Below are 56,240 nucleotides of genomic sequence, written 5' to 3'. Positions count from 1 at the left end.
CGCGAAGCCGCCCCGGTGACACAGCCAGTCGCAGGCGGCGAGCAGCGCCGACTCGCTCCGCGCCGGGAGCCCCGGCGGGACCTGGACGAGCAGGGCGGCGCCGGGGCGGCGGTAGCCGGCGGCGATGACGCGGCGCAGGCCGGCGGCGCGCACCTCGGGGGCGAAGGCGCGGGGACGCTGCGGGGCGTGGCCGCGCAGGGCGGTCTCGGCGAGGTCGGCGAGGAAGGGGCCGAAGTGGCGGGTGGTGGCCGCCAGGCGCATGGCCAGGGCGCGTACGGCCGGCACCCCGGCGCCTCCCGGCCCCTCGATCCCCTCGGCGCCGGGAAGCCAGGCGGGATAGAGCGCGATGGCCGCCGATTCCAGATCGGCCAGAACGGCCGACGCGATTTCCGCCGGCGTTTCCGGCGCGCCCGGTGTTTCCGGCGCAACGTGCACCACGTACACGACAATTGCCGGGGCGCCGGAAGGCAGCGGGTCCACGGCGGTGACGAGGGCGTCCACGCTCGCGCCACGCAGGCGGACGACCCGCCCGGTCGGCAACTCCGCCCACGACCGGCCCACGGCTATTCCCTTTGTTTAATGGTCGATTACCGGAACCTGGAGAGGCTATAGGGAAATGCGCTGAAGTGCAGCCGTTCCGCGCCTTCCCGGCATCACCGAATCGCAGCGATTCGGAACTCGCCGATGGATTCGGCACCCGAAACCGCGGGATATTCGTCTGCCCGTACCCGGATGTTCTGGTAAGAACGGGAGATGTGGACAGGCGGATCGAGGAGCTGCTGCACGAGCTGGCGCCGCAGGTGCTGGGCGTGCTCGCACGCCGCTACGGTGACTTCGACACCGCCGAGGACGCGGTGCAAGAGGCGCTGCTCGCCGCGTCCGTGCAGTGGCCGGAGGAAGGGGTCCCGGACAACCCCCGCGGCTGGCTGATCACCGTCGCCGCACGCCGGATGGCCGACCAGGTGCGCAGCGACGAGGCCAGGCGGCGCAGGGAGGCGACCGCGGCCTCGCTGGCGCCGGCCGACGAGTTCGTGGCGTCCTCCGCCGACGAGGACGACCCGGGCGCCGCCGAGGACGACACGCTGACGCTGCTGTTCCTGTGCTGCCACCCCGCGCTGTCGCCGCCGTCGCAGGTCGCGCTCACGCTGCGCGCGGTCGGCGGCCTCACCACGGCGCAGATCGCGCGGGCGTTCTTCGTGCCCGAGGCCACGATGGCGCAGCGGATCAGCCGCGCCAAGCAGAAGATCAAGTCGAGCGGCGGCCGGTTCGCGATGCCCCCGGAGGCGGAGCGCGGGGAGCGGCTGCGCGTCGTGCTGCACGTGCTCTACCTCATCTTCAACGAGGGGTACACCGCGACGTCGGGGCCCGACCTGCACCGCGCCGAGCTGACGGTGGAGGCGATCCGGCTCACCCGGGCCGTGCTCGCGCTGCTGCCCGGCGACGGCGAGGTGGCCGGGCTGCTCGCGCTGATGCTGCTCACCGACGCCCGCCGCCCGGCCCGTACGCGCCCTGACGGCGCGCTGGTGCCGCTCGCCGAGCAGGACCGGTCGCTGTGGGACCGGAAGCTGATCGACGAGGGGGTGGCCCTGATCACCGAGACGCTGGCCCGCGCGCCGATCGGGCCGTACCAGGTGCAGGCGGCCATCGCCGCCGTGCACGCCGAGGCGCCGTCGGCCGAGGAGACCGACTGGCCGCAGGTCCTGGCCCTGTACGACCTGCTGGACCGGCTGTCGCCCAACCCGATGGCCACGCTCAACCGCACCATCGCCTACGCCATGGTGCACGGCCCCGGCGCCGGGCTGTGCCTGCTGGACGACCTGGACTCCGACGAGCGCATCGCCGGGCACCACCGCCTGCACGCCGTGCGGGCGCACCTGCTGGAGATGGCCGGCGACCCGGCCGCCGCGCGCGAGAGCTACCGGCTGGCCGCCGGGCGTACCGACAGCCTGCCGGAGCGGCGTTATCTGGAGGAGCGCGCCGCCCGGCTCGCCTGACTCGCCGGGCGAACGATAGTTTTGGGGGCCATGCCGGATCACCGTGCGCGCGTACTGGCGGGCCGCTACGAGCTGCGGGCCCCGCTCGGCCAAGGTGGCATGGGCGTCGTCTGGCGGGCCTGGGACGGCGTGCTGCACCAGACCGTGGCCGTGAAGGAGGTGCTGCTCGTCGCCGACCCGGCCCGGCGCGAGGAGAGCCTGCGCAGGACCATGCGCGAGGCGCGCTCGGCCGCCCGGCTGCGCGGCCACCCGGGCATCGTGACGGTGTACGACGTGGTCGAGGAAGACGGCGTGCCGTGGATCGTCATGGAGCTGGTCGAGGGCCGCTCGCTGGCCGAGGAGATCCGCGAGGCCGGCCCCCTGCCCGAGGACCGCGTGATGGAGATCGGCGCCCGCGTGCTCGCGGCGCTGGCCGCCGCGCACGAGGCGGGGGTGGTGCACCGGGACGTCAAGCCGGGCAACATCCTGATCAGCGGCGACCGGGTCGTGCTGACCGACTTCGGCATCGCGGCCGGGGCGTCCCGCGAGACCAGCGAGCTGACCGGCGGCAACCTGATCGGCACGCCCGCCTATCTCGCCCCCGAGCTGATCGAGGGCCACCGCGCCGGCCCCGCCTCCGACCTGTGGGCCCTGGGCGTGACCCTGTACGAGGCCGTGGAGGGCCGCCGGCCGTTCGAGCGCGACACCGGCATGGCGGTGATCGCGGCGATCCTGAGCCGGCCGCCCGCCCCGTTCCAGCACGCGGCCCGGCTCCGCCCGCTGATCGAGGGGCTGCTGGTCAAGGACCCGTCCCGGCGGCTGACCGCCCCGCAGGCGATCCCGCTCCTGGTCCCGGGCGCCCAGCAGACAGCCCCGGTCCCGCCCCGGGACGAGGGCTCGCGCCGCCGCACCAAGGTGCTCTCGGGCATCGCGGTGGCGGCGTCGGCGCTGGCCGTGGCCGGGATCGTGCTCGCGGCGCGCGCGACCGGCCTGACCGGCGAGACGCCGCCGACGACGGCCGATCAGACGACGGCGACCCGGACGGCGGCTGCGGATCAGACGACGGCAACGGATCAGAGGACGGCGGCAACGGACCCAACGGCGAGCACGGCCCCGGCTCCGAGTGGCACCGCGTCGCTGCCGTCCGGGTTCACGCTGTACCGCGACGAGCGCGGCTTCGAGGTCGCGGTGCCCGACGGGTGGGAGAAGGACGACGACGGCCCGAGCTGGTCCAAGCCCCGCTCCGGCCTGCTCGACCTACAGGCCACGGTCCTCGGGCTCAACGCCGCCCAGACGAAGAAGTGGACCAGGTCGCCCGAGCAGCTCATGCGGGAGCTCACCGCCGGCCTCCAGGAGAGCCTGGTGGCCCCGGGCACGTACAAGGAGATCGCGCTCAGACAGGTGACCGTCGGCGAGCACCGGGGAGCCGAGCTGGAGTTCGCCTTCAACTTCAAGGAGCTGCCCAGCGCGCGGCTGCGCATGTACGCACGCTGCCTCGTGCGCGACTCCGGCGGCTACGCGATGGTGTTCTTCTTCGCCCCCGAGGGCGACTGGGCCCAGTTCGGCCCGCTGATCGACACCTTCAAGGCCACCTTCCGGCTGACATAGCTCTCACGGGTGGCTCAGGGGTACCGGCTTCACGTGGCGGCGTAGGTGCGGGCCTGGAACAGGTCGCGGCGGGTGAAGCCGGTCATGCCGGCCACGATGTTCGCGGGCCGGGCCTGGATCGCGGCGTTGTAGGCGATCACCGCCTCGTTGTACGCCGTGCCCAGACGGTCGATGCGGTCCTCGGCGGCGGCCAGTTCCGCGCGCAGCGCGACGATCCGGCCGCCGTGCGCCGCGTACCCGTCCGCCCCCTCGGCCAATGACCGCAGCGCCCTGGTCAGGGTGCTCTCGGCGACGGCGCGGTCACGCGGCTCCTTGGCGCCCACGGCGGTCGCGCGGGCCCGGTCCACCGCCTCCAGCACCCCGCGCTCCTGCCCGGCGGCGACGAGCCGCACCAGCTCGGGCACCAGGTCGTGGCGCCGCCTCAGCTCGGCGTCGATCGCGGCCCAGGTCTCCGCCACGGCACGCTCGGCACGCACCAGCCGCCGGTACGCGGTGACGCCCGCCACCAGCATGACCAGCACGATGAGGGCGAGGATCGCGATCACCACGATCACCGTCATGGGGCCTCCCGGGAAAACGGTCCCGGCGCGGCGGCACACGCCTCCACCGCGCCGGGACCATTCCATCCCGGAATCCTTGCAAGATACTTATTTATTACTCGTGATCCACACGCACGGGCCGATCGTGCGTGCGGGTCATTCGGACAGGGTCAGGGTGACCTGGTCGATGAAGGCCGTGTTGTCGCCCGTGGTGCTGGTGGCGGCGAACTTCAGGGTGTGGGTGCCCGCCGTGGCCGTGAACTCCTGCGTCGTGTACGCCGTGAACTCCGCGGTCGAGGGCGTGTAGGTGCCGATGACCCGGTCGTCGTAGTACACGTCGAAGGTCTGCAGCCCGCCGAAGCCGTTGCGTTTGGCCGCCTTGAAGGACAGCGTGTACGTCCCCGGCGCGAAGGACAGGGTCTGCTCGATCGTGCCGTTGACCCCGCCGTCGGTCTTCAGGTACGCGGTCTGCTCGCCCTCGGGGGCGGGTGCGGCGCCGGTGCCGAACGGGCCGCCGTTGTGGTGGATGCCCGCCCGGCTGTTGAAGGTCCACCCGTCGGTGAACGGGCCGATCTTGGAGCCGGTGACGGCGGGCGACTCGAAGCCCGCGTTGATCAGCGTGGGCGGCTCGGGCGGCTTGGGCAGCCCGACCTGCACCTGATCGATGAACGCGGTGTTGTCGCCCTCGGTCGTGGTCGCGACGAAGGCGATCGTGTGCTTGCCACCCGGGGTCTCGAAGGTGTCGGTGGAGTAGGAGACGAACGCGCCGGAGTTGGCGGTGTAGGAGCCGATCTTGGTGTCGTCGTAGAACACGTCGAAGGACTGCGGCCCGCCGAAGTCGGTCCGCTTGGCCGCCTTGAACCTGACCTGGTACGTCCCCGGCTTGAAGTTGATCTCCTGGCTGAACCGGCCGGGCACCCCGCCGTCGGTCTTCAGGTAGGCGGTCTGCACGCCCTCGGGCGCCGGGGCCGGGTGGAACGGGCCCGCGTTGTTCTGCACGCCCGCCCGGTCGCTGAAGGTCCACCCGTTGGTGAACGGGCCCGGCCTGGCCGTGGGGGTGGCGGGCTTTTCGAAGCCGGCGTTGTAGACGGTGACGACCGGGGTCTCCTCGGGGACCTCCGGGTTGTAGTAGCACCGCTTCTCCACGCCCGGGATCGGGTCGCCGCCGAAGTTCTCGGCCTCGCACTCCACGCCGTCGGTGAAGGTGCCGTAGTTGAACAGCCCGTCGGCGCCGAACGCCACGCTGGCCTCGCCCTCGAAGTGGCAGCGATCGCCCTCGTACATGCAGAACCGGTAGCCGTCGGGCGCGCTGCTCACCTGGAGCACCTTGTACACCCCGTCCACCTGGCCGGAGTCCTTCATGCCCGACTTGTAGGCGAACGCGCGGACACGGGTGGTCAGCGCCTCGGGCAGGATGATCGGCCGGGTGTAGAGCGGGGAGGCGTGGGTCGGCTCGGAGCCGTCGATCGTGTAGCGGATCGTGGCGCCGGGCGTCTTGGTGGTGATGAACACCGCCTCGGCCGACTGGTACACGCCGTCCTTCAGGCTCAGCTCCGGCACCTGGACGGTGTCGGGCCGCGGCGACGGCACCACCGTGACGTGCGCGACGCCGTACGCGCTCGGGTCCCTCTTGCTGGTGGCGCGGATCGCGACCGTGCGCTCGGTGGTGACGGCCGGGGCGTGGTAGCGCCCGGACGGGGAGACGTGGCCGTTGGCCGCGCCGCCGACGACGCTCCAGGTGACGCCGCCGGTGTTGTCCAGCACGGACGCGCCGAGCTGCACGGACTTGCCGGAGGCGACCTGCGTGGTCAGCGGGGTGACCTTGACCTGCGTCTGCGGCGGCGCGGTGGTGTAGACGGCGACGGTGTACTCCTCGCCGAGGCCGGTGTCGGTGAAGGACGTGCCCGCGGGGAAGGCGCCGGAGGAGACGGGCAGCAGCGCGTGCGCGTCCCGGGTCACGTCGTCCTGGTAGACGAACTTGCGGAAGGTGCGGCCCACGTCGAGCCCGCCGAAGTCGAAGGTGACGTCCTTGGCGGCGCCCGCCTTGCTCTCCAGCACGATCGTCCAGTTGCCGTCCTTGGCGCGGAAGGCGGTGGCGCGCAGGTCGGGGGTGCCGGTGTCCACGGCCACGACCTGGCTGTGCGCGGGGACGTAGCGCATCATCAGCCCGGCCGAGTAGTAGCTCTTGGTCGGCGTGGGCCACAGCAGCCAGGAGTCCCACAGGTTGAACGAGCCGTTGGTGTCGCCGTCGGGGTCGGCGGTCCACACGCCGTTGAGCTGCCAGACCAGTGCCGAGCCCAGGCCGTCCTGGCTGCCCTTGATCACGTGGTTGGCGAAGCCGGAGTCCCAGCCGCTGGCGTCGGGGTCGTGCCAGCCGAACTCGGTCATGTGCACCGGCTTGGCGCCCGCGGCGGCCTTGCGGGCGGCGATGGCCGCGGTGAGCTGGTCGTACGACGCGCCGTAGACGTGGAAGCTGTAGCCGTCGATCACGTCGGCGGCGTTGGCGGCCATGTACTGGGTCCAGCTCTGGTCCACCTCCTCCGGCGCCCAGATCTCCACCAGGTCGCGCAGCCCGTCGGCCTTCAGCCGGGCGTCGGCCTTGCGCACCATCTCGGCGTAGTACGCCTTCTGGTCGCCGGGGACCTCGAAGTCCCAGCTCCCGTTGGGCTCGTTGTAGAAGGTCAGGTACTTGATGTTGGAGTAGCCGCGCTTGCGGATGAGCTGGTCCAGCGCGGCGGAGGTGGAGGCGGCGTACGCGTCGAGGTCGGCGGGCGCGCTGATGTAGGGATCGACGCCCGGGATGACGAACCAGTCGTGCGCCGACTTGCCGACCTTCCAGCCGAAGTTCAGCTCGACCTCGGTGCCGGCGGCCTTGAACGCGTCCAGGTACTTGTAGAAGGCGCGCATCCGGGGGTTGTCCCAGGAGTACACGCCCTTGGCGGTCTCCATCCAGTCGATCTGGAACCACAGGCGGGCGACCTTGGGCCGGATCGTCATGATCCGCTTGACGTCCATCTCCCAGTCGGCGTCGTCATAGCCGAGCTTGGTGGTGCCCTCCATGGTGCTGCCCGGGATCACGTTCACGCCGATGCCGCGGAAGTCCTGCTGCACCACGGTGTCCGGGTCGATCCGCACGGTGTGCGCGGCGTCGGCGGCGCCGGCGTGCGCGGGGGCGGCGAGTGCGATGGGGAGCAGGGTGAGCGCCGCTAACGCGAGCCGGGTGAGGAGCCTGGGTGGGCGAGGTGGGCGATCCGTCATACCGACCGTCCTTGCGATGGGGGGTAGAGGGGTCGGGAGAACCGTAATTCATGTATCCTGTCATTACAACTACGTTAACGACGGTTCCGATATCCTTCGATGCCATGAGCAGCAGAGCGACCGGCATCGATCGCTCCTCGCCCCTCCCGCTGTACTACCAGCTCAAGTCCCTCCTCCTCGACCAGATCGGCAACGGCGTCTACGCGCCGGGCGACCGCCTGCCCGGCGACCACGAGCTGTGCGCGCGCTACGACGTCTCCCGCACCGTCGTCCGCCAGGCCCTCGCGGAGCTGGAGCTCGAAGGGCTGATCCACCGGGTGCGCGGGCGGGGCACGTACGTCTCGCCGCCCAAGGCCGCCCAGGGCCTGGTGCAGTCGCTCACCGGCCTGCACGAAGAGGTCACCCACCGCGGCGCCACGTTGCGCAGCGACGTGCGCGCGCTGGAGATCGTGCCCGCCCCCGGCCCCGTCGCCGCCGAGCTGCGCATCCCGCCCGGCAGCCCGGTGGTGTTCCTGGAGCGCGTCCGCTACGTGGACGAGGAGCCCTGGGTCTACACCACCACCTACATCCCGGCCTCGGTCGCGCCCGGCCTGGAGACCGAGGACCTCACCCTCACCTCGCTGTACGACCTGCTGGAGCACAAGTACGGCGTGGCGCTCTCGCACGGCCACCGCTCGCTGGAGGCCCTGCTGTCCACGCCCGAGATCGACGCCCTGCTCGGCATCGGCCCGCGCGCCCCGCTGCTGGTGCTGCGCAGCGTCAGCTACGACGAGACGGGCCGCGCGGTGGAGACGTTCGTCTCCTACAACCGCGCCGACCGCACCCGGTTCGAGGTGGACGTGGCCCGCGCCCCCAGGAGCTGATCAACTCAGCCCAGGTCCGGCGCAAGCTCAGCTCGGGTCGGCTCCGATCAGCTCGGCGCAGATGCGCGGCAGCGCGGTGCCGATCGGCTCGCGCACCAGCTCCTCGGCCAGGTCGTCGTACGGCGTCGGCTCGGCGTTGACGATCACGAGCCGCGCCCCGGCCTCCACGGCCACGCTGACCAGCGACGCCGCGGGCTGCACCTGGAGCGAGGTGCCGATCGCGAGGAACAGGTCGCACTCCTGCGCCGCGTGCACCGCCATGGTGAGCGTGGCCGGGTCGAGCTGCTGGCCGAACATGATCGTGGCCGTCTTCAGGATGCCGCCGCAGTCGAGGCAGGGCGGGTCGCTCTCGCCGGCCAGCAGCCGGTCGATGGCCTCCTGGGTGGTGGAGCGGACGCCGCAGGCCGTGCAGACGGCGCCGTACATGTTGCCGTGGAGTTCGAGCACGCGTTCCGGCGGTGAGCCCGCCCGCTGGTGCAGGCCGTCGATGTTCTGGGTGACGATCCACGCCTCGGGCAGCCGCGCCAGCGCGAGGTGGCCGGCGTTGGGCTCGGCGTTCCAGGCCGGGTGGTCCCTGCGGCGCAGCCAGGAGCGCCGCCGGATGTCGGGGTCGGCCATGTAGTACTCGTACGTCACGAGCTTCTCGTGCTCGGGATCGGTGCGCCACACACCGCTGGGCCCGCGATAGTCGGGAATGCCGGATTCGGTGGAGATGCCCGCCCCGGTCAGCGCCGTCACCCTCATGCGTCGATCGTAGCCGGTATGGCCCGCCCGTTCCGAGAGCACTGCTCTTGACAGAGTGCGCCGCTTTGCCGCATGCTTGCAGCAGTCGAGAGCGGTGCTCTCGGCACGGATCACCGGTCCCGACAAGGAGCAGCGCATGGCCCCCCTCACCGTCCCCGCCGGCACCACGACCTCCGCCGGCGTCACCGGCTCCACCGACTCCACCGGCTTCACCGGCTTCACCGCCCGTGCCGGGGCGTTCGCGTTCGGCGCGGCGGGAGTGCTGTTCCTGCTGTACCAGGCCACCCGGCCCTACTCCGACGAGACCACGATGGCGGGGGCCGTGGCGCTGTCGTCCGGGGCGTGGATCGCGGCCCACCTCGCCGCGTGCGCCGCGTACGTGCTGTTCGCCGCCGGGCTGATGGCGCTGCGCCGGATGACGCCGGGGCGCGCGGGCCCGGCCGCCGTGGTCGCCGGGTGGGCGGGCGTCGGGCTCACGCTGCCGTACTACGGGGCCGAGACGTTCGGGCTGCACGCCATCGCACAGCGGGCCGTGCGCGACGGGGACGCCTCGCTGATCGAGCTGTTCGACCAGGTCCGCTACGTCCCCGCCGCCATCGCGACGTTCGCCGCCGGCCTGCTGCTGCTCGGCGCCGCCGCGGTGCTCGCGGCGGTGGCGCTCCACCGCTCCGGGATGCCGCAGCGGTGGAGCGGCCTGCCGCTGGCGATCGGCTTCGCCCTGCTGCTCCCGCAGTTCTTCGGCACGCCCGCGATCCGGATCGCGCACGGCGCGCTGGTGGCGCTCGGCGGCCTGTGGATCGCGATCACCCTGTGGCGGGCCGCCCGCACCCGGTGAGCCCGCCCGGCCGGCCGGGGTGCCTCAGCCGACGTCGGCGCGTACGTACTCCGCCGTGTGGGAGCCGGTCGCGGTCAGCAGCCGGGCGGGCGGGCCCTCGAACAGGACCCGGCCGCCCTTCGCGCCGCCCTCGGGGCCCAGGTCGATGATCCAGTCGGCGTTCTTGATCACGTCCAGGTCGTGCTCGATCACGATCACCGAGTTGCCCCGCTCGACCAGCCCGTCGATGATCCGGAGCAGGTTCCCGACGTCCGACATGTGCAGGCCGGTCGTCGGCTCGTCCATGACGTACACCGTTCCGGTCTTGTGCAGCTCGGTGGCCAGCTTGATCCGCTGGCACTCGCCGCCCGACAGCGTGCTCAGCGGCTGGCCCAGGGTCAGGTAGTCCAGGCCCACGTCGTTCAGCGCCTGGAGCACCGGGCGCAGCTTGCGCTCCCCGGCGAAGAACTCCAGCGCCTCCGCGGCGGTCATGTCCAGAACGTCACTGATCGACCGGCCGCGCAGGGTGTGCCCGAGCACCTCCTCCCGGAACCGCCGTCCGCCGCACGCCTCGCAGCGCGAGCGCAGCCCCTCCATGAACGCCAGGTCGGTGTAGACGATGCCGAGACCCTGGCATTCGGGGCAGGCGCCCTTGGAGTTGAAGCTGAACAGCGCCGGGCTCACCCCGTTGGCCGTGGCGAACAGCTTGCGCACCGGGTCCATCAGGCCGGTGTAGGTGGCCGGGGTGGACCGGATCGAGGCGCCCACCGCCGACTGGTCGATGGCGATGGCGCCCGGGTGCTGCCGCAGGAACACCTCGTTGATCAGGGTGCTCTTGCCCGACCCGGCCACGCCGGTGACCACGGTCAGCACGCCGGTGGGGATGCCCACCGTCACGCCTCGCAGGTTGTGCAGGGTCGCGTCGCTGATCATCATCTTGCCGGTGGGCTCGCGGACCTCGGTCTTGACCGGGAGCCGGTGGCGCAGGTGCGTACCGGTCAGGGTGCCCGACTCCGCGAGGCCGGTGACCGGGCCCTGGTAGACCACCTCGCCGCCGTGCGCGCCCGCCCCCGGCCCCATGTCCACCACGTGGTCGGCGATCTCGATCACGTCGCGGTCGTGCTCCACGACCAGCACCGTGTTGCCCTTGTCGCGCAGCTTGCGCAGCAGGTCGTTGAGCATGCGCACATCGCGCGGGTGCAGGCCGACGCTGGGCTCGTCGAAGATGTAGAGCATGTCGATCAGGGCGCTGCCGAGGTGGCGCACCATCTTGATCCGCTGCGACTCGCCCCCCGACAGCGTGGCGGTCTCGCGGTCCAGGCTCAGGTAGCCGAGCCCGATCGCGACCAGGTTGCCCAGTCGCTCGACCAGGCCGGCCACGATGGGCCGCGCGACCGGGTCGTCGATCGCGGCCAGCACCCCGACCAGGTCGCCGGCCTCCATCGCGGCCATCTCGGCGATGTTCCGGCCGCCGATCCGGCACTCCAGCACCGCCTGGTTGAGCCGGGCGCCGCGGCACAGCGGGCAGACCGCCGAGGTGACGAACCGCTGGAAGACCTCCCGGTTGCGCTCGGACATCTCGCCGGTGTCCTTCTTGATGTACAGCCGGGTGAACTTGGTGACCACACCCTCGTAGCTGGAGTTCACCTGGCCGCCCTGCCAGGAGAGCGGCACCTTCACCCCGGAGCCGTGCAGCAGCAGCTCCCACTCGTCCTCGGTGTAGTCCGACAGCTTCTTGTCGTTGTCGAACAGCCCGGAGTTGGCGTAGATCCCCCAGAACCAGCCGCCCACCGCGAACTGCGGGTGCAGCAGCGCGCCCTCGTTCAACGACTTCGACCGGTCCAGGAACCGGTCCAGGTCGAGCGTGATCACCTTGCCGATCCCCTCGCACTCCGGGCACATGCCGGCGGGGTCGTTGAAGGAGAACCGGGAGGACTCCCCGGCGTGCGGGGTGCCGATCCGGGAGAACAGCAGCCGCAGCAGGGCGTAGATGTCGGTGACCGTGCCGACGGTGGAGCGGGAGTTGCCGCCGATCCGCTTCTGGTCCACCACGATCGCGGCCGAGAGGTTCTCGATCGAGTCCACCGCCGGCTGGCCGTACTTGGGCAGGAACGTACGCTGGAAGGCGGTGAAGGTCTCGTTGAGCTGGCGCTGCGCCTCGGCGGCGATGGTGTCGAACACCAGCGACGACTTCCCCGACCCTGACACGCCGGTGAAGACGGTCAGCTCGCGCCGGGGGATCTCCACCGAGACGTGCTTGAGGTTGTTCTCCCGGGCTCCGGCGACCCTGATCGGATCCTGCGACACGTGATTCCTCTCTTCAGCGGCTGAGGCGGCGGTAGCGGCGTACGGACAGCGGGAAGAAGATCGCGGTGAGCAGCAGCGGCCAGGCCAGGGCCAGCGGCAGGGCGTTCGCCGCGGCCCAGGAGTCGCCGCCCACGCCCGGGTTGCCGAACAGCTCCCGGGCCGCCGACACCGTGGCCGACAGCGGGTTCCACTCCACGACCGCGCCGAGCCAGCCCGGCATGGTGTCGGGGGAGGCGAAGGTGCTGGACAGGAAGCCGAACGGCCAGACCAGGATCTGCGCGGCCATCACCATCTCCGGCCCTGGCAGCATCAGGCCCAGATAGATGCCGACCCACAACATCGCGAAGCGCAGCCACAGCAGCAGCCCGAACGCCAGCGCCGCCTGGTCCAGGCCGCGGTGCCAGTCCCAGCCCATCAGCAGGCCGCAGCCCGCCAGGATCGCCAGTACGACCACCGAGTCGAGCAGGTCGGCCGCGCAGCGGCCGAGCACCACCGCCGAGCCCGACATGGGCATCGAGCGGAACCGGTCGGTGACCCCCTTGGAGGCGTCCGTGCTGATCGCGATCAGCGTGCGCTCCAGGCCGAACACCATGGTCAGGCCGAACATGCCGGGCAGCAGGAACTCCCGGTAGTCGCCCCCGCCCGGCACCGTCATGGCGCCGCCGAGCAGGTAGCCGAACATCAGCACCATCATGATCGGGAACAGCAGCGACACCACGAGCTGCCACGGCTGGTTGGCCAGGTGGGTCAGGTCGCGCCGGGTGATCGTCCACCCGTCGCGCACGGCCCACCCGAGCCGCGATCCCACGGTGTTCATGCCGCCACCCCCGTCATCGTCAGGAAGACCTCGTCCAGGGTGGGCCGGCGCAGCGCGATGTCCTCCACCGCGATGCCGGCCTCGTCGAGTGCGCGGGCCAGCGCGATCAGCGCCGACACCCGGTCCTTCACCGGCACGCCGACGCGCCGGGCGTCCTCGTCGATCTCGGCCTCACCGTCGCCCAGGCGGGTGGCCAGGGCCGCCGCCGGCGCGAGGTCGGACGCGTCGTGCACCACGAACTCGATCCGGTCGCCGCCGAGCTTCGCCTTCAGCGCGTCCGGCGTGCCCCCTGCCACGACGCGCCCCTTGTCGATGACCGAGATGTCGTGCGCGAGCTGGTCGGCCTCCTCCAGGTACTGCGTGGTGAGCAGCACGGTGGTGCCGGCCTCGACCAGCGTGCGCACGGCCGACCAGACCTCGGTGCGGCCCCGCGGGTCGAGCCCGGTCGTGGGCTCGTCCAGGAACAGCACCCGCGGCGAGAGGATCAGCCCCGCGGCCAGGTCGAGGCGGCGCCGCATGCCGCCGGAGTACTCCTTGACCGGCTTGCGCCCGGTGCCGGCCAGGCCGAACAGCTCCAGCAGCTCGTCCGCGCGCCGGTCGGCCTCCTTGCCGCTCAGGTGGTACAGGCGGCCGAACATGGCCAGGTTCTGCCGCCCGCTCAGAATCTCATCGACCGCCGCGTTCTGCCCGACCATGCCGATCAGGTAGCGCACCCGGGACGCCTCGCGTACGACGTCGTGCCCGAGCACCTCGGCCCGCCCGGCGTCAGGCCGCAGCAGCGTGGACAGGATGCGCACGGTCGTGCTCTTGCCCGCGCCGTTCGGCCCGAGCAGCCCGTGCACGGTGCCGGCCGGCACCGTCAGATCGAGGCCGTCGAGCGCGACGTGGCGCTTGTCCCCGCCCCCGTACGCCTTGCGCAGCCCCGCGGCGACCACCGCGTTCCCCATGACCATCTCCATATCTCTCTACGGTGTATGGAGTAACGCGGCGAGTATAGCTTACGCTGTAGAGAGTTTCCAGCGGGATTTCCAGAGGAGAATGGCGACGTGACCACGGAGCAGACGAGCGGCGGCGACCCCAAGCGCAGCATCGAGCTGCTGTGGGGCCTTCAGGACTCCCGTCCCAAGCGCGGGCCCAAGCCCCGGTTCACCGTCGCCGGGATCGCCCGGGTCGCCATCGAGATCGCCGACGCCGAGGGCCTGGCCGCGCTGTCCATGCGGCGCGTCGCCGACAAGCTCGGCGTGACGGCCATGTCGCTGTACACCTACGTCCCCGGCAAGGCCGAGCTGATCGACGTGATGCTCGACACCGTGATCGGCGAGACCCTCGTGGAGGAGGACCCGGCCGCGGAGGAGGGCTGGCGCGCCCGCCTGGCCCGCATCGCCCGCCAGAGCCGCGACCTCTACCTGCGCCACCCCTGGCTGCTCCAGGTCGTCACCACGGTCCGCCCGGTCCTCGGCCCCAACATGATCGCCAAGTACGACCGCGACCTGCGCGCCGTGGACGGCCTGGGCCTCACCGACATCGAGATGGACCTGGTGGTCACCCTGGTGTCCGACTACGTGCACGGCGCCGTGCGCACCGCCGTGGAGCAGCGCCAGGTGGAGCGCGACACCGGCAAGACCGACGAGCAGTGGTGGCAGGAATGGGCCCCGCTGCTGGAGAAGGTCTTCGACGCCGACCGCCACCCCACCGCGGCCAGAGTGGGCGCCGCCGCCGGCGCGGCCTACAACGCGGCGGCGGCTCCCGACCGGGCCTTCGAGTTCGGCCTCCAGCGCATCCTGGACGGCATCGAACATCTGATAGCGCGGGCCTGACCCACCGAACCCCGGTTCGCAGGGGCGGGAGGGTGGAAAAGGGTCACTGGTGGTAGGCGTGCACCACCGCGTGCCCCCGGCCCTTGCCGATGATCCACTTGTTCACCGGGGTGGTGACCACGAAGGCCACCGCGAGGCTGAAGGCGAGGGCGCCCCAGAACAGGACCGAGGTCAGGGCGGCGTCCATGGCACCGGGGACGGCCAGCATGACCCCGTTGTCCACGATCTCCATGACCAGGATCGAGACCGTGTCGGCGGCCAGGGCCAGCTTGATGGCGCTGCCCCAGCCCACGCCCGCCCGGCGCAGCGGCATCAGCGTGAGCAGGTAGCCGAAGAAGAACGCCAGCACGACGGCCAGCGCGATCGACGGCACGTCGCCCCAGCCCAGCGCGGTGGCGATCACCAGCCCCAGCACCTCGCCGATGGCGCAGCCGGTGAGGCAGTGCAGGGTGGCCGACGCCGCCATGCGCCACGTCGCCTTCCCGTGGCCGTGCCGGGCGTGTTCGTGATGGTGCGCCATCGGTACCTCCGCGTCCTCCATGGGTATGGCTGCCGGCCCTCTCAACCATACCCATGGGGGGTATATTCCCGGAAGGTCAGCCGACGGGCTCGCGCGTCCCGCCGGCCGGGTCGCAGCTTCCGTCCGGATTGACGTCGGTGACGTCCTCGGGCAGCGCGTCCACCACCGTGACGCCGGTCTGCGCGGTCAGGGCGAGGGTGCTGCCCACGGGGGCCGGCGGAGTCACCGTGCCGGTCACCGTGCCGCGCTCGCCGAGGAAGTCGAACGTCTCCGGGTCGAAGATGAGCTGGGTGAGCAGGCCGTGCTGCTCCCGGCCGAGCGCGATGCCCTTGCGGCCCGCGGCGTCCTCGACGTCCTGCGCCACCGTCACGCCCGGGATCGTCCTGCCGGCCTCGAAGGCGGCCTCGCGCTGCGCCCTCGGCATGTACGACTCCCGGAACAGCTCGTTGAGGGCGTCGAAGGCGTACGCGTCGTCGTCGCCGTCGTCGCCGTGCGGCTGCCGGTAGAGGAACGCGCGCATCTCCCCGGCGTCCGCCGGGAGCGTGCTCAGGTACGCGTAGTCGCGGCGCACCTCCTCGGGCGCGCCGGGGCAGTAGCCCTTGATCTCGTAGTGCGAGGTGACCTCCGCATCCTCCTTCGCCACCTCCGGCACCGTCTGCCCGGGGTACGGCCGGGGCTCAAGCCATTCGATCTCCAGCAGACCCGACGTGCCGCCGTGCACCGGACGCCACATCTTGCGGTTGGTGCGGTAGAGCCAGATCTCGCCGTCGCCCTCGCTCGTGTACATGGTCGTGGACTCGAACAGCAGGAACTGGCCGGGCTTCGGCTCCAGTTCCGGGAAGTCGCCGGACCGGGCCACGACCGCCGACTCCGGGCGCGAGGCGGGCCCGGCCACGGAGGCGGGGCCGCCCTGCGAGCCGACGGCGACGGTGACCCCGCCCACCAGGGCCACCGTCACGGCGAACGCGCCCACGGCCTGCCAGCCCAGGAAGCGGCGCGCCCCCGTCGCGCCGCCGAGCAGCGGGAACGTGCGGCGGCGCCCCGCCTCCGCCATCAGGCGGCGCCTCGCGCGCTCGCGCGCCTCCCCTCCGTACGAGGGCGCGGCCGGGCGGGCGTCCGCGAACACCTTGATCTCTTCGTCCATCATGGGAGGTCTCTCCAGCTCATGCGTCGGGGTCGAAGGGGTCGGCGCCGCCCAGCGCCCGGCGCACCTTCGCGCGTACGCGGTGCAGGCGGGAGCGTACGGTGCCGATGGGGATGCCCAGGGCCTGGGCGGCGTCCTCGTAGGTGAGCTCGGCCCAGGCCACGAGCAGGAGCAGGTCCCGCTCCGCCGCGCTCAGGCCGAGCAGGATGCGCGCCAGCCTCGGCTGGAGCCGTTCGGCGGTGACGCGCTCGGCGCTGCGCTCGTCGAAGCTGCCCGGCCGGTCGGGCGCGATGCGGGCCATGGCCCGGTTGCGCCGCCGCTCGGCCCGGCGGTTCTGGGCGACGACGTTGGTGGCGATGCCGTACAGCCACGGCCGGGCGTCCGCGCGGGCGGCGTCGTAACGGTGGCGGCGGCGGAAGGCGATCAGGAACACGTCCGCCACCGCGTCCTCGGCGATCTCGGCGCCCAGCCGGCGGGCGGTGTAGCGGAAGATCTCGTCGCTGTGCCGGTCGAACAGCACCGCGAAGAGTTCCGGCTCGGCCAGCGAACGCTCGATCAATGACGAGTCGTCCATGGCCGCGCCGTCGAGTAGTGCCCGGGCGCTCGCCACGTCGTTGTCCTCTCGGGGGATCCCTGCGGTCGATCACCCGGTACTTGGCCGATCGGCCCATGGCGGTTCCCGGTGTGAGGCGGAAAATCCTCACTCCCTAGAATGTCGCAGGTGAGTCAGGGGGCAGAGCAGGAAAAGTCCACCGCGCGGCTTGCCCCCGAGGGGGGCTCGCGTGCGTACGGCGCCGTTTTGGTGCTGGCCTGTCTGGGCCAGTTCATGGTGGTGCTGGACGTCTCGATCGTCAACATCGCGCTGCCCGCCATCAAGGCCGACCTCGGCTTCGACGACACGGGGCTGCAGTGGGTGGTCAACGCCTACTCGCTGACGTTCGCCGGATTGCTGCTGCTCGGCGGCCGGATCGCCGACCTGGCCGGGCGCAAGCGGGTGTTCGTGGCCGGGGTGACCCTGTTCACGGTGTCCAGCCTGCTCGGCGGGCTCGCCGACACCCCCGGGCTGCTGATCGCGGCGCGGGTCGTGCAGGGGCTCGGCGCCGCCGTGCTCGCGCCCGCCACGCTGACGATCCTGACCACCACCTTCACCGAGGGGCCACGCCGCACCCGGGCCATCGCGTCCTGGACCGCCGTCGGCGCGGTGGGCGGGGCCGTCGGCGGAATCCTGGGCGGGGTGCTGACGGAGTACCTGTCCTGGCGCTGGATTCTGCTGATCAACGTGCCGGTCGGGGTGGCCATCGTGGCGGCGGCGGTGCCGCTGCTGGCCGAGAGCCGGGTGCGCCTCGGCGGCGGCGGCCTGGACGTGCTGGGCACGATCCTGGTCACGTCGGGCATCTCGCTGGTGGCGTTCGGCACCGTGCAGAGCGAAACGTACGGCTGGGCGGCCTGGCAGACGCTCGCCCCGCTCGCGACCGGGACGGTGGCGCTGGGCGCGTTCCTGCTGTGGGAGCGGCGCCTGACCGGACGCGGCCGCACACCGCTGGTGCCGCTCCACCTCCTCCGCTCCCGGCAGGTGGCGGGCGGCACGCTGGTGATGCTGATCACGGGCGCGGCGTACATCGCGATGTGGTACTTCATGTCGCTGCACATGCAGGTCGATCTCGGCTACACCCCGGTCCAGACCGGGCTGGCCTTCATCCCGCACACGCTGACCATGATGGCGAGCTCCCGGCTGTCGGCGCGGCTGATGCCCCGCTTCGGCCGCCGTACGCTGGTCGCCGCCGGCTCGCTGATCGGCGCGGCCGGGTTCGCCTGGCAGGCGGTCATGGCCGGCGACTACGTGACCGGCGTGCTGCTGCCCGGCCTGGTCATGTGCTTCGGGGGCTCGCTGGCCTTCACCCCGGCCGCGCTGGCCGGCACCTCGGGCGCGGGCCCCGGCGAGGCGGGCCTGCTGTCCGGCCTGCTGAACACCTCGCGCCAGGTGGGCGGCTCGCTCGGCCTGGCCGCCCTGGCCACCGTGGCCGCGGCCGTCCACGGCGCACCCGCCGCCGGCTACAGCCGCGCCTTCATCGTCGGCACCGCCCTGCTCCTGCTCTCGGCGATCGTGGCGATGGCGATCCTCCCCCGCGAGCGGGCCGCCACCCGCTGAGCGCTACGCCACCGGCGCCGGAGGGTCGCCGAACCAGGTGCGCAGGGCCAGCCTGAGCCCGTCGGGGTCGGGCCGCCCGGTGGCGGCCCAGGCCACGTAGCCGTCGGGGCGGATCAGTACCGCGTCGGCGGGACGGTCCTCGGCGTACGCGGTGGCGACCGCCACCCGCTCACCCCACTCCGCGCCGGCCGCCACCGACTCCGGTCGCCCGGCCAGGTCGAGCAGCAGCGGCCGGGCCGTACGCAGCAGTTCGGCCACCCTGGTGGCCCGCCCGGCCAGCGGCAGGTCCGGCATCCAACCGCCGGCGAGGGCGTGGGCGGGGGCGTACCCGGCGGGGTAGCGGGTGTCCGCGCCCGACATCAGGTCGGAGATGTGCCGCACGTTGCCCGGCTCGCGCAGCAGCTCGCCGAACACCTCGCGCAGCGCGGTGATGTCCGGCCCCGGGGACAGCAGGGCCGTCTGCGCCCGGCTGTGCATGATCACTCGCTCGGCCACCGGCCGGCGTTCCGACTCGTAGGTGCTCAGCAGGTCCTCCGGCGCCCAGCCGCGTACGGTCGCGGCCAGCTTCCAGCCCAGGTTGAGCGCGTCCTGCAGCCCCAGGTTCAGCCCCGGCCCGCCCACCGAGGACTGGACGTGCGCGGCGTCGCCGACCAGGAACATCCGGCCCGCGCGATAGCGCGCCGCCAGCCGGGAGTTGATCCCGGCGTGCACCCTGACCGACGCCCCGCCCTGCTCGGCGGGCGGCTCGCTCATCGGGATCTCCGCGCCGAGGACCCGGCAGACCGCCGCCCGCAGGTCCTGGAACGTCGCCTCCGCGGCGGGCGGCCGGTCCCACTCGAAGGCGGCGACGCTGTAGACGCCCGGCCGGAACATCGCGTGCGCGAAACAGCCGCGCTCGGTGCGCAGGAACGACGCCGGACGCAGCCGGCCCACCCCGGGGACGTCCAGATCGCCGTGGCCGCCGGGCACGGCGACCGGCGCGTCGATCAGAGCCTGCCCGGTGTGCCCGGCGAAACGCTCCTCGGTCACCCCGGGGAAGCCGATCCCGGCCAGCTTCCTGACCGTGCTGTGCCCGCCGTCCGCGCCGACCAGGAACCGCGCGCACAGCTCATAGCCGCCCTGCGGGCCTCGTACGTCCACCGTCACGCCGCCGGCGTCCTGACCCAGCCCGGTCACCTCGTGCCCGCGCCGGATGCGTACGCCCAGTTCCGACGCCCGCCGCTCCAGCAGTTCCTCGATCCGGCGCTGCGGGATGGGCAGGGTGTAGAGCGCGTTGCCGTCCCACCCGGCCATGTCCAGGGTCAGGGCGCCGAAGGAGAAGTACGGGGCCGGGGTGGGCGGACCGGGCTCGCCGCTGAAGCGCTCGTACAGGCCGCGGTAGTCCATCGCCTGCACGACCCGGCCGACCAGGCCGTTGGCCTTGGGCAGTGTGGCCGGCTCCGGCAGCCGCTCCAGCACCAGCGGCCGTACCCCGCCGAGCGCCAGCTCGATCGCCGTCATCAGCCCGTTGGGCCCGCCGCCCACGATCACCACGTCTTCGTCGGCCATGTCCCCACCTTTCTTAGACTCGATAGTCCAGTTATTCCTTGGCTATTGTTGGACTCGTGAGTCCAGAAAGTCAAGCGGCCCCCCGGCGCCGGGGCCGCCCCGGGAAGCGGCAGGAGATCATCGAGGCCGCCAAACGGGTGTTCCTGCGGCACGGCTACACCGACGCGAACCTCGACGTCATCGCCGCCGAGGCGGGGGTGTCGAAGCAGACGATCTACAACAACTTCGCCGGCAAGCAGCAGTTGTTCACCGCGGTCGTCCAGGCGGTGCAGCACGCGGTCACCGCGGGCTCAGCGGATGTGTTCGCGGGCAGGCTGACCGCCACCGGCGACCTTGAGCACGACCTGCGTACGACGTTCCGGCTCATGGCGCGGCTGAACCGGCAGGGAGACGTCGCCGCCGTCCGCCGCCTGGTCATCACCGAGCAGATGCGCCACCCCGAGCTGCTGGCGGAATGGACCCAGGTCCGCTCGCCCTTCGAGCTGTCGCTCGCCCGCGAGATCGAGCGGCAGGCCGCCACCGGCGTCCTCGACGTGGCCGACCCCGCGCTCGCCGCCCACCAGCTCGTGGTGCTGACCCTCAACGACGCGCTCGACCGCAGCCGGTTCGGCCTGCGCGAGCTTCCCGACGACGAGCTCGACGCCATCGTGGACGCCGGGATCGACCTGTGGCTGCGCGCCTACCGCCGCCGCCCGTGACCGGCGAGAACGACATGCGAAACTGGACAAGGCGGGCTGCTTGTCACTCCCGTGGCAATCCGGCACGCTTGTCGGGCGCTCTGCTACGGAGGTGAGACGCCATGGCCACCGTGTCTCGTGGCTTCTTCGGACGGCGGCGGTCCGGCGACCCGGATCTGCCTCCGGGGCAGTATCTCGTGACCGACTTCCCCGTGCTGTCGGCCGGGCCCACGCCCCGGTTGCGTACCGAGGACTGGGAGTTCACGATCACCACCGAGACCGGGGAGAAGCACGCCTGGGACTGGGCCGCGCTGATGGCGCTGCCCGCGCAGACCCCGACCGTGGACCTGCACTGCGTCACCAAGTGGTCCAAGCTCGGCACGTCCTGGCGCGGGGTGTCGCTGGACACCCTGTTCGAGGACGTCGAGAGCGCCGCCGAGTACGCCCTGGTCCACTCCTACGGCGGCTACACCACCAACCTGCCGCTGCAGGACCTCCTCGACGGCCAGGCGTGGATCGCCTACGAGTTCGAGGGCGAGCCCCTGGAACCCGAGCACGGCGGCCCGGCCCGGCTGCTGGTCCCGCACCTGTACCTGTGGAAGAGCGCCAAGTGGGTGCGCGGCATCCAGTTGCTGCACGACGACGAGCCGGGCTTCTGGGAGACCGCCGGCTACCACAACTACGGAGACCCATGGCGCGAGCAACGGTACTGGGGAGACTGACCTGGCGCGTCGCCACCGTGGCGGCGCTGCGCCAGGAGACGCCGAACGCCCGCACCATCGTCCTGGACGTGCCCGGCTGGCCGGGCCACGTCGCCGGGCAGCACGTGGACGTCCGACTGACCGCCCCCGACGGCTACTCCGCCCAGCGGTCCTACTCCATCGCCTCGGCCGCCGACGGCGCCCGGGTGGAGCTGACCGTGGAGCTGGTGCCCGACGGCGAGGTGTCGCCGTACCTGGTGGAGGTGCTGGAGGTCGGCGATCGGATCGACATCCGCGGCCCCGTCGGCGGCTGGTTCGTCTGGGACCCGGCCCGCGCCGACGCCACGCCGGTGCAGCTCGTCGCGGGCGGCTCGGGCATCGTGCCGCTGATGGCCATGATCCGCACCCGCGCCGCGGCCGGCAGCACCGCCCCGTTCCGCCTGCTGTACTCCGTCCGCGAGCACTCCGCCATGCTGTACGCCGCGGAGCTGGAGACCCACGCCGAGGCCGTCACCCCGACCTACGTCTACACCCGCAAGGCCCCCGGGGGACACCCCCGCCCGGCCGGCCGCATCGACGCCGGCCTGGTCCGCGCCGCCGCCTGGCCGCCCGACCGGCGCCCGCTGTGCTTCGTGTGCGGCCCCACCGGCTTCGTCGAGGCCGCCGCCGACCTGCTGGTGGCCGCCGGCCACGACCCCGCCCTGATCCGCACCGAACGCTTCGGCCCCACGGGAGGACCCGCATGAGCACCGACCACCTCGACGGCAACGCGGCGGCCGGCGCCCTGCGCGAGATCTTCACCACCGACCTCACCGCCGCCACCGGCACCTGCGCCTCCTGCGGCAACGTCGCCACCGTCGCCCAGGCCGTCCTCTACACCAACGCCCCCGGCCTGGTCGGCCGCTGCCCCGGCTGCGAGGCCGTCCTGTTCCGCCTGGTCCGCGGCCCCGGCCGCGCCTGGCTCGACCTCCGCGGCGTCACCTGCCTGGAGTTCGCACTGCCCGATCCGAGCTGAAGGCCGACGTGTAGGGCGTGAAGAAGTCGCGGACGGTGTCCAGGACCGTGAAGCCGTCGTGGGCGGCGCCGGGGACGACGTCCAGGCGGACCGGGATTCCGGCGCGTTCGAAGCTGCGGCGCAGGGCGGTGATGCGGTCGATGCGGGTGGCGCCGGCGGCGTCGGCGCCCTCGACCCACAGGTGGTCGCGGGGGGTGACGGTGATCTCCCAGGTGTCGGTGTCCTCGGCGCCGACGATCATCTGGACGGCGACCTCGCGCATGGCGGGCAGGTCGGGCTCGGCGCCGAGGCGGGCGGCCATGTCGCGGGTCCCGGCCCACCAGGGCCAGCGGGGGTCGAGCAGGGTGACCAGGCCCGGCGCGCCGATGGAGACGGCGCGCAGGCGGCGGGGGTGCAGGTAGAGGAAGCGGTGCGCGAACTGGCCGCCGCCGGAGAAGCCGTGCATGAGCATGCGGCGGGCGTCCACGCGGTACTTGGCGGCGACCTCGTCCACCATGGACAGCAGCACGCGGTCGAACCTGATGCCGCCGTAGTCGATGAACTTGTAGTCGTGCAGCTCGCCCGGGGTGCCGATCCCCGCGGGGAAGAGCGGGGCAAGCACCACGCAGTCGCGCTGCTCGGCCCACTCGGCGAACAGGTTGCGGTACTCGGCGGCGGTCCTGTCGGTGCCGTGGACCAGGACGACCAGGTCGTACACCTTGGCGCCGGCCTCGTCGTAGGTCTCCGGGACGTACAGGCAGTACGAGAAGCGCTGGTCGGCCGCGCAGGCGAAGAAGGGCGTGCGCCCGAGGTCGTAGTAGGTGAGCTCGACGCCGTGCCGGCGCTTCATGGGCGATCTCCTTACAGCTCGGGGCGCCAGGCGGCGTCGGCGTACCAGGGCAGGGCCGCGGTGACCGCGGCGCCGACCTCGAAGACGGTGTGGTCGTCGTACGGACGCCCGACCACCTGGGCTCCGGTCGGCACGCCGGCGCGGGACCGGCCGGTGGGCACGCTCAGCACCGGGCACCGGCCGGCGAGGTTGAACGGGACCGTCAGCGGCACCTCCAGGTTGTGGTCCAGGGTCACCCCGGCCACGACCGGCGGTGACTCCACGTAGTCCTCCCCCGCGGCGAGCGCCGGCGTTCCGGACGCGGGGCACAGCAGCGCGTCGAACCGGGCGAACACCTCGGCGAGGTCGGCGTGCACCCTGGCCTCGATCTTCAGGGCCTCGTAGAACGACGCCTCGGCGCCGAGCGCGCGCTCCATGAAGTCGCGGGCGTAGCGGGTGATGCCCTCGCCGTGCGCGGCCACCTCCTCGGCGATGATCGGGCCGAAGATGGCGCCGTAGTGGGCCCACGCGGCGCGCATGATCTCCTCGCGGCGCCAGGGCAGCTCGATCTCCTCCACCACCGCGCCGACGGCCGTCAGCGCCTCGGCCGCGTTCCGGAGGGCCGCTTCCACCTCGTCCTCGACCGGGTAGTCGCCGAGGTGGACGCACAGGGCCACCCGGCGCCCGGCCACGTTCCCCCGGTACGGCGGGATCGGCGGCGGCGCGGGGAGGGACACCGCGTCGCGCGGGTCCTGGCCGGCGATGACGTTCTCCAGCAGGGCGCAGTCGGCGACGGTCCTGGCCATCGGGCCGTCGTGGCAGTAGTGGTCCAGGTTGTACGGCGGCAGCCCCGGCACCCGCCCGTACGGCGGCTTGTAGCCCACCACGCCGTTGAAGGCGGCCGGGATGCGGATCGAGCCGCCGATGTCGGAGCCGGTGGCCAGCGCCGCCGTGCCCGCCGCCAGGGCCGCGCCGGAGCCTCCGGACGAGCCGCCCGCCGAGTGGGACCGGCTCCACGGGTTGCGGGTGATCCCCCACAGGTCGCTGTGGGTGAACCCGGCCGCGCAGAACTCCGGCGTGGTGGTGCGGGCGTGCACGATCCCGCCCGCGGCCACGATCCGGTCCACGATGGGGTGGGTGACGGTGGCCACGTTGTCGCGCAGCAGCAGCGACCCGTCGCGCAGCGGGTGCCCGGCGATCGGCTGCTCCTCCTTCAGCGCCACCGGCAGGCCCTCCAGCGGGCGGGCCTCGCCGCGCAGGTAGCGGCCCTCGGCCTCGCGGGCGGCGGTCAGCGCGGTGTCGTACCAGCGCTCGGCGAAGGCGTTGATCTCGTCTTCGACCGCCTCGGCGCGGGCGATGACCGCGGTCAGCAGCTCGACGGGCGACAGCTCGCGGGCGGCGAACCGGGCCAGCGCCTCGGTCGCGGGGAGGTAGACCAGATCGGTCACGTGGGCTCCTTCACGGGGTACAGGGCGTACGGGCCGGGCGGGGCGGCGCAGACGCGCAGGCGGCGGGCGCGGATCTCGGCGATCGTGGAGATCACGGTGGCGATGTCGAGGTGGGGCGCGTCGGCGGCGAGGTGGCACAGGGCGTCGGGCGCGCCGGCGCGGTCGGCCAGGACCTCGGCCACGTCCTCCGGGCTCGCGTCCGGGGTCAGCAGCTCCTCCAGGCGGGCCAGGCGGGCCCGGGAGTTGCGCAGCCACTCCGGCGGCGCGCTCTCCTGGACCGCCAGCTCGGTGAGGAAGTGGTTGGTGTGCGGCAGGACGCCCTCGGGCGAGGGGTCCAGGCGGGCGGTGCCCGACGGGGTGGTCTCGATGTCCAGGGCGCCCTCGTCGTCGGCGATGAGCAGGTTGCGCGGGCCGGACCGGGGCACGGCGGCCACGGCGTCGGCCGCCGCGTGCCGCGAGGTCTCGGCCAGCGCCAGCCGGGTGAGCAGGTAGCGGGGCACGCCCACGCCCCACTCCGGGGTGCGCAGGAAGTTGCCGAAGACCGTCACGCCCGCCTCGTTCATGCCGTGGTGGCCGAGCTGGCCGGCGGGGGTGATGGTGAGCAGGGCGGGCCGGTCGGCGAAGGTCCGGCGCAGCGCCAGGAACAGCGGGCCCGCCTGCGGCGGCAGGTCGGCGTTCTGCGCGGCGAGCGGGCCGCCCGGCCGGGCGGGGGACACCAGCGCGAGCGAGCTGCACTCGGGCGGGGCGATGTTCCAGCCGGTCAGCTCGGCGCGGAGCTGGAGTATCCAGCCGTCGTCCGGGGTCAGGCCCGCGCCCTCGCCGACGCCGTCCACCTCGGCCGCCAGGGCGGGCGCGACGGCCGCGGTCGCCGCGCGCACGGCGGCCACGTGCGCCTGGGCCTCGGGCAGCTCCATGCCCCGGGCGGCGAGCCCGCGGACGATCATCTCGTGGTGCCGCAGCACGAGGTCCCGGGCGGCCTCGCCGTACGCGCGGCCGGCCGCCCTCCCCTCGCCGTGGACGTGCACTTCCGGCAGCCGGGTGTTCACGTGACCTTCCTTCTGGCGTGCAGGGAGGGCACCGCGGAGACCAGCGCCCTGGTGTACTCGTGTGCCGGGTCCTGGTAGATCTGCTCGGCCGGGCCCAGCTCGACCAGCTCGCCGCCGCGCATGACGCCGATCCGGTCGGCAATCAGCCGGACGACCGACAGGTCGTGCGAGATGAACACGCAGCCGAAGCCGGTGCTCTCGCGCAGCCCGGCGAGCAGGTCCAGGATCTGCGCCTGGGTGGAGACGTCGAGCGCCGAGACCGGCTCGTCGCAGACCAGCACCCGGGGGGAGCAGGCGACGGCGCGGGCGATGGCGATCCGCTGCCGCTGCCCGCCGGAGAACTCGCGCGGCAGCCGGTCGGCGTGCTCGGGGCGCAGGCCCACCCGGGTGAGCAGGTCGGCCACGCGGTCGCGGCGGGCGGCGGCGTCCAGGTCGGTGTGGAGCAGCAGCGGCTCGGCGATGCTGTCGCCGACGCGCATGACCGGGTTGAGCGAGCCGAGCGGGTCCTGGAAGACCATCTGCAGGTCGCGGCGGCGGGCGCGCAGCCTCCTGCCGCGCAGCGCGGCCAGGTCGTCCGGGCCGAGCAGCACCGATCCCGCGTCGGGCCGGATGAGGCCGACCAGCATGCGCGCGGTCGTGGACTTGCCCGACCCGCTCTCGCCGACGATGGCCAGCGTCTCGCCGGGCGCGACGGCGAAGGACACGCCGTTCACCGCCGGGCGGCCGGCGCGGCCGAACCGCTTGACCAGACAGCGCGCCTCCAGCACCGGGGGCGCCTCCAGCACCGGGGTCATCGCGGCACCCCCGGCAGGGCCAGCTCCGGCGCGCGGGCGCAGCGGACCCGGCGGCCGTCGGACTCGGTCATCGCCACGGGGCCGGTGTCGCAGGGGCCGGGGCGGGCGTGCGCGCAACGGGGGCCGAAGGCGCAGCCCGGCGGGTACGCCCCCGGCGCGGGCACCGTGCCCGGGATCGCCTTCGGGGCGGTGCCGCGCATGGCGTTCTCGGGCGCGGCGGCGAGCAGCGCGGCCGTGTACGGGTGGCGCGGCGCGTCGAACACCTCGCCCACCGGTCCCTCCTCTACCAGGCGGCCCGCGTACATGACCGCGAGGCGGTGGCAGGTGCCGGCGACCACGCCCAGGTCGTGGGTGACCAGCAGCAGGGCCATGCCCCGCTCGTCCTGCATGCGCACCAGGAGGTCGAGGATCTGGGCCTGCACGGTCACGTCCAGGGCGGTCGTCGGCTCGTCGGCGATCAGCACGGCCGGCTCGCAGGCCAGCGCCATCGCGATCATGACCCGCTGGCGCATGCCGCCGCTGAAGGTGTGCGGGTAGTCGCGGGCGCGCCGCGCGGGCGCCTCGATGCCGACCTCGCCGAGCAGGTCGGCGGCGCGGCGGGCGGCGGCGGCCCGGCCCATGCGCAGGTGGTGCCGCAGCACCTCGGCGATCTGCTCGCCGACCCGCATGGCCGGGTTGAGCCCGGCCATCGGGTCCTGGAACACCATGGCGATGCGCCGCCCCCGTACGCCCGCCGGCATCGCGCGGCCGGGCCCGGCCAGCTCGGTGCCGCCGAGGCGTACCGACCCGGCGGTGACCGCGACTCCGCGCCGCAGCAGCCCGAGGGCCGCGAGCGCGGTCATCGACTTGCCCGACCCCGACTCGCCGACCAGGCCGAACGCCTCCCCGGGGGCGATCCGGAAGGACACGTCGGTGACCAGCGGCACCGTACGCCCGCCCGCGGCGCGCGCCGCGATCGACAGGCCCCGCACGTCCAGGCTCATGGCGTCGCTCATGGCGGCGCTCGTTACGGCGCTCATGACGGCTCCCTGTCCCGGCGGGCCAGCGCGTCGCGCAGGCCGTCGCCGACGGTGTTGAAGGCGAGCACCGCGATCAGGATCACCAGGCCGGGCAGGATGACCAGGGCGGGGGCCTGCTCCAGGTAGCGCACGGCCCGCTTGAGCATCGACCCCCAGCTCGCCAAGGGCGGCTGCACGCCCAGGCCGAGGAAGCTCAGGCCGGCCTCGGCCAGGATCGCGTAGCCGAAGGTGAGGAAGACCTTGACGATGATCGGCGTGCCGACGTTGGGCAGGACGTGCCGGCCGATGATCCGCCATGTGGAGCACCCGGTGACGATCGCCGCGTGCACGTACGTCTGCCCGCGCACGGTGATCGTCGAGCCGCGGACGACCCGGTAGAAGCCGGGCGCGTAGACGACGCCGACGGCGAGCATCGCGTTGGTCAGGCTGGGCCCGAGCGCGGTCGCGATGGCGATGGCCAGCACCAGGCCGGGGATCGACAGCACGGCGTCCGCGACCCGCGAGAGTGCCAGGTCCAGGGCGCCGCCGAGGTAGCCGGCGAGCAGTCCGAGCGGCACGCCGAGCCCGGCGGCGACCGCCACGGCGAGCAGCGAGGCGCCGAGCGAGACCCGGGTGCCGTACAGCAGCCGGCTGAGCACGTCGCGGCCCGACTCGTCGGTGCCGAGCCAGTGCGCGGCGCTGGGGCCTTCCAGGCGGTGCAGCAGGTCCTGGTCCACCGGGTCGTGCGGGGCGATGACCGGGGCGAGCAGCGCGACCAGCGCGAGCGCGCCCAGCACGGCGAGCGCGAGCACCACGTCGCGGCGGCGGAGCAGGCGCGACCACAGCGAGTCGTCGCGGCGGCGGCGCATCAGCCGCCGCAATGCCGTGTCCGGCGGGAGCGTCACGGTCTTCATCCGGCCTCCCCGGGGGCGAGCCAGCGGTAGGCGAGGTCCACGGCCAGGTTGGCGGCGATCACCACGAGCGTGGCGGCCAGCACGATGCCCTGGAGCACCGGCAGGTCCTGCCGGGTGACCGTGATCTCGGCCAGCGTGCCGAGGCCGGGCAGGCCGAAGACGGTCTCCACGACCACCGCGCCGCCGAGGAGCTGGCCGGTCTCCAGCCCGATCACGGTGACGTACGGCACGGCGGCGTTCCTGATCGCGTGCTTGCGCACGATGGTGACCGGGAGCAGGCCCTTGGCGCGGGCGGTGCGGATGTAGTCGGTGTCGAGCACGTCGGCGAGGGCGGCGCGGAGCTGCCGGGTGGGCTCCACGGCCGCGGCGACGCCGAGCGTGATCGCGGGGAGCGCGAGGTGCGCGGCGTACGCGCCGAGGCCGTCGCTCAGCGGCCGGTAGCCGGTCGCGGGGAACACCGGGAAGGTGATCGCGAACACCAGGATCAGCAGCAGCCCGAGCCAGAACGACGGCGTGGCCACGGCGAGCGCGGTCACCGCCGAGATCGCCCGGTCCAGCACGCCGCCCGGACGCAGCGCCGACAGGGTGCCGAGCGGCAGCGAGATCAGCACCGCGACCGCCATCGCGGCCAGCGCGAGCGACAGCGTGACCGGCAGCCGCGCGGCCAGGATCTCGGTGACCGGCTCGGAGTTGTACAGCGAGGTGCCCAGGTCGCCGCGGATCGCCGCCGTCGCCCAGTCGAGGTAGCGGACCGGGAACGGCCGGTCCAGCCCCAGCTCGGCGCGTACGGCGGCGATCTCCTCCCGGGTCGCGTGCTCGCCGGCGATGTGGATCGCGGGATCGCCGGGGATCAGCAGGGCCAGGCCGAAGGTGATCACCGAGACCACGAACAGCACCACCGCCGCCCCGAGCAGCCGCTTGCCGAAGTACGCGATCACGGCGGGGTCAGCCCATGCCGACGACGCGCATGTCGTCGTAGCCGGTGAGCAGGTCGCCGAAGTCGCGCACCTTCTCGTTGGTCACGAAGTACAGCTTCCGGTTGCAGATCGGCACGTTGTACGCCGTGTCGGCGGCCAGCTTGGCGATCTCCCGGAACGCGCTCTGCCGCGCGGCACGCTCGGTCGAGGCGGGGACTGCCCGGCCAGCTCGGTGATCTTCGGCACCTCGGTGCCGCCCGGGTTGTTCAGGCCGTCCTTGAGGTAGTCCTGCTGGGTGATCAGGCCCGGGTCGGGGGCGGCGCCGCCGATCTGGCTGACCAGGGCGTCGGCCTCGCGCCGGTTCTGGTACAGGTCGATGGACTGGTCGGCGGCCATGGGCCGCAGCTTCATGTCCACCCCGACGGCCTTGAACTGGTCCTGGATCGCCTCGCCGAGCTGCACGAACGCGGTGTTGTTCCACACCAGGGCGGTGAAGGAGAACCCGTTCGGCACACCCGCCTCGGCGAGCAGCGCCTTGGCCTTGGCCGGGTCGTAGGGGTAGGCGTTCTGCAGCGACGCCTCGTGGGCCCAGTGGCCGGGCGGCATGGCCTGCACCGAGGGGATGCACGAGCCGAGCAGCAGTTTCTCGCTGATGGTCTTGCGGTCCACGGCGTAGTTGAGCGCCTGGCGCACCTTCTGGTCGGCGAACTCCGAGCGGGCGGAGTTGATGTTGAGCTGGTAGACCAGCCCGGTCAGGAACTCCTCCAGCTTCAGCCCGGCGTCCTTGGCGGTGTCCACCTGCTCGGGGCGGACCAGCGTCGCGTCGTACTGGCCGGAGCGCACGCCGTTGAGCCGGGTGTCGTCCTCGTTGACGAAGGACATCTCCAGGCCCTTGAGCCGCTGCGCGGCCTTGTCGTAGTAGCCGTCGTACGGCGCGTAGACCACCTTGTCGTCGCGCCGGTACGACGTCACCCGGTACGGCCCGGAGCCGACCGGGTTGCGGTCCAGGTCGGGGTTGCCGAACGCCTTGGGGCTGACCAGCGCGCCCCCGCGGTGGGCCAGCGCGTTCAGCAGGGCCTCCTCCGCTCCGGTGTACTCGATGGTGATCTCGCCGTCGCCGGCCTGGACCTTCTTCACCATCTTCAGCAGCGGCTCGGCGGTGGAGCCCGCGCCGTTCATCGCCCGGTCCAGGTTCGCGCGCACGGCCTCGGCGTCGATCGGGGTGCCGTCGTGGAAGGTGGCGCCGGTGCGGAGCTTGAAGGTGATCTCGCCGTCCGAGCCCGACCAGGACTCGGCGATCATGGGGGCGAACGTCTGGTCCGGTTTGACGGTGACCAGCCGGTCGAAGATGTGCAGCGTGTACAGCTCGTCCCAGGCGGTGGACGCCTTGTGCGGGTCGAGGGTGGAGGGGAAGGCGGTGTAGGCGAAGCGCAGCACGCCGTCGCCGGTGGACGTGGACTGGCCGGTCGCGGCCGGGGAGCCCGCGCCGTCGCCGCCGTACCCGCAGCCCGCGAGCGCGCAGGCGGCCAGGACGGCCGTGGACGCCGCGAGGTAGCGGCCCTTGAATCGTGACAACAGAGCCTCCTGTTACTGCTGGAGCTCCTCCCAGCACGCACGGCTGAGATCGGCGATGTGGGCCCTCGCCCTTGCGGCCCCGGGCAGCCCGTCCGGCAGGACGGCGGGGACCTCGTCGGTGTAGACGGCGAGCACGTAGCCGGGCCGGCCGCCGGTGTAGATCACGCCCGTGTCGCTCACGTCCCGCCAGCCGGCGCCGCTCTTGTGCGCGACCTCGGTGCCGTACGGGAGCAGTGCGGGCAGCGCGTCGCGGAACTGCTGGCGGCGCAGCACGTCCAGCGCGAACGCGCACAGGTGGGGCGGGCAGCCCAGGGTGGAGTCCTCGCCCGCGGCGCCGCGGGCGATGAGTTCGAGCAGCCGCGCCTGGTCGTCGGGGGTGGTCACGTTCGTCGCGTCCACGGGGTGGTCGGGCGCGAGCGGCGGGATCAGCGCGTGGCGGTGCCGGGTGCCGGTGAGCCCGGCCGCCGCGCACAGGTCGTTGACCGCGTCGAGGCCGACGAGGTCGATGACGTGGGCGGTGGCGAGGTTGTCGCTGAGGATGATCATGAGGGTGAGCGCGTCGCGCAGCGACAGCGTGAGCCCGGGGTCGAGGTGTTGCAGGGTGCCGGTGAAGACCTGGTCCCGGTACCGCCCGTCCACGACGAGCGTCGCGTCCAGGTCCAGGGCGCTGGCGTGCACGGCGCGGAGCACGGTCATCAGGACCGCGACCTTCCTGGTGCTGGCGGCGGGGAAGGGCCGCGCGCCCGCCCGGGACGCGCGCTCGCCGGTCCGCAGCTCGACCAGCGCCCAGCCGGTGACGAAGGGCTGCGCCGAGCACAGGACGTTCAGCCGGTGCCCCGCTCGCGCCACGTTGCTCGCGTGCATGGCGGCGAATGTACGCCAAATCGTTTTGGCGGGACAAGACCCCGCGGCAAAACGATTTGGCAGCGAGGCCGTAAGCTGTCCGCCATGACGACCTCACAGGCGCGCGCGGGCTCCGGAGAGGCGACCGGCACGCGCGGGAGGCGGCCCGGCATCAAGGACGTGGCCGGAGCGGCGGGGGTCTCGGTCACCACGGTGTCCCACGTGCTCAACGGCAAGGGCCGGGTGGACGCCGCCACCCGCGCCCGGGTGGCCGAGGCGGCCGAGCGGCTGGGGTACCGGCCCAACAGCAACGCGCGCGGTCTGCGCTCGGGCCGGACCGACACCATCGCCATGCTGCTGCCCGCTGGCGCCGACGCCCACGACCACCACGTCCTGGCCGTGGACTACTACCTCTCCCTGACCATGAAGACCGTCGAGGCCGCCTTCGAGCGCGACCAGGCGCTGCTCCAGTTGCCGCCGCTGCGCCGGCTGGACGACCTGCGCCGGTTCGGCATCGACGGCGGGATCGTGCTGGACCCGGTGCCCGGCGACGGGCGGGTCGCCATGTTCCACCGGCTCGGGCTCCCGGTGGTGACCGTGGGCCGCGACATCACCCGCCCCGACGACCCCTGGTGGGTGGCCGCCGACAGCGCCGCGAGCACCCGGACGGTGCTGGAGCACTTCGCCGCCGGAGGCGCGCGCCGGGTCGCGATGCTCTCGGTGGACATCGAGTGGTCCTGGTTCGCCGACGCCGAGCGCACGTACGTCGAGTGGGCCGCCGAGCGCGGCTGCGAGCCGATCCTGGTGCTCGCCCGCCCCGACAGGCGGGACAGCAGCGCCGCCTCCGCCGCCGCGGCCCTGCTCGACCTGCGCCCCGACGCCGTGTACGTGCCGCCGCAGTGGCTGGCCACCGGCCTGCTCCGGCTGGCCCGCGACCGCGGCGTACGGGTGCCGGACGACCTGCTCGTGGCCGTGGGCGTGGACAGCCACCTGGCCCGCACCAGCGAACCCGCGCTCACCGCCGTGGACCTCGACCCGGCCCGCACCGCCCGCGAGGCGGTGGACCTGCTCATGCACCGCATCGAGGGCGGCCCGCCCGGCGACCCCCGCGTGATCCCGGTGACCCTCCACCCACGCGGCTCGTCCCTGCGCCCGAAGTAGCGGCGAACCCGAAGTAGCCGCGAAGCGGCGCCCGAGCGGGGCCGGGCGTAGCCGCGAAACGGCGCCCGAGCGGGGCCAGGTGTGGCCGCGAAGCGGCGCCCGAGCGGCCCCGGGGGTGCCGCTCGGGCGCCCGGACGTCGCCTCAGCGGGCGGCGCTGGGGAGGGTGAACCGGATCGTCTCCTCGGTCAGGCGGCGCTGGACGGTCCTGACCCGGCCCAGGCCCGACAGGGCCGTGATCACCTCGTCCACCAGATGGGGCGGGGCGGAGGCGCCCGCGGTCAGGCCGACCACGCGTACGCCGGCCAGCCACTCCGGGCGGATGTCGCGGGCGTCGTCGATGAGGTGGGCGGCGGTCTCGTGGCGCCGGGCCAGCTCGACCAGGCGCACCGAGTTGCTGGAGTTGGGCGAGCCCACCACGAGGACCAGGTCGGCCTCCCCGGCGATGGCCGCCAGGGCGTTCTGCCGGTTGGTGGTGGCGTAGCAGATGTCGTCGGAGGCGGGGCCGCGCAGGCCGGGGAAGCGCTCGCGCAGCGCCTGCACCACCTCGGCCGTCTCGTCCACGGCCAGGGTGGTCTGGGTGAGGTAGGAGACCCGGCCCGGGTCGGGGACCTCCAGGCGCAGGGCGTCGGCGACGTCCTCCACCAGCACGGTGCGGCCGGGGGCCTCGCCCAGCGTGCCCTCCACCTCCTCGTGGCCGGCGTGGCCGATCAGGACGACGGTGTCGCCGCGGGCGGCGAAGCGGCGGGCCTCGGCGTGGACCTTGGTGACCAGCGGGCAGGTGGCGTCGATGACCTCCAGGCCGCGGCCGGCGGCCTCGGCGTGCACGGCGGGCGAGACGCCGTGGGCGGAGAAGACCACGGTGGCGCCCTCGGGCACCTCGTCCAGCTCGTCCACGAAGACCGCGCCCCGGCGCTCCAGCCCCGAGACGACGTGGGAGTTGTGCACGATCTGCTTGCGCACGTAGATCGGGCCGCCCCGGGTGTCGAGCAGGTGCTCCACGACCTCGATCGCGCGCTCCACCCCGGCGCAGAAGGATCTCGGCGAGGCGAGCAGGACGGTGCGGGCCTCGGCGACCGACAGCCAGGCGGCCACCGCCGAGCGGGCGGCCAGCCACGAGGCGCGGTCGCCCGGCGGGACGGCCACGCCCAGGCCGGCGACGGGGTTGGCGGGCAGCAACGCGGTGAGGGCGTCGCCGTGCATGGGCAGGTGGGTGCGGCGGGTGGTGACCCCGCGGCGGCGCAGCTCGCCTTCGACGAGGACGGCGCCGGGGCACGGGACGGGGATGTCGTCGGGCTGGAGCAGCGCGTCGGCGACCAGGGTGACGGGCGGACGGGCGGGAGAGGGGGGCGGGGAGTGCGACATGGGCGTCAGCCTCCGGTGGGGGTGGATCAGTGATCGCGGCGGGTCGCGAGCCGGGCCAGGGCGGCGAGTTCGGCGCCCGGACGCACGGCGGGGTCGGCCGCGTCGAGGTGGCGCAGAGCCTTGGCCAGCAGGTCGTCGGCCTGGGCCTGGCTCCACGCGCGTGCGCCGGCCGCGTCCACCAGGGCGGCGGCGCGGCCGAGTTCGGGACCGGTCAGCGGGCGGTCGCCGGAGTAGAGCCCGGCCAGCTCGCGCCCCTCGGGGGTGCCGGAGGTGAGCGCGGCCACGACGGGCAGGGACTTCTTGCGGTTGCGCAGGTCGGAGTGGACGGGCTTGCCGGTGACCCGCGGGTCGCCCCAGATGCCGAGCAGGTCGTCCACGAACTGGAACGCCAGGCCCAGGTGGCGGCCGAAGTCGGCGAGGTGCTCGATCTGCTCGGGACGGGCACCGCCGTACAGGCCGCCCAGGGCGCAGGCGCAGCCGAGGAGCGCGCCGGTCTTGCCCTCGGCCATGCGCAGGCACTCGGCCAAGTTGACGTCGTCGCGGGTCTCGAACCCGACATCGGAGTTCTGGCCGTCGGTCAGCTCCAGCACGGCGGCGGAGAGCTGCCGCGCCGCCCTCGGGCCGACCGTGTCGCCGGAGGCGGCGAGTATGTCGAAGGCCAGGGTGAGCAGCGCGTCGCCGGCCAGGATCGCGGCGCTGACCCCGAACACCGACCAGGCCGTGGGCCGGTGGCGCCGGGTCGCGTCGCGGTCGATGACGTCGTCGTGCAGCAGGGAGAAGTTGTGCACGAGCTCGACCGCGACCGCGGCGGGCACCGCCGCGGTCGCAGTGCCGCCCATGGCCTCGGCCATCAGCAGGACGAGGGCGGGCCGGATGGCCTTGCCGCGGTCGGCCGCGATCGGCTCGCCGTGCTCGTCCCACCACCCGAAGTGGTAGCCCGCGATGTGCCGCATCGAGGCGGGCAGCGTGTCGATCGCGGGCCGCAGCGCGGCGTCGAGGGTGGTACGGCTCCAGGCCAGCACCTCACCGGCCGAACGTGCCTCGATCATCGTCTCGGGAGTGGCCATGGGTTCCGCCCTTTCGTCAGTGACCGATCTCAGTGACCGAGCTCAACGTTCTCCAGCACACCCAGGGCGTCGGGGACCAGGATCGCGGCCGAGTAGTAGGCACTGACCAGGTAGGAGAGCATGGCCTGCCCGTTGATCCCCATGAACCGCACCGACAGGCCCGGCTCGTACTCGTCCGGGATGCCGGTCTGACGCAGTCCCACGACACCCTCGTTCTCCTCGCCGGTGCGCATCACCAGGATCGAGGTCACACCGGCGTCGCTGATCGGAATCTTGTTGCAGGGCAGGATCGGCACGCCGCGCCATGCCCGCACGTGCGAGCCGTCTATTTCCACTGTTTGCGGGTATATGCCGCGGTTATTGCATTCGCGACCGAAAGCGGCGATGGCCTGCGGATGTGCCAGGAAATACTGTGACTTACGGCGCCGGGCGAGGATCTCGTCCAGGTCGTCGGGCGTGGGCGGGCCGCCGCGGGTGTGGACGCGCTGCTTGTAGTCGGCGTTCGCGAGCAGGCCGAACTCGCGGTTGTTGATCAGCTCGTGCTCCTGCCGCTCGCGCAGCGCCTCGACTGTGAGCCGGAGCTGCTGCCCGACCTGGTCCATCGGGTCGTTGTAGAGGTCGGCGACCCGGGAGTGGACCCGCAGCACGGTCTGGGCCACGCTCAGCTCGTACTCGCGGGGCGAGACCTCGTAGTCGACGAACGTGCCCGGCAGCACCGGCTCGCCGGAGTGGCCCGAGGCCAGCTCGATCGAGGACTCGCCGTGCTTGTTCTGCGGCTTGCCCCGCGACTCGGCGAACCGGGCGACGTGCGCCCGCAGCGCCTCCGATCCCGTGCCGACCTCCTCGAACGCGGCCCGCGAGAGCACCAGCGCGATGCCGGCGGTCTGCGCCCTGACCGTGAACCCCCAGGTGTCGCCGTCATCGACCAGCTCGCCGTCGCCGAAGTGGTCGCCGTCGGCCAGGACGCCGAGCGTCACCTCGTCGCCGTAACGGCCCTCGCCGATCTTGCTCACCTTGCCGTGCGCGATCAGCACGACCTCCTCGGAGGGCCGCCCCCGCTCCACCAGCACGTCGCCGGGGGCGAACTCGCGCTGGACGAACCGGCCGGCCAGCGCCGCCAGCACCTCGGCGTCGTCGAAGCCGCGCAGCAGCGGCAGCTCGCACAGCTCGGCCGGGATCACCCGGGCCTGGCCGGACACCACGTCGAAGCTCACCCGGCCGTCGCCCACGGAGTAGGACAGGCGCCGGTTGACCCGGTAGACACCGCCCGACACCTGGACCCAGGGCAGCACCTTCAGCAGCCAGCGCGAGGATATGCCCTGCATCTGGGGCACGGTCTTGGTGGTCGTCGCGAGGTTGCGCGCGGCGGCCGTGCTCAGGCTGAGCGGGGTCGCGCCGCCGGGGGTCGCGCTCGTCTCCGTGGTCATGTCGGCATCACCTGTCTCGTGGTCGCGCTCGGATGGGAGTCGGGGGCGGGAGCGGGCCGGCTCAGTGACCGATCTCCACGTTCTCCAGCACGCCCAGCGCGTCGGGGACCAGGATCGCCGCCGAGTAGTAGGCGCTGACCAGGTAGGAGATCACGGCCTGCCCGTTGATCCCCATGAACCGCACCGACAGGCCCGGCTGGTACTCGTCGGGCAGCCCGACCTGGTGCAGGCCGACCACGCCCTGAACCTCCTCGCCGGTGCGCATGAGCAGCACCGAGCTGGTGCCGGACTCGGTGACCGGGATCTTGTTGCACGGCAGCAGCGGGATGCCGCGCCAGGAGGGCACCTTGTGCCCGGCGATGTCCACGCTGTGGGGGTACAGGCCGCGGCGGTTGCACTCGCGGCCGAAGGCGGCGATGGCGCGCGGGTGGGCCAGGAACACCGTGGGGCTCTTCCACACCGTGGCGATCAGGTCGTCGAGGTCGTCGGGGGTGGGCGGGCCGCCGCGGGTGTGGATGCGCTGGTTGTAGTCGGCGTTGGCGAGCAGGCCGAACTCGCGGTTGTTGATCAGCTCGTGCTCCTGGCGCTCGCGCAGCGCCTCGATCGTGAGCCGGAGCTGCTGCTCGACCTGGTCCATGGGGCCGTTGTAGAGGTCGGCGACCCGGGAGTGGACCCGCAGCACGGTCTGGGCCACGCTCAGCTCGTACTCGCGCGGGGCGATCTCGTAGTCGACGTACGTGCCGGGCAGCAGCGGCTCGCCCACGTGACCGGACGCCACCTCGATGGCCGACTCGCCGTCGGGGTTCTGCGGCAGGCCGCGCCCGGCGACGAACGCGGCGACGTGCTCGCGCAGCGCGCTCGACGTGCCGGCCACCTCGTCGAAGGCCGCGCGCGAGAGCACCAGCGCGGTGCCGGCGGTCACCGCCTTGACGGAGTAGCCCCACGAGTCGTCGTCGGTGGCCAGCTCGCGGTCGCCGAAGTAGTCGCCGTCGGCGAGCACGCCGAGCGCGGTCTCGTCGCCGTAGCGGCCGGTGCCGACCTTGTTCACCTTGCCGTGGGCGATCAGCACGACCTCGTCGGCGGGGCTGCCCTGCTCGACCAGCACGTCGCCGGGGGCGAACTCGCGCTCCTCGAACCGGCCGGCCAGGGCCTCAAGCACCGCGGCGTCGTCGAAACCCCGCAGCAGCGGCAACTCGCCCAGCTCGGCCGGGATCACGCGTACGCTCCCGCCCGACAGGTCGAAGCCGACCCTGCCGTCGCCGACCCGGTAGGACAGACGGCGGTTCACCCGGTAGACGCCACCCGACACCTGGACCCAGGGCAACACCTTGAGCAGCCAGCGGGAGGTGATGCCCTGCATCTGCGGGACGGTCTTGGTCGTCGTCGCCAGATTGCGCGCCGCCGCCGTGCTCAGGCTGAGCGGCGAGGGCCGGGCGTCGCCGTCGGGCTGGGCGCCGGCGCCGATCTCGCTGATCTCCGTCATAACGAGCACCACCTAACTGGATCTGGTTAGCGGTTTTTACAACAGGGCACGAACAGTGGGCATGCTGACGCCCGAACCCTGAATGAAAAGAGATGGTGGTCGGCTATTCATCCCCGGCCGTTTCGGGGACGGACTGTGTCACTTTGTGTTATCTTGGCGATTCTTTGACACGCACAAGTATGCGCGGCGGCCATGCGGATGTCAATTATGGATTTCGATTCTCCCCAGGTCAGGGGCCAAATCAGGCGCTCCAGATGGCGATGTTCCGCTATTTCCATTGAGCGGGAAATATCGGACTTTGTCGGGCACGGTAGGGCAGGCCCTACCGCGAACCGGCGGGCGCGAGGGATCGGGATCGTACGCGGGCGCTGCAAAAACCGACACTCATCCCATAGCCTCCGCGAACATGACGATTACCCACGGCCACGCGCTGACCGCCGGCCTCACCGCAAGGCGGAGACGACCGCGGTCCGCACGCCGTGACCGGCCTGACCCGGCGATTCAGCGGTTCGGGGGCGGATGCACCAGGGTGTAGGTGACGAGGGCTTCACCCGTGGGGGCGGGCGGGGCCGTTCCACCGCGAGGAAAGGGTCATCCTGTGCGCAGCACGTTTTTCGGCAATCTGGAGCAGGGCACCGGGGCGTTCGCCCTGCAGAACAGCAAGATGCTCCGCGTCCACCTCAACGGCGAGGTGCTGGCGCGGCAGGGCGCGATGGTCGCCTACCAGGGGCAGATGGACTTCAACTACCAGGGCTCCGGCTCGGTCGGCAAGCTGCTGAAGAAGATGGTGACCGGCGAGGGCGTGCCGCTGATGCGGGTGTCGGGGCAGGGCCTGCTGTTCCTGGCCCACGACGCCGACGACATCCACCTGTTCTATCTGGAGAACGAGGGGATCACGGTCAACGGCGCGAACCTGCTGGCGTACGACCCGCATCTCGCCACCGACATCCAGCGGGTGCAGGGCGCGGGCATCGCCACGGGCGGCCTGTTCAACACCACGGTGACCGGCACCGGATGGGTGGCGGTCACCACGCACGGCACGCCGGTGCAGCTCGACACCGCCCAGGCCCCGACGTACGCCGACGGGCAGGCGGCGGTCTGCTGGAGCGCCAACCTGCACGTCGGCGTGCACCGTACGGTCAAGCTGGGCGCCCTGATCGGCCGGGGCAGCGGCGAGGCCCTGCAACTCGCCTTCCAGGGGCCGGGATTCGTCCTGGTCCAGGCCAGCGAGGGACCGACCGTGCCGCCGCACAGCCACGGCGGCTGACGGCCGGGGCACGCACCGCGGTTCAGCACCGTGATTCAGCGCCGTGATTCAGCGCCGTGATTAGCGCTGCCATCCAGCACCGCGGTGCAGGGCCGCGGTGCAGGGCCGCGGTGCAGGGCCGCGGTGCAGGGCCGCGGTGCAGGGCCGCGGTTCACCGCGATTCAGGGCAGCGGCGCGCGCGTCCGGCCCCAGGCCGGGCGCCCCGCGGCCCACGGAGCGGTTCGAGCACCGGGCGCGCACCTCGGTTCAGCGCCCGGCGCGCCGGTGGTCCAACCGCCCCGGCGCGCGCGGTGGTCCAGCCGCCCGGCGCGCGGTGGCCCAGCCGCCCGGCGCGCGGTGGCCCAGCCGCCCGGCGCGCGGTGGCCCAGCCGCCCGGCGCGCGGTGGCCCAGCCGCCCGGCGCGCGCGGCGGTCAGCGCCCAGCCGCCCGGCGCGCGCGTCACTGACCGCCGCACCCAACCGCCCGGCGCACGCGGCGGTCCCGCCGCCCGGCGCACGGCCCAGCCGCACGGCGCACTGGCGGTCCGGCCGCCCGGCGCACGCGGTGGCCCAGCCGCCCGGCGCGCGCGGTGGTCAGCGCCCGGCCGCCATGCGCGCACGGCGGCCCAGCCGCCCGGCGCACGGCCCAGCCGCACGGCGCACTGGCGGTCCGGCCGCCCGGCGCACGCGGTGGCCCAGCCGCACGGCGCGCGCGGTGGTCAGCGCCCGGCCGCCATGCGCGCACGGCGGCCCAGCCGCCCGGCGCGCGCGGTGGTTCAGCGGTGGTGGCTGCGCGAGCGGAGCCGCTCGAACAGGCCGCGCGCCTTCTGCTGGGTCTTGGGGTCGCGGGCCATGCGCTTGGCCTTCTCGATGTTCTCTCGGCCCTGCGGAGTGTGCAGGTAGCGCTTGACCTTGTCCATCAATGTCATGGCTCCTCCGCTTACATCCGGTTACATCCTGATATGTACGGAAGAAGCCCTACCCCGTAAGGAGCTCAGTTCACCGGCGTGAGCGGGTCGCGCCCGGCCAGGACGGCCGCGGCGTTGGCCACCGACAGGCCGCACATGCGCTCGCGGGTGGCCACGCCCGCGCTGCCGATGTGCGGGGTCACCACCACGTTGTCCAGCTTGACCAGCTCGGGGTTGACGGCGGGCTCGCCCTCGAACACGTCCAGGGCCGCGCCCGCGATCGTGCCCGCCCGCAGGGCCTCCACCAGCGCGTTCTCGTCCACGATCCCGCCGCGCGCGGTGTTGACCAGGATCGCGCCCGCCTTCATGCGGCGCAGCGCGGCGGCGTCGATCAGGTGCCGGGTGGCGGGCGTGAGCGGGCAGTGCAGGGTCACCACGTCGGAGCGCTCCAGCAGCTCGGGCAGCGGGACGAACTCCACCTGCTCGCCCTCGGGCACCGGGGACGACGTGGGCGTGGCCAGGATGCGCATGTCGAAGGCGCGGGCGCGGCGGGCGACCGCCCGCCCGATGCGGCCGTAGCCGACCACGCCCAGTGTGGTGCCCGCGCTGAGGTCCAGGCCGAGCAGCATCCGCGGGCCCCACACCCACGGCGTGCGCTCGCGCAGCAGGCGGTCGCCGTCGAGCACGCGGCGGGCGGCGGCGAGGATCAGCGCCATGGTCAGGTCGGCGGTGGCGCCGTCGAGCACGCCCGGGGTGTTGGTGACCCGCACGCCGCGCTCGGTGGCCGCGGCCACGTCGATGTTGTCGTAGCCGACCGCGGTGTTGGCCACGACCTTGAGCGCGGGGCCGGCCGCGTCCAGGAACTCCGCGTCGATGCGCTCGGTGAGCGTGCACACCACCGCGGCGGCCCCGGCCGCGTCGCGCAGCAGCGCGGCGCGCTCGGGCGGCTCCTCGCCGCCGGCCACCACCGGCGGCCCGATCTCGCGCACCGCCCGCATGGCGGCGTCGGTCAGGGTCCTGGTGACGTAGATGTGCGGCTCGGCCATCGGGCCCTCCGGGGATCTGTTCGGCGCCGGATCGGGCGGATCGGACGGCAGGTCGGCCATGATTCTGGCATACGGCGGTCACGGCGACGGCGGAGGCGTGCATGATCCTGTTACGCGGCGGCGACCCCTGGGGACACGCCCCCGGCTCGGACGTGCTGGTGCGCGAGGGCACGATCGCGGCGATCGGCCCCGGCCTCGCGGCCGACGGCGCCGAGACGGTGGACGTCACCGGGCGGCTGGTGCTCCCCGGCCTGGTGGACGCCCACTGCCACCTGGACAAGACGCTGTACGGCGGGCCGTGGGTCCCCCACACCGCCGGCGACGCGCTGGCCGACCGGATCGGCGCCGAGCGGCGCACGAGGGCGGCGCACGGCGTGCCCGACCCGGGCCGGATCGCGGCGCTGCTGGAGACCATGGTCGCCGGGGGCACCAGTCACGTGCGCAGCCACACCGACATCTCCCCGGAGCTGGGGCTGAGCGGGGTGGAGGCGGTGCGCGAGGCCGTGGGCCGGCTGGCCGGGCGGGTGGAGGTCGAGCAGGTCGCGTTCCCCCAGTACGGCCTGGTGTCCAACCCGGGCACCGCCGAGCTGCTGGACGAGGCGCTGGCGGCGGGCGTGGAGAACGTCGGCGGCATCGACCCGGCCGGTTTCGACGGCGACCCGGTGCGCCACCTGGACATCGTCTTCGACCTGGCCGCCCGGCACGGCGCCGGGATCGACATCCACCTGCACGACGGCGGCTCGCTGGGCGCCTGGCAGATCGGGCTGATCGCCGACCGCACCAAGGCGGCGGGGCTGGCCGGCAAGGTGACGATCAGCCACGCGTACGCGCTGGGGCAGCTCGACGACGCGCAGGCCGGCGCGCTGGCCGAGCGGCTGGCCGAGGCGGGCGTGAACGTGATCATCGCGGCCGTCTACAGCTTCCCGGTGCCGCCGATCAAGCGGCTGCGCGCGGCGGGCGTGAACGTGGCCTGCGGGCACGACGGCATCCGCGACCTGTGGGGCCCGTACGGCAGCGGCGACATGCTGGAGCGGGCGATGCACGTGGCCTACCGCAGCACGTTCCGCCGCGACTCGGACATCGAGGTGGCGCTGGACGCCGCGACGTACGGCGGGGCGCGGGCGCTGGGGCTGGCGGCGTACGGGCTGGCGCCGGGCGCGCCGGCCGACCTGGTGGTGGTCCCGGCCCGCACCCCGGCCGAGGCCGTGGTGACCCATCCGCCGCGCGAGCTGGTGCTGAAGGGGGGCCGGGTGGTGGCTCGCGCCGGGCAGGTGATCTGAGAAGTTCGCGGGGATTTGGGGTGAGGTCGGCAGAGTGAGGTAAATGTGGACGTGCGGGTTACCTACGCCTTACACCGATTCTCCTAGCCTCGTTCGCATGGGTGTCTGGCGAGGATCCGATGGGATCGAGGTCGCGGCGGTCATCGTCGGCGACCGGCCGTGCCTGCGCGTCTCCCGCTGGAACGGCGGGCAGCGCACGCTGATTCGCTACTGCAGTGACGTACGCGAGGTCGCCGAGCACGTCGATCTCGCGGACCTCACCCCTGCCCCCAACCCCTGAGCCCCAGCCGCCCCGCCGGAACGCGCGGCGGCTTCGTCTTCTCACGCGGTCGCGGCGAACGCTCGCGGTCGCGACTCTCCCATGCCCGCGCCCGCGTGCGCCCGTACGACCCGCTCCGGACCGGCGGCCCCGGCGCGCCGACGCCACCGCACGGCACGGCGCGCGGCCGTGTGCGCAACCTCACAACAGAAATTTCGGTCGTTGAGGTTTACCAAGCGACCTGTTGACCGTCCGATGGAACTTGATCCCTTATACAGGACGAAATGGTTAATTCGTCGGCGTCGGGGGACATATGGGAGCCATCCTGCCGCAGCGGGTGCGGTCCACCCGTCTGCGGGTGACGACCGCGGCTCTGCTCGTGTTCGCGGCCGTGCTGGCCTGCGGCATGCTCGCGACGTACGTCGCCACGCGGGTCATGCCGGGTCCGCACACGCTCGCCGTGTCGCTCGGCGCGCTGTCGGCGGTGCTGCTCGCGCTCGTCGCCTGGAGCACCTGGCAGGCGGTGGGCCTCGCGCTGCGGCCCGTGGACCTGGTCGCCACCGCGATCGACGACATCACGGCCTCCGACCTCGGCGACCTCGGCCGGCGCGTGCCCCAGGACGGCGGCGGGGACGAGATCGCCCGGCTGGTCGCCGTGGTGAACCGGACGCTCGACCGCCTGGAGTGCGCCATCGAGCAGGAGCGGCGCTTCGCCTCCGACGCCTCGCACGAGCTGCGTACGCCGCTCACCGGCATGCGGGCCCGCATCGAGGTCGCGCTCGCCGACCCCAGCGACAGCGACCCCTGGCAGACGCTGCGCGAGGCCCTGATGGACTCCGAGCGGCTGCACGAGATCATGAACGACCTGACCATGCTCTCCCGGCCGGGCGTCAAGCCGTGCGACGTGGAGGAGTACGTGGACCTGGCCGAGCTGGCCCGTACGGCGGCCGAGCGCCTGTCTCCCACCCGTGTGCCGGTGTGCTTCGAGCTGACGCCCGGCGTCGGCACGCGCGGAGACGCGCAGCGGCTGTCCCGGTTGATGCTCAACCTGCTGTCCAACGCCACCCGGCACGCCACGAGCCGGGTCACGGTCACGGTGACGTCCTGCGACCGGCGCGCGGTGGTCGAGGTGCTGGACGACGGCCCCGGGATTCCCGCGCGGGACCGGGAGCTGGTCTTCCAGCGGTTCACCCGGCTCGACACCGACACCTCGCGCAGCCGGGAGGCCGGCGGCACCGGCCTCGGCCTGTCGATCGCCCGTGACATCGCCGTCGCCCACCACGGCCGGCTCACCATCGAGGACTCCCCCGACGGGCGCGGCGCCCGCTTCGTGCTGAGCCTGCCGCTGCACGACCCCACCCCCACGCCCGCCGACCGGGCCTCGCACGACTACGCCGCCTGAGCGCCCACCTGAGCCGGTCTGAGACCGTCTGGACTCCCCTCGGCTCCCTGGGCTCTCCTGAGGTCGCCACGAACTGTAGTGACTTGACGCTATTAGTGGGAATATCGTGACTTCTGGCGCTGAACAGCGATAACATGATCACGTTATGCGACCGAGAGATGACTTGGACGACTCGCTCGGGAGCAGCTACCACCTTCGCGAGCTGATCGGCGAAGGGGCCATGGGCGCGGTCTGGCGCGCCGTGGACAAGCGGTCGGGGGAACACGTAGCCGCGAAGCTGCTTCACGGGCGCCTGCTCGACGATCCCGACATCGTCGCCAGGTTCGTCCAGGAACGCACCGTGCTCCTCCGGCTACGGCATCCGGGCATCGTGGCCATCCGCGACTTCGTGATCGAGGGCGGCCGGATCGCCATCGTCATGGACCTGGTCGAGGGCAGCGATCTCGGCCGCCACCTGCGCGAGCTCGGCACCCTCACCGCCGAGCGGGCGCTCGGCGTGGCGATCCAGCTCGGCGAGGCCCTGGCCGCCGCGCACGCGACCGGCATCGTGCACCGGGACGTCAAGCCCGGCAACGTCCTGGTGGACGGCGAGACGGTCAAGCTCACCGACTTCGGCGTCGCCCGCATCCTCCAGGGCGCGCACGCCGCGCCCACCACCACGGTGGTCGGCACCCCCAACTACATGCCGCCCGAGGTGATCGAGGGCGCGGGGCCGCATCCCTCGGCCGACGTCTACGCGCTCGGCATGGTCCTGTACGAGCTGCTGGCCGGCCGGGCGCCCTTCTCCGCGGGCCACCACCTCAGCCCGCTGCACTGCGCCTTCCACATGGTCCCGCGCCGCCTGCCCGGGATGGCCGACGACGTGTGGGCGGTCATCGAGGCGTGCACGGCCAAGAACCCGGCGAACCGGCCGCCGATGACCGAGGTCGTGGCCCGGCTGCGCGCGGCGCTCCCCGGGGCGCGGGTCACGCCCCGGCTCACCCCGATCCCGCGCACCTCGCCGTTGCAGCTCACCGCCCTCCCGGTCGAGCAGCGGCCGCCGGCCGCCCCGGTGCCGCCCCCGGCCGCGCCGAAGAAGTGGCGCCCGCGTACGGGCATGGTGATCGGGGCGGTCGCGGTGCTGGCCGCGGTCACCACCGTCGTGGTGACGGCGATGCGGGTGGTGGAGTTCGGCCCCGCCCGCTCCGCCGCCGCGGAGGACACGGTTACCCCGACGCCCCCGCCCGCCAAGGTCTCCACGCCCCCGGTGGCGTTGCCGGTGCAGACCCCCGACGTCGTGGACGTCGAGCCCGCGCCGACCCGTACCGGGCGCAAACAGGCCGCCAAGCGCACCCCGACCGCGCGGCCCACGCCGCCGCCCTCTCGGTACACCCCGAAGCCCACGCCGACCCGCACCCGGAAGCCGACCAAGACGCCCTCCCCCGACAAGCCGCAGTTGCTGGAGCCGGTGCGCCCGGACAACCTCAAGTGCCGCGAGCCGTGGCTGGAGATCCCGGCGCAGGGCATCGCCATGCGGCCGTGCATCCGGATCGTGGACAACAAGCCGGCCGTCGTCGGCCAGGTGCGCGGCAGGGCCGGGGTCGTCACCGACATCCAGATCGAGCTGTGGGACGCCACCCACCGCCGTACCGTGGCCGGGCCCTTCCGCTGCATCGGCGTGAAGTTCACCGCCGACGGCCAGGTCAAGACCTGCGGTTGGTTCGCCGTGGACGGGCCGTCCGGCGCGGAGTACCAGGGGCGGCAGCGCTGGCGCAAGACCGACACGGGCGCGTGGAACGGCGGCGCCCAGTCGCTGGGCATCCGCTGGTGATGCGGCAGAATGGCCGGATGAGCGACTGGCGCGAGGCACGCGAGGCGCTGCGCGCGTACGCGCTGGGCCTGCCCGAGGCGTGGGAGGACTTCCCCTGGGGCGACTGCGTCGTGAAGGTGCGCAAGAAGGTCTTCCTGTTCCTCGGCATCCCTGAGCCCACCGAGAAGTGGACCCCCGGTTTCACCGTGAAGCTGCCCGTCTCGGGCGGGCACGCGCTGTCGGTGCCGGGCGCCGAGCCGGCCGGCTACGGGCTGGGCAAGGCCGGGTGGGTGCGCGTGCCGTTCATGACCGACGAGCTGCCCGAGACCGACCTGCTGCTGGACTGGGTCGAGGAGAGCTACCGCGCGGTGGCCCCCAAGACGCTGGTGGCGCTCCTGGACGAGACGGGCGGTACGCCCCGCTGAGGCGGGTTTCCCCGATCGGTGCCATCCTTGGTCACCGTGGAAGCTCGCACAGAAACCGTGACCGTCGCCGACGGAACCTTCGACGTGCCGCTGTGGCTGCCGCCCTCCGGGCGCGGGCCGGGCATCCTGCTGGTGCAGGAGATCTTCGGAGTCGGGGCCTACATCCGCCAGGTGGCGGAGGATCTGGCCGCCATGGGGTACGTCGTGGGTGCGCCCGACCTGTTCTGGCGCCTGCAGCGCGACTGGCGGGCCGAGGGCCCCGACGCCCTGGCCGTCTCGCTCGACCTGGGCTCGCGCTTCGACTTCGAGCGGGGCGTGGCCGACTGCGCCGCGACGCTGGCCCACCTGCGCGGGCTGCCCGAGGTCACCGGGCCCGTCGGCGCCGTCGGGTTCTGCCTGGGCGGGTCGCTCGACTACGTGCTCGCCGCGACCGCCGACCCGCCGCCCGCGGCGGTCATCTCCTTCTACGGCTCGGCCGTGCCCGGCTCGCTGGACCTGATCGACCGGATCACCATGCCGCTGCTGTTCGTCTTCGGGGGCTCCGACCCGTACATCCCGCGTGAGGAGGTGGCCAAGGTGGAGCGGGCGGCGGCCGGGCGGCCGAACATCGAGATGTACGTCTCGGAGAGTTCCGGGCACGCCTTCCACAACTTCACCTCCCCCCAGTTCCACGACCCGGAGGCGGGACCGGTGGTCTGGGAGCTGGCCACGACCTTCCTCAACCGCCACCTTCCCGTTTCCTGACCGCCGTGGGCCAGGTATGGCGCCTGTGGGGTCACGTGATCACCGCGGGTGCGCTCTGCGTGCCCCTCGCGTACCTGGCGGTCCGGCTGCTCGCCCGCCGCCGGGCCGCGCGAGGGCACCGGGCTCCGCTGCGCACGGCCACCGCGGACGTGATCATGGTGGTGGGCACGGTCCCCTGGCTGTGGATGATCCTCACCCCGCGGCCGGGGCCCGGCGGGGTGAGCGTGGTGCCGTTCCAGGACCTCGCGCTGCTCGCCGACGCACCGCTGCACACCGTGTTCGTGCAGGTGGGGGGCAATCTGCTGGTCTTCGCGGCACTGGGGGCGCTGCTGCCCGTACGCTCGGCCCGCTTCGCGTCGTTCGCGGCCGTGAGCGCGGCCGGCATCGCGGGGTCGTTCACGGTCGAAGCCTTGCAGTATGCCCTACGCCTGGGCCGCGTGTCTTCTTTCGATGACATCCTGCTCAACTGGGTAGGAATCGCACTCGCAGCGGGTATTAGCCGTCCGTGGTGGATCACTCGGATACCGGCCAGGACCGTTCCACAGTAACGGGCCGAGAAAACCCCCGTAGATCACCACACGTGCACGATCCGCGCAAAAGAAGCTCGGGACCAACCTCTGTATCTGTGCGATCGTGGACAAGACGGGGCAAGTTCTCTGGAGAGCCAAACCCGGTTGGTGACAGAGGGTGATCAAACGTGTCGGAATCCCCGGTATCCCACGAGCCCCCGATCTATCGGCGCATCGCCGACGGGCTTCGCGAAGCGATCCTGTCCGGTGAATTGCGTGACGGGGATCGGCTGCCGGGCGAAAACGCCCTCATGTCCCAACATGGGATAGCAAGGGCGACGGCAAGACAGGCGCTGGCCGTCCTGATCAACGAAGGTCTGGCAGTGCCCAAGCGCGGGTCAGGCGTGTACGTGCGCCGGTTCAAGCCGATCCGGCGGCACGGCTCCCGGCGTCTCGCCCGCGACCAGTGGGGGCAGGGCCGCGCGATCTGGGAGTCCGACACGCGCGGACGGCCGTACACGGTGGACGCGGTCGAGATCGTGCGCGAGCGCGCCGGCGAGGAGGTCGCGCGGGTCCTGGACACCTCCGAGGTCTGGGTGCGCCGGCGGCGGTACTCGGTGGACGGACGCCCGGTGCAGTACGCCACCTCGTCGTTCCCCGCCGACCTGGTGGAGGGCAGCCCCATCACCCGGCCCGACACCGGCCCCGGCGGCGTCTACGCCCGCCTCGGCGACCTGGGCCACGCCCCGGCCCACTTCACCGAGGAGGTACGCGCCCGCATGCCCATGCCCGAGGAGGCCGCGGCGCTCAACCTCCCGGCGGGCACGCCCGTGATCATCGTGCTGCGCACGGCGTACACGATCGGGGGCAAGCCCATCGAGCTCAACGAGATGGTCCTCGACGCCGCGTCGTACGTACTCCAGTACGACTTCGACGCATAGGTCAAGGGCGTACGTCAAGCGATAGGTTGACCTGACCCCGGCGATCATTGATTTCTCTAGAGATGTGCCTCACCTTCGTAGGTGAAAGGTCGCATACCGGGCCCGGGAAGGGTTGAACAGATGTCCTTTGACCGGCATCTCGCGGAAATCGCCCGGGAGTTCCCCGATTGGACCATCTGGCGGAGCGACGCCGGGCGCTGGTGGGCTACCCGTCACCACCCGCTCTCGGCCGCCGAGCGAGATGCCGGCTGTGCGATGACCATAGACGCCGACACGCCGGAGGGCCTGCGTGACCAGCTCATCGACCAGCGCGAGCGAGCGGCCTCCGTAGGCCCCGACCCATAGCGGGCCCACGGCGGCCCGACGGACGTCCCGTGGAACGCGACCTGACTCCAGAGGGGGGCGTTCCACGGGACCCCGAGCCGCCCGGTGCCGGGGTCAGCGCTCAGGCGGCCCCGGCGCCGGGCACCAGACGCGGAAGCCTCCGACCCTATCGGGGGCGGGGGTTTCCGCCCGGCCGTGCACGCGGCGGGGTCCTTCCCGCCCTGCCGCGTGCACCCGGCCTGTGCACGCCCCTCATACACCTGTACACGACGACGCGGCCCCCGCCCGTGGGCGAAGGCCGCGTCGCGGTGAAGCTCAGTTGCCGCGCATCGGGGTGAAGGGGTCGCGCGACAGGTGGCGGACGTTGTGGTGCTCGCCCGCCTCGCGCAGGTTGCGGACGTTGATGGTCTGCTGCGGGTCGGCGGCGTCCAGGGCGTCACCGCGGAGGTCCATGTCGTCGTCGTCATCGGCCGCGTGGTGGCCGTCGTGGTGGCCGTCATGATGGCCGTCGTGGTGGACTGCGGCCGCGTGGTGGCCGTCGTCCTCGACGATGACGCGGACGGCCTCGACGTCGGGCTCGTCGTCGATGACCTCGACCGAGTTCGCGGGCTGGTCCTGCGGCTCCTCCCGGGCCGGCCGCGGGGGCTCGATGGCGTCCTGCGGCTCGGGGCCGTCGATCGCGGGCGGGGGCGGCAGCACGGACGCCTCGTCCACCAGCGGGCCGGCGTTCTTCTCGCGGTGCAGGACCTCGCCGAGGACGGAGCCGAGCTCGTTGAGCCGGCGCATGACCTCGGTGTGGGCGTCGGTGAGGTAGGCCACCCGCTGGCCGGTGTGCTGGTCGAGGGCGGCGGCGCGGCGCTGGGCGGAGGTGAGGGTGGCCTCGGCCTCGGCGCGGGCGGCGTTGAGCGTGGCCTCGGCCTCGGCGCGGGCCGCCCCCAATGTGGCCTCCGCCTCCGCTCGCGCGCTGCTCACGGTCTGCTCGGCCTCGTTGCGCGCGGCGGTGATCGTACGGTCGGCCTCGGCGCGGGCGTTGCGCACGGTCTCCTCGGCCTCGGCCCTGGCGTCGCGGATGCGCTCCTCGGCCTCGGACTGCGCGGAGCCCCGGGTCTCCTCGGCGTCGGCGCTCGCCTGGGCGAGCATGCGCTCGGCCGCCGCGGTGGCCTCGCCGACCAGGCGCTCGGCCTCGGACTGGGCGGAGGTGAGGATCGAGTCGGCCTGCTCCTGGGCGGAGACGACCAGCCGCTCGGCCTCGGCCGCGGCCTCCTCGCGGAGCTTGCGGGCCTCCTCCTCGGCCTCCTGCCGCTTGGCGGCGGCCTCCTCCTCGCCCAGCTTGAGGATCTGGGCCAGGCGCGGGCTGAGGTCCTCATAGCTCTGCGGAGTCTCCACCATGCGCCTGCGGGCCTCCGCCAGCTCGATGCGGCCCTGCTCCGCCTGCTCGATGGCGCGCGCCAGACGCTCCTCCAGATCGCGCACCTGGTTGCGGGTGCGGATCATGTAGTCGTGGACCTGGCGACGGCTGTAGCCGCGCATGACGACCTCGAAGGAGTCGTCGTGCATCAGGTCGGGGAAGCTTTCGTGCTGGTTTGTCATGGCACTGCCCTGGGGGTCTGCGGGGTGAAGTTACTCAGCGGATGTACGGGGAGGCGAGGGACCGACACGTCAAGACACGACTTTCCTGCTTACTCCCCCGGTCCGCAACCGGAACGCGGCACCTGCTGGGGGAAAATCAGACTTACTACCATGAACCCATGAACGATCAGCCCTACATCGCCGCTCTGGACGACGACGCGACTCCCGACATACATCCAGAAGCCTATGTCGCTCCCGGAGCCGTCGTGGTGGGCAGGGTCCGGCTGGCCCGCGGGGCGAGCGTGTGGTACGGCTCGGTGCTGCGCGGCGACGACGAGGCGATCGACGTCGGCGAGGAGTGCAACATCCAGGACCTGTCCTGCCTGCACGCCGACCCGGGCGAGCCCGCCGTGCTGGAGCGCCGCGTGAGCCTGGGCCACAAGGCGATGGTGCACGGCGCGTACGTCGAGGAGGGCGCGCTGATCGGCATCGGCGCGATCGTGCTCGGCGGCGCGCGGGTGGGCGCGGGCACCCTGATCGCGGCCGGGGCCCTGGTGCCGCCGGGCAAGAAGATCCCTGCGGGCGTCCTGGCCGCCGGGGTTCCGGCCAAGATCGTGCGCGACCTGACCGACGCCGACCGCGCGTCCTTCGCCCGCACGCCGGACGGCTACATGGCCAAGGCGGCCCGCCACCGCGGCGCGCGGCGCGTCACCGGGGGCTGATCCGCGCCACGATCTGCGAGATGATCGGGGTGGGGGCACGGGGGCGAGGGAGAGGTTTAACATGGCGCGCGTGCACCAGTGGGACGGGTTCGCGGCCATCGAGGGCGACATGCGCGCCATGGTCGCCGATCCGCGCTGGGCGCAGCTTTCCGGCCCGGCCAAGGCCCAGGCCGTGGCCGCGCGTACCGTCGTGACGCCCGACGGCGGGCGGTGGCTGTTCGGGGCGCACGCCCGCTGGTACCGCCAGGACCCTGCCGACGGCCGCTGGCACCTCTCGCCGCCTCCGGCCGACCAGAACCTGCGCGCGGCGGCCCACGTCGTGCAGCACACCGCGATGCTGGTGCCCTCGCTGGTGCCCGACGGCCCCGACTTCGCCTTCGAGGGCGGCTCCACCCAGGGGTTCGTCGGCCCCGACGTGCCGCGCGACATCACCGAGCGGGTGCGCGCGATCCTCGGCTCGCGCCGCCTGCCCAGCCCCGAGGACTTCCCGATCAAGGGGGCGCCGTTCACCTCGATCTTCGCCGGCGACGTGCCGAGCACGGTCGCGGCGGTGTGGGGCACGTTGATGTGGTGCGCGTACGCCCCGGCGTTCGACGGCAACGAGGTGCTGCTGTCGATGTTCGGCGAGTTCCTGGGCCGCGCGCTGCCGGGCGACGAGTGGGTGCGCTGGCTGCGCCCCGTCGGGCTCGGCGACCTGGTCGCCCTGTACGCCGAGCGCATCCGCGCCGACCGCCCCAAGGCCGGGCTGCGCCTGGCCGCCCTGATGGCCAACACCGCCGACGCGATCCTCGACGACGACCGGTTCCGCCCCCGGGCCGAGGCCCTGGTGGCGATGCTGGAGCCCGCGCTGCGCCGCCCCGACCTCGACCACGCCGCCGCCCGCCAGGGCGACCCCGCCGTACGCCGGGCGTGGCTGGACCGCTGCCCGCCCCACCTCGCCCGCGCCGTCGTGCCCGAGACCGCGCCGGGCGAGCACTTCGCCCACTCGGTGTACGACCTGATCGAGGCGCTGGGCTACCTCTCCCGCCGCCGCAGCGACCCCAGGGCGGTGGCCGTGGCCCTGCTCGCCGCCGACGTCGCGGCCCTGGCGCCTAAGGCGGCCCCGCGCCTGTACCCGTGGCTGGACCCCGAGCTGCGCCACCTGCTGCACGCCACCCTCACCGACCGCGGCCACCCGCTGCGCCGGTTCTGGCCCGTGGACGGCGACCTGCCCCCGGCGCTGCACCCGCCGGACCGGGGCACGGCCGCCACGCTGCTCGGCACCGCGTACGCCACCGGCCTGGCGTGGTGCCGCCTGTGCGAGGTCGCGGTGCCGCCCCACGGGTTCGTCACCGCGTCGGCGACGGTGAGCCGGCTGACGCACCAGCGTGATGATCGATACCCACTGACCACACTGGAATCGTCTTAAACCATATACACCGCTATTTCTCCCTAACCTCCTCTATATCGTTTCAATACTTTTGATATCAGCCGATTCATCGACCCGTGATCAACGGGCGTGGAAATGATCCCTCCGGTGATGCTGGGGCTGGTGGAGGAATGGCCCCGATGGGCCATGTCGCCCTAACGCGCCGCGTCGTAACCTCGGTACTGGGTGTGGGCTGCGGAAGGAAGGACGACGCGGTGGGGCACGATGACCTGGACTCTCGGGTCCACGACCGTGTCGCGTTGGACGAGATCGCACTCTATGCCGAGGTGCTGAGCGCCGTCGCCATCAGCGAGCGACGGCTGACCTTGGAAGAGCTCGACAACGCGCTCGGATTGCGGACTTCGGCGAGCCGCTGAAGACCAATCACATTGACCTAGTCCCGGTCTCCCGAGGGAGCCGGGACTATGGTTATCCGGCCACCCCGCATGACTAGTCCGTCATCGAAGTGATCTGAGGAACGCACGAGCGGCCGGAGACGGGACGGACGGTCTCGGCAACACACGAGGCCGGCGGGGTGTGCGCAGACGGGGACGGGTGGTCTCGGCAACGCACGAGGCCGGCGGGGTGTGCGCAGACGGGGACGGGTGGTCTCGGCAACACACGAGGCCGTCGGGACGTGGGACGCGGACGCGTGGGGCGGGTCGAGACGGATGGGCGGTCTCGGCCGACGCACGGGCGGCGGGCGGCTCTCGGGAACGCATCGGGTGGCTCTCAGGAGCGGACCGGGCGGCTCACAGGAACGCATCGGGCGGCTCACGAGCGCGCCGGGCGGCTCACAGGAACAACGCACCGGGCCGCTCTCAGGAACGCAGCGGGCGGGCTCTCAGGAGCGCACGAGGCGGGCGATGGCCGCCGACGCCTCCTTGACCTTCGCCTCGGCCTCCGGGCCGCCGGTGTTGACGGCCTCGGCCACGCAGTGGCTGATGTGGTCCTCCAGGAGCCCGAGCGCCACGGCCTGCAGCGCCCTGGTGACCGCGGAGACCTGGGTGAGGATGTCGATGCAGTACGCGTCGTCCTCGACCATCCGCTGCAGCCCCCGGACCTGCCCCTCGATGCGCCGGAGCCGGGTGAGATAGGCCTGCTTGTCTCCCGAGTACCCATGCATACCGTCCACGGTACCCGTTACCCGTATGCCCTTTGCCGAACCGGAGGTCACACCCTCCTGACGTCAGCGTGCGGAGGTCATCAGCTTCTCCCAGCGCTCGGCCGCCGGGGCCACCGCGTGCCCGGCGACGCTGTCGCGCGCCCCCGCGGCCAGCGCCCGGCGGCGGCGCTCGTCGTCGATGAGCGACAGCAGCGCCGTCGCGAACGCCTCGACCTCGCCCTCACCCTCGGGCACCAGCAGCCCGTTCACGCCGTGCCGGACGAACTCCCCGACCCCGCGCGGGTGGTCGAAGCCCACGACCGGCACACCGCAGCCCAGCGCCTCGATGACGCTCATGCCCAGCACCTCCGACCTGGACGTCACCGCGACGATGGACGCCTTGGCGAACTCGCCGGTCAGGTCGGGGGTGGTGCCCATGAAGTAGACGTGGTTGTGCAGGTGCAGCTCGCTCACCAGGTCGCGCAGCCGCCGCTCCTCCGAGCCGCCGCCGTAGAGCCGCAGCCGCCAGTCGGGCCGCTTGTCCGCCACGATCGCGAAGGCGCGCAGCAGCCGGTCGTACGCCTTGGCGGGCACCCACCGGCCGCCCGCCGCGACGATGCGGTTGTCCATGCGCGACCGGGGCCACGGGCCGGCGGGCAGCGCGTCGGGCACCACGTGCACCGGCGGGCCGCCGTCGAGCAGCCGGCTCCACTCCTCGCGGCCGGTCTCGGTGGCCGCCACCACGCCGTCCAGGCGGGGGTAGAAGCGCTTGATCGGGCCGGGCACGGGCGCCCGGCCCCACTCCCGCGCCAGCCGTACGATCTCGCGGGGCGCGTGCCGCGCCGCCTGCACGCTCAGCCCGGGACGGGTGGTGACCAGCACGTCCGCGCGCAACGCGCGCAGCCGCCGCCACAGCGCCACCTCGGTGCGCATCTGGCCGCGGGGCAGCAGGTGCCGCACCCCCGGGCGCACGTCCACGACCCAGCGCACCTTCACCCGCGGATCGATCGCGAAGAACGGCTTCTCGCGGTGCCGCTTGACGCTGAGGATCTCGACCTCGTGGCGCTCGGCCAGCTCCGCGGCCAGGTTGACGACGGAACGGACGTCACCCCGCATGCCGTACGCCGTTGGGACCGCGAAGCAGATCTTCACCCGCCCACCTCCAGCCGGAGTTCGTCGTCCGGGCTGTAACTGGGCCGGACCGGCACCCCGTCGATCTCGGTCTCGGGATAGTGGACGCGGCGCCGCTTGCCGTCCACGTCGTCCACCTTGGCGCCGAGCGGCAGCGGCGCGGACAGGCCGTCCACCTCAAGGGAGGGCTCCCACGTCCCGGCCGACTCCTGCGCCGCGTCGATCACGTCGCACAGCGACAGCGCCGCGTGGAAGCGCACGCCCCGTACGGTGGCCCGGGTGCTCAGGCGGGCGTCGGGGCTGTGCCGGCGCAGCGCGAGCCGGGCCTCGTGCCGCGCGTCGTCGTCGTCGAGCCCGGTGTACGCCAGCAGGCCGGTCACCTCGAACCGGCCCTCGCGGAACCACACCGCCCGCACCTCGGCCACCGGCCGCGCCTCGTCGATCTTCAGGGCGAGGTAGCCGTTGAGCGTGCGGTAGGCGCGGTAGGCCACGGTGCGGCGGGCCAGCGCGTACGCGTCGAGGTGGTCCAGGGAGAACCCCGGGTCCACGCTCTTGAGGCGCACCTTCCGGCCCGCCTGGTGCAGGTAGGCGTCCCACCGGCCGGCCTCCAGGCCGAGCGGGGCGAGCGAGACCGCCAGCGTGGCGTCGCGCGCCTCGGCCCCGCCGAGCGCCACCCGGCGCTCGGCGTCGCTGGTGCGGTGGCGCAGCACCAGCTCGGCCCCTTCGGCGAGCGGTTCGTCCATCGCGAGGCGCACGGTGAGGACGTCGGCCAAGGTGACCTCGGCATCGGTGACGACGACGCGCACCACCTGCCCCCTCCCCGTCGAAATGAGCCACGCGACGTTGAGGTTACCGTGATTTTCCCGTTATGTGGATAACGTCGTTCATCCTGTTCACCGTCATTGCACCGAAACCCCTGCTGAGAGGCCCCGCACAGCGGCATTCCACGAAAAGTGTAAAGAATGTCAGGACGCCGCGGTCGGCTCGGCCTCCGGCTCGCCCTTGACCGAGCGGATCAGGAGCTGGGCCACGTCCACGACCTCCAGCGACTCCTTCGCCTCACCGGAGTTCTTCTTCTCCGCGATCGCGTCACCC

52 protein-coding genes (1 of these 52 running past the window's edge) are annotated in these 56,240 nt (G+C 72.9%); 22 read left to right on the top strand and 30 right to left on the bottom strand.

Going from position 1 to position 56,240, the window contains the following annotated elements; all coding sequences use genetic code 11:
• Positions 1 to 561 carry the start of an endonuclease domain-containing protein gene (locus HNP84_RS40770; protein ID WP_185055432.1) on the bottom strand. It extends 579 nt beyond the left edge of the window, so 561 of the gene's 1,140 nt are visible here — the first part of the coding sequence; it begins with the start codon at positions 559 to 561; its stop codon lies off the left edge, out of view.
• A 194-nt stretch (positions 562 to 755) separates the two neighbouring features.
• Here HNP84_RS40770 and HNP84_RS40765 point away from each other — a divergent pair, with 194 nt between their 5' ends.
• Both HNP84_RS40765 and HNP84_RS40760 read left to right on the top strand, forming a co-directional pair.
• The gene (locus HNP84_RS40765; protein WP_185055431.1) at positions 756 to 1,994 is read left to right on the top strand and encodes an RNA polymerase sigma factor; all 1,239 of its coding nucleotides are present in this window, start codon (positions 756 to 758) and stop codon (positions 1,992 to 1,994) included.
• A gap of 30 nt (positions 1,995 to 2,024) precedes the next feature.
• Positions 2,025 to 3,581 carry a serine/threonine-protein kinase gene (locus HNP84_RS40760; protein WP_185055430.1) on the top strand — a complete coding sequence of 519 codons (1,557 nt, stop codon included), beginning with the start codon at positions 2,025 to 2,027 and terminating at the stop codon, positions 3,579 to 3,581.
• A 29-nt stretch (positions 3,582 to 3,610) separates the two neighbouring features.
• Here HNP84_RS40760 and HNP84_RS40755 read toward each other — a convergent pair whose 3' ends face one another.
• Together HNP84_RS40755 and HNP84_RS40750 are read right to left on the bottom strand one after the other, a co-directional pair.
• Entirely contained in the window at positions 3,611 to 4,141 is a 531-nt protein-coding gene (locus HNP84_RS40755) for a LemA family protein (protein WP_185055429.1), read from the bottom strand.
• 135 nt (positions 4,142 to 4,276) lie between these two features.
• Positions 4,277 to 7,378 carry a chitobiase/beta-hexosaminidase C-terminal domain-containing protein gene (locus tag HNP84_RS40750; protein ID WP_185055428.1) on the bottom strand — a complete coding sequence of 1,034 codons (3,102 nt, stop codon included), beginning with the start codon at positions 7,376 to 7,378 and terminating at the stop codon, positions 4,277 to 4,279.
• Between the two features lie 104 nt (positions 7,379 to 7,482).
• On the opposite strand from HNP84_RS40750, the gene HNP84_RS40745 reads away from it, so the two are divergent.
• On the top strand, positions 7,483 to 8,241 hold the full coding sequence (locus HNP84_RS40745; protein WP_185055427.1) for a GntR family transcriptional regulator: 759 nt from the start codon (positions 7,483 to 7,485) through the stop codon (positions 8,239 to 8,241).
• Between the two features lie 27 nt (positions 8,242 to 8,268).
• Here HNP84_RS40745 and HNP84_RS40740 read toward each other — a convergent pair whose 3' ends face one another.
• A complete protein-coding gene (locus tag HNP84_RS40740) occupies positions 8,269 to 8,985 on the bottom strand; it encodes an SIR2 family NAD-dependent protein deacylase (protein ID WP_185055426.1) in 717 nt (238 codons plus the stop codon).
• A gap of 136 nt (positions 8,986 to 9,121) precedes the next feature.
• Here HNP84_RS40740 and HNP84_RS40735 point away from each other — a divergent pair, with 136 nt between their 5' ends.
• Positions 9,122 to 9,820, top strand: a complete 699-nt coding sequence (locus tag HNP84_RS40735) for a hypothetical protein (RefSeq protein ID WP_185055425.1) — start codon at positions 9,122 to 9,124, stop codon at positions 9,818 to 9,820.
• Between the two features lie 24 nt (positions 9,821 to 9,844).
• Here the strand turns inward: HNP84_RS40735 and HNP84_RS40730 are convergent, their stop codons facing one another.
• Genes HNP84_RS40730 through HNP84_RS40720 form a run of 3 tightly spaced genes read right to left on the bottom strand, consistent with a single transcriptional unit; the run spans position 9,845 to position 13,870 of the window.
• Positions 9,845 to 12,106, bottom strand: coding sequence for an ATP-binding cassette domain-containing protein (locus HNP84_RS40730; protein WP_185055424.1), 2,262 nt, complete (start codon positions 12,104 to 12,106; stop codon positions 9,845 to 9,847).
• Between the two features lie 13 nt (positions 12,107 to 12,119).
• Positions 12,120 to 12,923 (bottom strand): ABC transporter permease, encoded by an 804-nt coding sequence (locus tag HNP84_RS40725; RefSeq protein WP_185055423.1) that lies wholly within the window; start codon positions 12,921 to 12,923, stop codon positions 12,120 to 12,122.
• Positions 12,920 to 13,870 (bottom strand): ATP-binding cassette domain-containing protein, encoded by a 951-nt coding sequence (locus HNP84_RS40720; protein ID WP_185055422.1) that lies wholly within the window; start codon positions 13,868 to 13,870, stop codon positions 12,920 to 12,922. Before HNP84_RS40720 ends, HNP84_RS40725 begins: the two co-directional genes overlap by 4 nt.
• Positions 13,871 to 13,969: 99 nt before the next feature.
• Here HNP84_RS40720 and HNP84_RS40715 point away from each other — a divergent pair, with 99 nt between their 5' ends.
• The gene (locus HNP84_RS40715) at positions 13,970 to 14,740 is read left to right on the top strand and encodes a TetR/AcrR family transcriptional regulator (RefSeq protein ID WP_185055421.1); all 771 of its coding nucleotides are present in this window, start codon (positions 13,970 to 13,972) and stop codon (positions 14,738 to 14,740) included.
• Between the two features lie 43 nt (positions 14,741 to 14,783).
• Here the strand turns inward: HNP84_RS40715 and HNP84_RS40710 are convergent, their stop codons facing one another.
• The 3 genes from HNP84_RS40710 to HNP84_RS40700 all read right to left on the bottom strand — a co-directional run bounded on the left by HNP84_RS40710 (position 14,784) and on the right by HNP84_RS40700 (position 17,014).
• The gene (locus HNP84_RS40710) at positions 14,784 to 15,260 is read right to left on the bottom strand and encodes a DUF4396 domain-containing protein (protein ID WP_221337371.1); all 477 of its coding nucleotides are present in this window, start codon (positions 15,258 to 15,260) and stop codon (positions 14,784 to 14,786) included.
• Positions 15,261 to 15,336: 76 nt separating this feature from the next.
• Entirely contained in the window at positions 15,337 to 16,407 is a 1,071-nt protein-coding gene (locus HNP84_RS40705) for a CU044_5270 family protein (RefSeq protein WP_185055419.1), read from the bottom strand.
• 16 nt (positions 16,408 to 16,423) lie between these two features.
• Positions 16,424 to 17,014 (bottom strand): RNA polymerase sigma factor, encoded by a 591-nt coding sequence (locus HNP84_RS40700; protein WP_312926842.1) that lies wholly within the window; start codon positions 17,012 to 17,014, stop codon positions 16,424 to 16,426.
• A 111-nt stretch (positions 17,015 to 17,125) separates the two neighbouring features.
• Between HNP84_RS40700 and HNP84_RS40695 the strand changes: the two genes are divergently transcribed.
• Positions 17,126 to 18,553 (top strand): MFS transporter, encoded by a 1,428-nt coding sequence (locus HNP84_RS40695; RefSeq protein WP_312926841.1) that lies wholly within the window; start codon positions 17,126 to 17,128, stop codon positions 18,551 to 18,553.
• Positions 18,554 to 18,556: 3 nt separating this feature from the next.
• Here HNP84_RS40695 and HNP84_RS40690 read toward each other — a convergent pair whose 3' ends face one another.
• Positions 18,557 to 20,101, bottom strand: coding sequence for an FAD-dependent monooxygenase (locus HNP84_RS40690; RefSeq protein WP_185055417.1), 1,545 nt, complete (start codon positions 20,099 to 20,101; stop codon positions 18,557 to 18,559).
• Positions 20,102 to 20,157: 56 nt separating this feature from the next.
• Here HNP84_RS40690 and HNP84_RS40685 point away from each other — a divergent pair, with 56 nt between their 5' ends.
• From HNP84_RS40685 to HNP84_RS40670, 4 genes are all read left to right on the top strand, one after another.
• Complete coding sequence (locus HNP84_RS40685; protein ID WP_185055416.1) at positions 20,158 to 20,799, top strand: TetR/AcrR family transcriptional regulator; 642 nt, start codon at positions 20,158 to 20,160, stop codon at positions 20,797 to 20,799.
• Positions 20,800 to 20,900: 101 nt separating this feature from the next.
• On the top strand, positions 20,901 to 21,500 hold the full coding sequence (locus HNP84_RS40680) for a sulfite oxidase-like oxidoreductase (protein WP_185055415.1): 600 nt from the start codon (positions 20,901 to 20,903) through the stop codon (positions 21,498 to 21,500).
• Positions 21,470 to 22,225, top strand: a complete 756-nt coding sequence (locus HNP84_RS40675; protein WP_185055414.1) for a ferredoxin reductase — start codon at positions 21,470 to 21,472, stop codon at positions 22,223 to 22,225. The genes HNP84_RS40680 and HNP84_RS40675 overlap by 31 nt, the downstream gene beginning before the upstream one ends.
• Complete coding sequence (locus HNP84_RS40670) at positions 22,222 to 22,494, top strand: DUF6510 family protein (protein WP_185055413.1); 273 nt, start codon at positions 22,222 to 22,224, stop codon at positions 22,492 to 22,494. The genes HNP84_RS40675 and HNP84_RS40670 overlap by 4 nt, the downstream gene beginning before the upstream one ends.
• Here HNP84_RS40670 and HNP84_RS40665 read toward each other — a convergent pair.
• The 9 genes from HNP84_RS40665 to HNP84_RS40625 form a co-directional block, all read right to left on the bottom strand.
• Complete coding sequence (locus HNP84_RS40665; RefSeq protein WP_185055412.1) at positions 22,457 to 23,323, bottom strand: alpha/beta hydrolase family protein; 867 nt, start codon at positions 23,321 to 23,323, stop codon at positions 22,457 to 22,459. The two genes, HNP84_RS40670 and HNP84_RS40665, sit on opposite strands and share 38 nt — an antisense overlap.
• A gap of 11 nt (positions 23,324 to 23,334) precedes the next feature.
• A complete protein-coding gene (locus HNP84_RS40660; protein ID WP_185055411.1) occupies positions 23,335 to 24,750 on the bottom strand; it encodes an amidase in 1,416 nt (471 codons plus the stop codon).
• The gene (locus tag HNP84_RS40655) at positions 24,747 to 25,796 is read right to left on the bottom strand and encodes a C45 family autoproteolytic acyltransferase/hydrolase (protein WP_185055410.1); all 1,050 of its coding nucleotides are present in this window, start codon (positions 25,794 to 25,796) and stop codon (positions 24,747 to 24,749) included. Before HNP84_RS40655 ends, HNP84_RS40660 begins: the two co-directional genes overlap by 4 nt.
• Positions 25,793 to 26,590 (bottom strand): ATP-binding cassette domain-containing protein, encoded by a 798-nt coding sequence (locus HNP84_RS55545; RefSeq protein WP_185055409.1) that lies wholly within the window; start codon positions 26,588 to 26,590, stop codon positions 25,793 to 25,795. Before HNP84_RS55545 ends, HNP84_RS40655 begins: the two co-directional genes overlap by 4 nt.
• On the bottom strand, positions 26,587 to 27,609 hold the full coding sequence (locus tag HNP84_RS40645; RefSeq protein WP_246519306.1) for an ABC transporter ATP-binding protein: 1,023 nt from the start codon (positions 27,607 to 27,609) through the stop codon (positions 26,587 to 26,589). The genes HNP84_RS55545 and HNP84_RS40645 overlap by 4 nt, the downstream gene beginning before the upstream one ends.
• A complete protein-coding gene (locus tag HNP84_RS40640; RefSeq protein WP_185055408.1) occupies positions 27,606 to 28,502 on the bottom strand; it encodes an ABC transporter permease in 897 nt (298 codons plus the stop codon). The genes HNP84_RS40645 and HNP84_RS40640 overlap by 4 nt, the downstream gene beginning before the upstream one ends.
• The gene (locus tag HNP84_RS40635; RefSeq protein WP_185055407.1) at positions 28,499 to 29,440 is read right to left on the bottom strand and encodes an ABC transporter permease; all 942 of its coding nucleotides are present in this window, start codon (positions 29,438 to 29,440) and stop codon (positions 28,499 to 28,501) included. The genes HNP84_RS40640 and HNP84_RS40635 overlap by 4 nt, the downstream gene beginning before the upstream one ends.
• A gap of 81 nt (positions 29,441 to 29,521) precedes the next feature.
• Positions 29,522 to 30,994, bottom strand: a complete 1,473-nt coding sequence (locus tag HNP84_RS40630) for an ABC transporter substrate-binding protein (protein ID WP_185055406.1) — start codon at positions 30,992 to 30,994, stop codon at positions 29,522 to 29,524.
• Between the two features lie 12 nt (positions 30,995 to 31,006).
• Complete coding sequence (locus HNP84_RS40625; protein WP_185055405.1) at positions 31,007 to 31,858, bottom strand: serine hydrolase; 852 nt, start codon at positions 31,856 to 31,858, stop codon at positions 31,007 to 31,009.
• A gap of 84 nt (positions 31,859 to 31,942) precedes the next feature.
• Between HNP84_RS40625 and HNP84_RS40620 the strand changes: the two genes are divergently transcribed.
• Entirely contained in the window at positions 31,943 to 32,998 is a 1,056-nt protein-coding gene (locus HNP84_RS40620; protein WP_185055404.1) for a LacI family DNA-binding transcriptional regulator, read from the top strand.
• Between the two features lie 142 nt (positions 32,999 to 33,140).
• Here the strand turns inward: HNP84_RS40620 and ispH are convergent, their stop codons facing one another.
• The 4 genes from ispH to HNP84_RS40600 form a co-directional block, all read right to left on the bottom strand.
• Positions 33,141 to 34,361, bottom strand: coding sequence for a 4-hydroxy-3-methylbut-2-enyl diphosphate reductase (gene ispH, locus HNP84_RS40615; RefSeq protein ID WP_185055403.1), 1,221 nt, complete (start codon positions 34,359 to 34,361; stop codon positions 33,141 to 33,143).
• A gap of 26 nt (positions 34,362 to 34,387) precedes the next feature.
• A complete protein-coding gene (locus HNP84_RS40610; protein ID WP_185055402.1) occupies positions 34,388 to 35,428 on the bottom strand; it encodes a family 2 encapsulin nanocompartment cargo protein polyprenyl transferase in 1,041 nt (346 codons plus the stop codon).
• A 29-nt stretch (positions 35,429 to 35,457) separates the two neighbouring features.
• Complete coding sequence (locus HNP84_RS40605) at positions 35,458 to 36,855, bottom strand: family 2B encapsulin nanocompartment shell protein (protein ID WP_185055401.1); 1,398 nt, start codon at positions 36,853 to 36,855, stop codon at positions 35,458 to 35,460.
• Positions 36,856 to 36,916: 61 nt separating this feature from the next.
• Complete coding sequence (locus tag HNP84_RS40600; RefSeq protein WP_185055400.1) at positions 36,917 to 38,338, bottom strand: family 2B encapsulin nanocompartment shell protein; 1,422 nt, start codon at positions 38,336 to 38,338, stop codon at positions 36,917 to 36,919.
• Between the two features lie 598 nt (positions 38,339 to 38,936).
• Between HNP84_RS40600 and HNP84_RS40595 the strand changes: the two genes are divergently transcribed.
• Entirely contained in the window at positions 38,937 to 39,605 is a 669-nt protein-coding gene (locus tag HNP84_RS40595) for an AIM24 family protein (protein WP_185055399.1), read from the top strand.
• 754 nt (positions 39,606 to 40,359) lie between these two features.
• Here the strand turns inward: HNP84_RS40595 and HNP84_RS40590 are convergent.
• Complete coding sequence (locus tag HNP84_RS40590) at positions 40,360 to 40,512, bottom strand: hypothetical protein (protein ID WP_185055398.1); 153 nt, start codon at positions 40,510 to 40,512, stop codon at positions 40,360 to 40,362.
• Positions 40,513 to 40,577: 65 nt separating this feature from the next.
• Positions 40,578 to 41,597 carry a 2-hydroxyacid dehydrogenase gene (locus HNP84_RS40585; RefSeq protein WP_221337370.1) on the bottom strand — a complete coding sequence of 340 codons (1,020 nt, stop codon included), beginning with the start codon at positions 41,595 to 41,597 and terminating at the stop codon, positions 40,578 to 40,580.
• 41 nt (positions 41,598 to 41,638) lie between these two features.
• Between HNP84_RS40585 and HNP84_RS40580 the strand changes: the two genes are divergently transcribed.
• From HNP84_RS40580 to HNP84_RS40545, 8 genes are all read left to right on the top strand, one after another.
• A complete protein-coding gene (locus HNP84_RS40580; protein WP_185055397.1) occupies positions 41,639 to 42,817 on the top strand; it encodes an amidohydrolase family protein in 1,179 nt (392 codons plus the stop codon).
• Positions 42,818 to 42,914: 97 nt separating this feature from the next.
• Positions 42,915 to 43,097, top strand: a complete 183-nt coding sequence (locus tag HNP84_RS40575; protein WP_185055396.1) for a hypothetical protein — start codon at positions 42,915 to 42,917, stop codon at positions 43,095 to 43,097.
• A gap of 292 nt (positions 43,098 to 43,389) precedes the next feature.
• Entirely contained in the window at positions 43,390 to 44,478 is a 1,089-nt protein-coding gene (locus HNP84_RS40570) for a sensor histidine kinase (protein ID WP_185055395.1), read from the top strand.
• 145 nt (positions 44,479 to 44,623) lie between these two features.
• Positions 44,624 to 46,288 (top strand): serine/threonine-protein kinase, encoded by a 1,665-nt coding sequence (locus HNP84_RS40565; protein WP_185055394.1) that lies wholly within the window; start codon positions 44,624 to 44,626, stop codon positions 46,286 to 46,288.
• 17 nt (positions 46,289 to 46,305) lie between these two features.
• The gene (locus HNP84_RS40560) at positions 46,306 to 46,692 is read left to right on the top strand and encodes an MmcQ/YjbR family DNA-binding protein (protein ID WP_185055393.1); all 387 of its coding nucleotides are present in this window, start codon (positions 46,306 to 46,308) and stop codon (positions 46,690 to 46,692) included.
• A gap of 36 nt (positions 46,693 to 46,728) precedes the next feature.
• Positions 46,729 to 47,436 (top strand): dienelactone hydrolase family protein, encoded by a 708-nt coding sequence (locus HNP84_RS40555; protein ID WP_185055392.1) that lies wholly within the window; start codon positions 46,729 to 46,731, stop codon positions 47,434 to 47,436.
• Positions 47,437 to 47,495: 59 nt separating this feature from the next.
• Positions 47,496 to 47,984, top strand: coding sequence for a VanZ family protein (locus HNP84_RS40550; protein ID WP_221337369.1), 489 nt, complete (start codon positions 47,496 to 47,498; stop codon positions 47,982 to 47,984).
• Positions 47,985 to 48,133: 149 nt separating this feature from the next.
• Entirely contained in the window at positions 48,134 to 48,886 is a 753-nt protein-coding gene (locus HNP84_RS40545; RefSeq protein ID WP_185055390.1) for a GntR family transcriptional regulator, read from the top strand.
• Positions 48,887 to 49,525: 639 nt separating this feature from the next.
• On the opposite strand, the gene HNP84_RS40540 is transcribed toward HNP84_RS40545, so the two are convergent.
• The gene (locus HNP84_RS40540; RefSeq protein ID WP_185055389.1) at positions 49,526 to 50,800 is read right to left on the bottom strand and encodes a hypothetical protein; all 1,275 of its coding nucleotides are present in this window, start codon (positions 50,798 to 50,800) and stop codon (positions 49,526 to 49,528) included.
• Between the two features lie 158 nt (positions 50,801 to 50,958).
• Between HNP84_RS40540 and HNP84_RS40535 the strand changes: the two genes are divergently transcribed.
• Positions 50,959 to 51,501, top strand: a complete 543-nt coding sequence (locus HNP84_RS40535; protein ID WP_185055388.1) for a gamma carbonic anhydrase family protein — start codon at positions 50,959 to 50,961, stop codon at positions 51,499 to 51,501.
• Positions 51,502 to 51,562: 61 nt separating this feature from the next.
• Positions 51,563 to 52,909 carry a hypothetical protein gene (locus HNP84_RS40530; RefSeq protein ID WP_185055387.1) on the top strand — a complete coding sequence of 449 codons (1,347 nt, stop codon included), beginning with the start codon at positions 51,563 to 51,565 and terminating at the stop codon, positions 52,907 to 52,909.
• An 844-nt stretch (positions 52,910 to 53,753) separates the two neighbouring features.
• Here the strand turns inward: HNP84_RS40530 and HNP84_RS40525 are convergent.
• From HNP84_RS40525 to HNP84_RS40515, 3 genes are all read right to left on the bottom strand, one after another.
• Positions 53,754 to 54,035: a metal-sensitive transcriptional regulator gene (locus HNP84_RS40525; RefSeq protein ID WP_185055386.1), complete on the bottom strand. Its 282-nt coding sequence runs from the start codon at positions 54,033 to 54,035 to the stop codon at positions 53,754 to 53,756.
• A 63-nt stretch (positions 54,036 to 54,098) separates the two neighbouring features.
• Positions 54,099 to 55,166 (bottom strand): glycosyltransferase, encoded by a 1,068-nt coding sequence (locus HNP84_RS40520; RefSeq protein ID WP_185055385.1) that lies wholly within the window; start codon positions 55,164 to 55,166, stop codon positions 54,099 to 54,101.
• A complete protein-coding gene (locus HNP84_RS40515) occupies positions 55,163 to 55,954 on the bottom strand; it encodes a hypothetical protein (protein ID WP_312926839.1) in 792 nt (263 codons plus the stop codon). The genes HNP84_RS40520 and HNP84_RS40515 overlap by 4 nt, the downstream gene beginning before the upstream one ends.
• Positions 55,955 to 56,240 lie beyond the last annotated feature (286 nt).

This window comes from Thermocatellispora tengchongensis (assembly GCF_014202315.1).
Taxonomy (GTDB): domain Bacteria; phylum Actinomycetota; class Actinomycetes; order Streptosporangiales; family Streptosporangiaceae; genus Thermocatellispora; species Thermocatellispora tengchongensis.
This window is presented reverse-complemented; position numbering and strand designations above follow the sequence as displayed.

Excerpts from the sequence above, each read along its gene's own strand:
- HNP84_RS40530 (WP_185055387.1), top strand. The coding sequence starts at position 51,563 with ATGGCGCGCGTGCACCAGTGGGACGGGTTCGCGGCCATCGAGGGCGAC.
- HNP84_RS40760 (WP_185055430.1), top strand. The coding sequence starts at position 2,025 with ATGCCGGATCACCGTGCGCGCGTACTGGCGGGCCGCTACGAGCTGCGG.
- ispH (WP_185055403.1), bottom strand. The coding sequence starts at position 34,361 with ATGTCGCACTCCCCGCCCCCCTCTCCCGCCCGTCCGCCCGTCACCCTG.
- HNP84_RS40750 (WP_185055428.1), bottom strand. The coding sequence starts at position 7,378 with ATGACGGATCGCCCACCTCGCCCACCCAGGCTCCTCACCCGGCTCGCG.
- HNP84_RS40580 (WP_185055397.1), top strand. The coding sequence starts at position 41,639 with ATGATCCTGTTACGCGGCGGCGACCCCTGGGGACACGCCCCCGGCTCG.
- HNP84_RS40540 (WP_185055389.1), bottom strand. The coding sequence starts at position 50,800 with ATGACAAACCAGCACGAAAGCTTCCCCGACCTGATGCACGACGACTCC.
- HNP84_RS40670 (WP_185055413.1), top strand. The coding sequence starts at position 22,222 with ATGAGCACCGACCACCTCGACGGCAACGCGGCGGCCGGCGCCCTGCGC.
- HNP84_RS40720 (WP_185055422.1), bottom strand. The coding sequence starts at position 13,870 with ATGGGGAACGCGGTGGTCGCCGCGGGGCTGCGCAAGGCGTACGGGGGC.
- HNP84_RS40585 (WP_221337370.1), bottom strand. The coding sequence starts at position 41,597 with ATGGCCGACCTGCCGTCCGATCCGCCCGATCCGGCGCCGAACAGATCC.
- HNP84_RS40605 (WP_185055401.1), bottom strand. The coding sequence starts at position 36,855 with ATGACCACGGAGACGAGCGCGACCCCCGGCGGCGCGACCCCGCTCAGC.
- HNP84_RS40625 (WP_185055405.1), bottom strand. The coding sequence starts at position 31,858 with ATGCACGCGAGCAACGTGGCGCGAGCGGGGCACCGGCTGAACGTCCTG.
- HNP84_RS40665 (WP_185055412.1), bottom strand. The coding sequence starts at position 23,323 with ATGAAGCGCCGGCACGGCGTCGAGCTCACCTACTACGACCTCGGGCGC.
- HNP84_RS40535 (WP_185055388.1), top strand. The coding sequence starts at position 50,959 with ATGAACGATCAGCCCTACATCGCCGCTCTGGACGACGACGCGACTCCC.
- HNP84_RS40755 (WP_185055429.1), bottom strand. The coding sequence starts at position 4,141 with ATGACGGTGATCGTGGTGATCGCGATCCTCGCCCTCATCGTGCTGGTC.
- HNP84_RS40740 (WP_185055426.1), bottom strand. The coding sequence starts at position 8,985 with ATGAGGGTGACGGCGCTGACCGGGGCGGGCATCTCCACCGAATCCGGC.
- HNP84_RS40620 (WP_185055404.1), top strand. The coding sequence starts at position 31,943 with ATGACGACCTCACAGGCGCGCGCGGGCTCCGGAGAGGCGACCGGCACG.
- HNP84_RS40710 (WP_221337371.1), bottom strand. The coding sequence starts at position 15,260 with ATGGCGCACCATCACGAACACGCCCGGCACGGCCACGGGAAGGCGACG.
- HNP84_RS40640 (WP_185055408.1), bottom strand. The coding sequence starts at position 28,502 with ATGAAGACCGTGACGCTCCCGCCGGACACGGCATTGCGGCGGCTGATG.
- HNP84_RS40590 (WP_185055398.1), bottom strand. The coding sequence starts at position 40,512 with ATGACATTGATGGACAAGGTCAAGCGCTACCTGCACACTCCGCAGGGC.
- HNP84_RS40560 (WP_185055393.1), top strand. The coding sequence starts at position 46,306 with ATGAGCGACTGGCGCGAGGCACGCGAGGCGCTGCGCGCGTACGCGCTG.
- HNP84_RS40645 (WP_246519306.1), bottom strand. The coding sequence starts at position 27,609 with ATGAGCGCCGTAACGAGCGCCGCCATGAGCGACGCCATGAGCCTGGAC.
- HNP84_RS40690 (WP_185055417.1), bottom strand. The coding sequence starts at position 20,101 with ATGGCCGACGAAGACGTGGTGATCGTGGGCGGCGGGCCCAACGGGCTG.
- HNP84_RS40575 (WP_185055396.1), top strand. The coding sequence starts at position 42,915 with ATGGGTGTCTGGCGAGGATCCGATGGGATCGAGGTCGCGGCGGTCATC.
- HNP84_RS40600 (WP_185055400.1), bottom strand. The coding sequence starts at position 38,338 with ATGACGGAGATCAGCGAGATCGGCGCCGGCGCCCAGCCCGACGGCGAC.
- HNP84_RS55545 (WP_185055409.1), bottom strand. The coding sequence starts at position 26,590 with ATGACCCCGGTGCTGGAGGCGCCCCCGGTGCTGGAGGCGCGCTGTCTG.
- HNP84_RS40675 (WP_185055414.1), top strand. The coding sequence starts at position 21,470 with ATGGCGCGAGCAACGGTACTGGGGAGACTGACCTGGCGCGTCGCCACC.
- HNP84_RS40705 (WP_185055419.1), bottom strand. The coding sequence starts at position 16,407 with ATGATGGACGAAGAGATCAAGGTGTTCGCGGACGCCCGCCCGGCCGCG.
- HNP84_RS40525 (WP_185055386.1), bottom strand. The coding sequence starts at position 54,035 with ATGCATGGGTACTCGGGAGACAAGCAGGCCTATCTCACCCGGCTCCGG.
- HNP84_RS40725 (WP_185055423.1), bottom strand. The coding sequence starts at position 12,923 with ATGAACACCGTGGGATCGCGGCTCGGGTGGGCCGTGCGCGACGGGTGG.
- HNP84_RS40735 (WP_185055425.1), top strand. The coding sequence starts at position 9,122 with ATGGCCCCCCTCACCGTCCCCGCCGGCACCACGACCTCCGCCGGCGTC.
- HNP84_RS40565 (WP_185055394.1), top strand. The coding sequence starts at position 44,624 with ATGCGACCGAGAGATGACTTGGACGACTCGCTCGGGAGCAGCTACCAC.
- HNP84_RS40610 (WP_185055402.1), bottom strand. The coding sequence starts at position 35,428 with ATGGCCACTCCCGAGACGATGATCGAGGCACGTTCGGCCGGTGAGGTG.
- HNP84_RS40680 (WP_185055415.1), top strand. The coding sequence starts at position 20,901 with ATGGCCACCGTGTCTCGTGGCTTCTTCGGACGGCGGCGGTCCGGCGAC.
- HNP84_RS40570 (WP_185055395.1), top strand. The coding sequence starts at position 43,390 with ATGGGAGCCATCCTGCCGCAGCGGGTGCGGTCCACCCGTCTGCGGGTG.
- HNP84_RS40745 (WP_185055427.1), top strand. The coding sequence starts at position 7,483 with ATGAGCAGCAGAGCGACCGGCATCGATCGCTCCTCGCCCCTCCCGCTG.